Genomic DNA, 56625 nt, shown 5'->3' with positions numbered 1-56625 from the left:
AAACGTGCGATCAATCAGGGTTCGCGTCTGGCCGCCGAGCTCTGATCCACCCTAGAATGCCGGCTCTTTGCACAGAGCCGGCCTTCATGTTTCTGCCTCCCACCGACTGGCTACCTCAAGCCCCCCTCGAAGCGCTTCATCTGGACTGGCTCACCGCCGCCGGTATTGAAGTGGCGGCCCTGCGTCTGGACCGGATCGATCCGCTGATCAGCGGCAACAAATGGTTCAAACTCGTCGAACATCTCAAAGCCGCCGACCGCGCGGGTGCCGAAGGCATCATCAGCCTCGGCGGCGCGCACTCCAATCATCTGCATGCACTGGCGGCTGCGGGCAAGCGCCTGGGATTCACGACGGTCGGGCTGTTGCGCGGGCATCCGCAGGACACGCCGACGGTCAGGGATCTGCAGGAGTTCGGCATGCAGCTGAACTGGCTCGGATACGGCGGTTATCGGGCGCGGCACGAGCCGGGATTCTGGCAGTCGTGGCTCGCGCAATATCCGACGCTGCATCCGGTGCCTGAAGGTGGCGGCGGATTGCCGGGCGCGCAGGGTTGCGCGGCGCTGAAGAATCAGGTCAGAGAACAACTCGGCAAACTTGGCTGGGACGACTACCACGGTTGGTGGCTGGCCTGCGGCACGGGCACCACGCTCGCGGGATTGGTGTTGGCCGAGACAGGACAACATGCGGTGTACGGCGCAATGGCCGTGCCCGACGATCACGGCGTCGCGGCCAATGTCGAGGCGCTTGTGGGCAAGGCTGGAGGCTACGAGCTGATCGACGCCAGCCGTGGCGGTTTCGCCAAGGTCGATCCGGCACTGCTTGAATTCATCGCGCACGCCGAACAGGCCGGCGGCATTCCCCTCGAGCCGCTGTACACCGGCAAGGCCTTGCTGGCGCTCAAGCAACAGGTCGAGGCGGGCCGCTTTGCTCGGGGTTCACGCTTGATCTTCGTCCACACCGGCGGCTTGCAGGGGCGGCGCGGCTTTGACGGCTAACCCTGGCTGCGCTTGGGCATCATCCGCAGCAACGTGTTATCGCGCACCACGTAATGGTGATAGATCCCCGCCAGCGCATGCAGACCGATCAGCCAGTAGCCGATGGTGCTGATCAGCACATGCCAGTGCTCAACCTCTTTGGCGAACACCTTGTCTTCACTCACCAAAAGAGGCAGATCGAAACCGTAGAACATCACCTGATGACCTTCGGCGCTGGTGATCAGCCAGCCGAGGATCGGCATGCTGATCATGAACAGGTACAAGGCCCAGTGCATCAAGCGTGCGAGGATGGTTTGCCACGGTGGCGAGGCCGGGAAGATTTTCGGCGCCGGGCCCAGGCTGCGGGCGAACAGGCGAAACCAGACCAGCACGAATACCGTCAGCCCAAGCATGTAATGCACTTCGCGGATCAGCGTGCGGCCGCCGCTGCCCTTGGGAAACAGACCACGCAATTCCATGCTGGCGTACACCAGTACCAACAGCACCAGCATCAGCCAGTGCAACAGGATCGACACGGTGCTGTAACGGGATTCTGAATTTGTCCACGGCATACGGCGTTCCTCACGGTTCAGGGCTCAAGCGTGCCGTTCTGCGACGGCATGCCTTAACTGTAATCCCCTTTGGCGCGTTTGCCCGAGGCTAAAAAAGCTTTCACTGAGCTGAGTCAGCGATTTGACTGAAAACACCCATGAAAAAACGCCAGTGTCGGGCAGACACTGGCGTTTTTGTTTGTCGAGATGGGTGCAATCAGCTGCTTTGCGGCATCTCGCCGTTGGCCAGGCGCTTGTTGATGTCGGCAATCACTTCCGGCAGATCGGTGATGGTGTCGATCATGTAGTGCGGGCGCGAGCCTTCGAACAGCGCGTGAATGCGCTTGCGTTCGCTGGCCAGCGCGTCGCTGCCCAATGCGCGGTAGCCCTCGTAATCCAGACCCAGCGCGTTGCCGGAACAGATCAGCGCCACGGTCCACATCCCGGCGCGGCGGCCTTCAAGAATGCCCGGCACGGTGTCGTCGATCTTCACGCAGGCGGCGACATCGTCGATGCCCAGCGCAATCACATTGGCCAGCGCCTGCGCCGGCCATGGACGACCGTTCGGCACTTCGTCGGTGGCCACGACGTGGTCGGCGACGTAGCCATTGGTGGCGGCCAGTGCCACGACCTTGTCCATCACTTGCTTCGGATAGCCGGAGCACGAGCCGATCTTGATCCCTTGCTGGCGCAGGTTGGCGATGGTCTCCAGCGCACCGGGAATCAGCGCCGAGTGTTCGGCGATTTTCTCGATCTGCAGCGGCATGAAGCGGTTGTAGATCGCGGTGACGTCATCGTCGGTCGGGGTGCGGCCGAACACCTTGCGATAGCGCTCGGCAACCTGCGGCTGATCGCACAGGGTGCGGATGTGATCCCACTTGCCCATGCCCATCGGGCCACGGGCCTCCTCGATGGACACCTGGACGTCGAACTCGGCGAAGGCTTCAACGAAGATCTGGGTCGGTGCGAAAGAACCGAAATCGACCACGGTGCCGGCCCAGTCGAGGATGGCGGCTTGCAGCTGGGTTGGGTTGTTGTAGTTCATGTTGGTCAGAATCCTGTGTGGGCAAGGCAATTCAAATAAGGGAGCGGGCCGGGTGAATCAGATGTCGAGCACTTCCATCTCGCGCAGCACTTCACTCACCGCCGCGACGGCTTCGCGCATCTGCGCCGGGGTGACGTGGCCGATGCAGCCGACGCGGAAGGTTTCGACCTGGGTCAGCTTGCCGGGGTAGAGGATGTAACCCTTGGCCTTGACACGTTCGTAGAAGTCCTTGAACTGGTAGCGCGGATCTTTCGGTGCGTGGAAGGTTGCGATGATCGGCGCCTGGATCGCGGCGGGCAGGAAGCTGCGCAAGCCGAGTTTGCCCATCTCTTCCATCAACGCCTGGCAGTTGGCGGCGTAACGCGCATGCCGTGCCGGCAGGCCGCCTTCTTCGTTGTATTGCAGCAGCGCTTCGTGCAGCGCCGCGACCACGTGGGTCGGCGGGGTGAAGCGCCACTGGCCGGTTTTTTTCATGTAGCTGTGCTGGTCGAACAGGTCCATCGCCAGCGAATGCGAATTGCCGGCGGCTGCGGCCAGAGATTCCTTGCGGGCGAACACGAAGCCCATGCCCGGTACGCCTTCCAGGCATTTGCCGGAGGCGGCAATCAGCGCGTCGAACGGGACTTTTTGCGCGTCCACCGGCAACGCGCCGAACGAGCTCATGGCATCAATGATCAAGCGTTTGCCGTGCTGCTCTACAACCTGAGCGATTTCCGGCAGCGGATTGAGGATGCCGGTGCTGGTTTCGCAGTGGATCAGCGCGACGTGGGTAATGTCGCTGTCGGCACACAGCAGGCGGTCGACGTCGGCGGCGGTGGTCGGTTCGTCTTCAGCGGTTTCGAAGGTGCTGAACGAGCGGCCCAGCACTTCGCAGATTTTCGCCAGACGCTTGCCGTAAGCGCCGTTGATCAGCACCAGGACCTTGCCGTCACGGGGGACGAGGGTGCCGATCGCGGCTTCGACGGCGAAGGTGCCGCTGCCCTGCAACGGTACGCAGTGATGGCTGTCGGCGCCGTTGAGAATCGCCAGCAGTTGTTCGCACAGGCTGGCGGTCAATTGGTTGAAGCGGTCATCCCATGAACCCCAGTCGACCATCATCGCCTGGCGGGTGCGGGCCGAGGTGGTCAACGGGCCGGGAGTGAGCAGGATGGGTGCGGCAGTACTCATTCGTATGTCCTCGCGATAGCGCTGTGGGATGAAGCTACGGGGCCTACGTTGCAATTCGCCGGATCATCAATCAAATTGTTTGTTGTTATGCCAGCCATCAGTGAGGGTTATTCATGAACCTGTTCCAGCTCCGCGCCTTCGACGCCGTGGCCCGGGAGGGCAGCTTCACCCGTGCCGCCGCACGCCTGTTCATCAGCCAGCCCGCGGTCACCGGGCACATCAAGGCGCTGGAGGAGCATTACCAGATCACCCTGTTGCGACGCACGGCGCGCCGGGTCGAGCTGACGGAAGAGGGCACCAAACTGGCAGCGATCACCCGGGCGATGTTCGGTATGGCCGAGGAGGCCCAGGCGTTGCTCGAGGCCAATCGGCAATTGCTCACCGGACGCCTTGAGGTGGCGGCGGATGGCCCGCACATGGTCATGCCGATGCTCGCCAGCCTGCGGGCGCGCTATCCGGGGATCACCGTGAATCTGCGGTTGGGCAATGCCCAGGAAACCTTGGCGGCGTTGTTGTCCGAGCATGCCGATGTGGCGGTCTTGACCGAGGTCGAGCCGCGCAAAGGGCTGCATCTGCAAGCGTTGAGTGAATCGCGGATCTGCGCGCTGGTGCCGGCCGCGCATCCGTGGGCGACACGTGCAGGCGAGGTCAGGCTCAAGGAGCTGGATCAGGTGATCATGGTCTTGCGCGAGCCGAGTTCGATTACCCGGCGCACGTTTGATCAGGCCTGTGCCCAGGCATCGGTCAGCCCACGGGTGTTGCTGGAACTGGACAGTCGCGAGGCGGTGACGGAAGCGGTGGCGGCTGAACTGGGGGTAGGGGTGGTGTCATCGGTGGAGGTCAGTCATGACCCCCGTGTCGTCGCGATTCCCATTGCGGGAGAAGGGCTGGTGAACCGGCACATGATCGGCTGCGTGGAGCGGCGGCGGGAGTTGCGCTTGATTCAGGCGTTTTTCGGGTTGGCCCCGGTCTGAACAAGACTCTCGCGAACCATCTCGAGAAACGTCGCCACCACCCGCCGCGAACTTTGCTCGCGCAGGCACACCAGCGTTTCGGTCAACCTCCGGGTGCAATCGGTGATCGGCAACGCGCAAACCCGTGAGTCCGCACCAAACTCCGCCGCCGACACCACACCCACGCCAATCCCCACCACCACGGCCTCCCGCGCGGCTTCCCGGCCTTCGACCTGGATCGCCGGGCGGATGCGGAAGCCGGCGCGGGCCATTTCTTCTTCCAGGGTCTGGCGAGTCACCGAGCCGTGTTCGCGCAGCACCAGCGGCGTGTCGTCCAGATCTTCCAGACAGATCGATTCACGCTCGGCCCACGGATGATGGCGCGAGACGAACGCCACCATCGGGTCGTTGCGCAGCGGCACACACAGCAGGCGTTCATCGCTGACATCGCGACCGAGCAACGCCAGATCGGCCTGATAGTTGAACAGTCGAAACAGCGATTCATCGGTATTGCCGGTCTCGATTTTCACGCTGATCCCCGGGTAGCGTTCGCAGAACCGGGCGATCTGCGGCAGCACATGCACCGGCGCATCCACTGCCAGTATCAGACTGCCAGTCTGCAAGGCCTGGGATTCCTGCAGCAACTCCTGGGCTTCGGCCTCGACCACGAACAGACGCTGGGTGATTGCCAGCAAGCGTTCGCCCAAATCGGTCAGGCGCACCGAGCGTTTGTTGCGATGGAACAGCAACACGCCGAAGCGTTCTTCCAGCTTGCGCACCTGGTCGGAAATCGCCGGTTGCGTCAGATAAAGCCGCTCGGCGGCCTTGGTGAAGCTTCCGTGCACGGCCACGGCGTGAAAGGCTTTGAGCTGGGCGTGTGAAACCGACATGGCTGATTCCTCGTTTACAGGCGAACTTCAGTAACAAGCTGAGCTTATGTGTGAAATACGATAAATCGATTTTATTTATTAAACAGTAATTGCTTTGATCGGCTCACGCCAACGCTGACTGCCCGGTCGGGCAGCGACGCTGGCCATGAGCCTGTGCGTGCAACACCAGGACTCATCTGACCGGTATCGCCGAAGGGACGGGGTGATATCGCAGTGCTCAACAATAAAAAACACAGGCGTTTACTTATCGATTCTGCCGGCACACTCACACCCTGAGGTCAGAACCACAATGAACAAGCACATCGGCACCCTTGCGCGTTGGCGCATGCAGATCTTCGCTGTCACCTGGCTCGCTTACGCCGCGTTCTATTTCACCCGCAAAGCCTTTTCGGTGGCCAAACTGGGCATCGCCGAAGACCCGAGTTTCACCCTCGACAAAATGGCCATGGCCAACCTCGACGCGATTTACCTGGCGGCCTACGCCATCGGCCAGTTCACCTGGGGCATGCTCGCCGACCGCTTCGGCCCACGGATCGTGGTGCTTGGCGGGTTGCTGATTTCCGCTGCGGCAGCGCTGGTGATGGGCAGTTTTGCGACCTTGCCGATCTTCGCCACCTGCATGTTGATTCAGGGCCTGGCGCAGTCCACCGGTTGGTCGGGGTTGTGCAAGAACCTCGGTAGTTTTTTCCCTTCGGAACAGCGCGGGCGAGTGCTCGGGTTGTGGAGTTCCTGCTACGCCTTCGGTGGATTGGTGGCCTCGCCGTTCGCCGGTTGGTGGGCGTACACGCTGGTCGGCACCTGGCACGCGGCGTTCATTTCCAGTGCGGCGGTGGTCGCGGCGGTGGCGGTGTTGTTCTTCATCTTTCAGCGCAACAAACCGGAAGATGTCGGCCTGCCGGCGGTGGAACCGGAACCGGTCATCAGTGCCGAGGAAGCCGAAGCCAACAGCAAACTCAGCGTGTGGGAACCGCTCAAGGAAATCCTGCGTAACCGCACGGTGCTGGTGTTGGGTCTGGCGTATTTCCTGTTGAAACCGGCGCGTTACGCGATTCTGCTGTGGGGCCCGGTGATCGTGTTCGAACAGATGCCTTCGGTCGGCAAGGTTGGCGCGGCGATCATTCCCACGGCGTTTGAACTGGCCGGTCTGCTGGGTCCGATCATGATCGGCCTGGCCTCGGACAAACTGTTCGGTGCCCGACGCATGCCGGCCTGCGTGTTGAGTCTGCTGGCGCTGACCGTGACCCTTGCGCTGTTCATGGGCGCCTTGCACACCGGCAGCGTGATGCTGGTGGTCGCATTGTTGTTCGTGATGGGCCTGACCCTGTACGGCCCGGACTCAATGATCAGCGGCGCGGCCGCGATCGATTTCGGCAAGGCCAAGGCCGGCGCCACGGCGGCGGGATTCGTCAACGGCTGCGGCTCGGTCGGTGCGGTGCTCGGTGGTTTGCTGCCGGGTTACTTCGACTCGGTGACGGTGTTCATCGTGTTCGCCGGTTGTGCGCTGTTCTCGGCGCTGGTGCTGATTCCACACTGGAACAGCCGCCCGGTCGGCGTCATGGAACCGCGCGCCTACGTGCCCAATCGTGCCCTGACCGTCAAACCCCTGCGTAACTGAAACCCCTTGTCTCGCGGCCTGCTGCGGCACTCGCGGCAGGCTGTGTCGTGGCCGACTGACTGGAGAATTTTCATGAGACCGTTTTGGCTGGAGCAGGCTTTGCAGCTCGACACGTCCGAACCTTGCCCGCCGCTGCAAGTCGATGTGCGCACCGATGTGTGCATCGTCGGCGGCGGTTACACCGGGTTGTGGACGGCGATCATGCTCAAGCAGCAGAACCCTGAACTTGATGTGTTGCTGATCGAAGCCGACATTTGCGGTGCCGGCGCCAGTGGGCGCAACGGCGGTTGTGCGCTGTCGTGGTCGGCGAAGTATTTCACCCTGTAGCGGCTGTTCGGTGTCGAGGAAGCGGTGCGACTGGTCAAGGAATCCGAGCGCAGCATCCACGCCATCGGCGAGTTCTGCGAGCAGTACGGCGTCGATGCCGATTACCGGCTCGACGGCACGCTTTACACCGCTACCAACCGGGCGCAATGCGGCTCGACCGATGCGGTAATTGCGGCGCTAGAGCGCAATGGCATCAACTCGTTTACCCAGCGGCCGGTCGCCGATGTACAGCGCATGGCCGGTTCGGAAAAACATTTGGAGGGCTGGTTCTCGCCGGCCGCCGCCAGCGTGCAGCCGGGCAAACTGGTGCGCGGCTTGCGTCGGGTGGCGTTGCAACTGGGCGTGCGGATTCATGAAGGCACGGCGATGACCGGGCTGGAAGAGGGCCGTCCGGCGCGCCTTCACACGGCGAACGGCCGGGTGACCGCCGACCGCGTGGTGCTGGCGATGAATGCGTGGATGGCCCGCGCTTTCCCGCAGTTCGAGCGCAGCGTGGCGATTGTCTCCAGCGACATGCTGATCACCGAACCGCGTCCGGATCTGTTGCAGGAAATCGGTTTGACCAGCGGCGTCACCGTGCTCGACTCGCGGATTTTCGTGCACTACTACCACAACACCCCGGACGGCCGGATCATGCTCGGCAAGGGCGGCAACACCTTCGCTTACGGCGGGCGGATGCTGCCGGTGTTCGACCAGTCATCGCCCTATACCGGATTGCTCAAACGCAGCCTCGACGACTTCTTCCCGGCATTCGCGGATGTGAAAGTCGATGCAACGTGGAACGGCCCTTCGGATCGCTCGGTCACCGGCCTGCCGTTCTTCGGCCAGATGAGTGCCAGCGGCAACGTGTTCTACGGTTTCGGTTATTCCGGCAGCGGCGTCGGGCCGTGCCACATGGGCGGGCAGATTCTCGCCTCGCTGGTGCAGGGCCTCGACAACCCGTGGACGCGTTCGCCGCTGGTCAACGGGCCGCTGGGTTACTTTCCGCCGGAGCCGATCCGCTACCTCGGCTCGCTGATGGTGCGCAACGCCATTCGCCGCAAGGAACGCGCCGAGGATCACGGTCGGCGGCCCCGGCACCTTGACGTGCGTCTGGCGAAATTCGCAGCGGCGGCGGGCAAGGCCGACAAGGCTTGAGCGTCAGCTTGGCGGGGCGGAACGGTTGAGCAGCCAGTCGAGCAGGAGGTCGTCGTCGGGTTCGTTTTCTGTCGGCGGTGCCTGGCGGAGCCGACAAGCGTCGAGGCAGAGGATCGGCCGTTCGGGATCGCTGTCGAGAAAACTGACCCAGACCTCGCTGCCGGCGCAGGGCAGATTTTCCCGAGGCAGGCCACCGCCGGCATGAGGCATGACCACCGGCAACCACAGCCCTTCGCTTGCGTCGGAGTGTGGCTGATCGGGCCATAACCGGACGACGATCCGGCCCTGAGCGTCCACTTGCGCCGGTTGCCCCGGCACGCCGAGCACTTGCGCCGGCTGATACCCCGGGATGCTCGGACGCTCTTGTTTCGGCGGCGGGCGAAACGGGGTCGACCAGGGCAGCGCGCAGAAGTCGTTGTGATAGCGGCGAACCGTGGGGATCGGGTCGAGTATCGAAGGTTGCTGACCCTGATGACGCAAGTCGGTGATCAGCCACTGCTCGTTGAACGCGCTCACCGGGTGCTCCATGACTTGCAACAGACGCCCACTGAGCAGTCGCGGACAATCGCTGCGGCCCTGAATCGAACGCGACCGGCAGCGTTGGCGTTCCAGCAGGCGACGACTGCGTTGGGCCGCGTGACGTTGCGCAGTCGGCAGAAATCCCGGTGGGGCGACGGCACTGCCCAGCGTGTGATTGGCGGCCTCGTGGCCCGTAATCGATTGCCCTCGCTCACGTACGCCGACTGGCATTTGAGGCAGCACCGCCTCATGGCGCTGGAACAGGCTGCTGAGGCCGGTTGCCGGCGCATCGATCTGCGTGTTGAAAGCCATCGCTGTCGGTTGTTGCGGCAGGCTCAGGCTGTCATCGGCGAACACCACCACATGACCGTCCGGCTGATGTTCGAAGTGATAGTGGATGCCTTCCTCTTCGCAAAGCCGTTGCAAAAAGGCCAGGTCGGTTTCTTCGTATTGAATACAGAACGGGCGCGGAGGGTAATGGCCGACAGTCATCTCGATCCGGTAACTGTGGGCAGGCAGGTGATGTTCGCTGAGCAGTTGTTCAAGGATGGCCGGCACGCTCAGTTGTGTGAAAACCCGGCGAACGGGATGTTGCTCCAGCGCTTGCAGATGCGGCATCAGCACCAGTTGGTAGGCGATCCGGTGCGTCGCGCGGTGTTCGCAACTGGCACTTTGAATGATGCCGTGAATTCCGTGATCGTCATCCAGGTGCAAAAATGCTGCCTGATGCAGCAACGTACCGGGTGACCAGGCGGGCGCCAGGCCCATGACTTCGATCTCGAACCGAAAGGGCTGATTCAGCGCTTCGTGGCCACTGAAGTGCAGGACTGGCAGGCTTATCCCACCCTCGGCCAGGGTCAGCGAAAACGGACTTTCCTTGTCATTGAGCATTCGGACGGGCTCTGTTCAGGCAATACGGGCGACAGAGGGTACGAAAACACGACGTCGAATGGACGTGGCAAACCAGTTTTTCAGAATCGCCCTACAAGGCGCGTAGAAGATGTCGATGCGCATCGGAATTTTTGGTCGATTGCCGACTTTAGGCCGTATAAACTTGGCGCCATGCGTCGGCCAATAGATGTCTCGGCGCCACAGATCAAGAGAGTGAGTAATGGGCGCACAGTGGAAGGTTAAACACAAAGAAGCGGCAGCCAACGCCAAGGGCAAGATCTTCGGCAAACTGGTGAAGGAAATCACCATTGCTGCGCGTAACGGTGCCGATACCGCGACCAACGCACACCTGCGTCTGGTGGTCGAACAGGCCAAGAAGGCCTCGATGCCCAAGGAAACCCTGGACCGCGCCATCAAGAAAGGCGCAGGCCTGCTGGGCGAAACCGTTCAGTACCATCGCGTGACTTACGAAGGTTTCGCACCGCATCAGGTGCCGCTGATCGTCGAGTGCGTGACCGACAACATCAACCGCACCGTGGCGGAAATCCGCGTGGCGTTCCGCAAGGGCCAACTGGGTGCTTCCGGTTCCGTTGCCTGGGACTTCAACCATGTCGGCATGATCGAAGCGTCGCCGGACACCCCGGACGCCGATCCGGAAATGGCCGCAATCGAAGCCGGCGCCCAGGATTTCGAGGCTGGCGAAGAGGGCGCGACCCTGTTCCTGACCGATCCGACCGACCTCGATGCCGTGCAGAAAGCCCTGCCGGAACAAGGCTTCACCGTGCTGTCGGCCAAACTGGGCTATCAGCCGAAGAACCCGGTCAGCGGTCTGAGCGACGAGCAGATGGCTGAAGTCGAGGCGTTCCTCGAAGGCCTGGACAACCATGACGACGTGCAGGATATGTTCGTCGGTCTGGCCGGCTGACAAACCGGAAAATCGCAGCCCTCGGGCTGCGATTTTTTTTCAGGCGTGTTGCAACGCCTGGCTGATCTCGCCAAACCCCGGCCGCGCCAGCACATCCGGCTGACAGCAGCGCTGTTCCAGGGCCTCTAGCACCTGACGCTGTTCATCGCTCAACCCCGAGTCGATACGCGTCAGCAGTTCCCCCAGTAAAATCCCGAACGCACGCACTTCGAGGCGTTGCAGCGCGCGGGTTTCAGGCGTGTCCGCCATGGCATGGAACGACGCCGCGCCAAAGTCCCCCAGCAGACAGTCGCCCTGATCGTTCAACAGAATGTTGTGTCCGTAGAGATCGCCATGGGTGATGCCGCGACGGTGCAGATGCCCGGCGACAGAGGCTATGCCGCGAGCGATACGCAGGGCAACGTCGGCACTGAAACGACAATCGTCGGCATATACGTCCCGTGAACAGGACGCCAGGCTCGGCAGCCCGGCCAGGTTGCGATAGCTCGGATCGATCAACTGCATCACCAGACCTTGCTGGCCATCGGGATGCTGGTCGATGCGGCCTTCGACGCGGATCAGGTTCGGGTGCAGCCCGGCGGTGATGCACGCGTTCATTTCATGCAGCGGCGAGCCGTCGCTGGTCATTTCGCCCTTGTACAACTTGACTGCCACGGACGTGGCCGGCTGATTCGCGGGCTGCCACTGCGCCCGGTAAATGACCCCGGAAGCGCCTTCGCCCAGCGGTTGTTCCAATTGCAGCGCCGACCAGTCGATCAGTGGCGCTTTGTCGAGGGCGGCCGCATCGGCTTCGGTTTCCAGCGGATTGCCGGCGTAGGCCAGCCAGGTCAGGCTCGGCAGGGTCAGCAGCCATTGCGGCAACTCGGTCAACTGGTTGGCGGCGATGCGGATCAGCTCCAGTCGATGGCACTGGCTCAGTGACGGCGGCAGGGTGTTCAGACGATTGCCGGCAAGCATGAGTTTTTGCAGCAGCGGACGTTCGCCCAGTTCGGTGGGGAGGGTTTCGATGGCGTTGTCGGTCAGGATCAGCCAGCGCAGATTTGGCGGCAGCGCCGCGCCGGGCACCTGAGTGATGCGGTTGGCCTTGAAGCCGATCATCGTCAGCGCCTGGCACTGGCCCAGGCACGCCGGCAATTGCGTGAACTGATTGTCGGAGCAGAACAGCACGCGCAGGCGCGTCAGACGGTGCAAGTCGTCCGGCAGGCTGCTCAGGGCGTTACCGCTGAGGTTGAGCACTTCCAGCGTGTCGGCCAGGTTGAAAATCTCCGGCGGAAATTCAGTCAGTCCTTCGGCCAGGTCCAGCCGGGTGATGCGCGACAGTTCGCCGGCGCGCAGTTGTGCAAGGGTGTGCATGAAAAAGGATCGCTATCGAGAAGGCGCAGGGCGCCGGAAATGGACCGCATGATAACGGCAAATCAGCCTGGTTCGTGCACTTCGCGCAATTGCCCGAGCCGGCTGCGGGTGCGGGCCAGATCGATCGCCTGGCCACCGAGGCTTTCGCGCAACGGGAGCTGGCCGAGTAGGGTCAGGTGTTTGTCCTGGTCGTAGAGCACGTCGATCAGGTTGATGAACCGCTGCTGGGCGGCGATCGAACATTCGCCCAGTTCCGGCAGTTCATCGATGATCCAGTGGTCGAAGCGCCGGCACAGTTCCAGATAATCCATCACCGCCGTGGGCTGTTCGCAGAGGTCGTTGAAGGTGAAGCCGACGCGCCGGTCTTCGCACAGCCGCGCCTGCAAATGCCGGCTGCCGACCGCCAAGGGCAACGGCGCGGCATCAAGGGGCGGCAGGTTCAAGGCGAGGCGCTGCGCCGGGCTGGCCGGCCAGACGTAATGGCCCTGGGTGAAGACCTGATGCGCGTGCCGACGCGCCTGGCTGCGGTAATCGTGGGGGCCGCCGACTTCCATGACCTGCATGCGCGCATTGATCAGGTCGATTACCGGTTTGAACCGCGCGTGATACAGCGGATTGGGCAACAAGCCTTCGGGCGGGTAGTTGGAGGTCATCAGCAACAGGATCCCGCGCTTGAACAGTGCCTTGAACAGGCGGGTGATGAGCATCGCATCGCCGATGTCATGCACGTGAAATTCATCGAAACACAGCACCCGACAGTCCATCAACAGCGCATCGAGGGTAACGGCGAGCGCGTCATCGCGATCGCGGTGATCGAACATGCCCTGATGCAACTGGGCGAAAAATCCATGGAAGTGCAGACGGCGCTTTTGCTCGATGGGCAATGCCTGGAAAAATCCGTCCAGCAACCAGCTCTTGCCGCGTCCGACCGCTCCGTGCAGATACAGGCTGGGCGGGGTTTGCGCAGGGGTGCCGAACAACAGACCGGCCTGATGGGCCATGCAGTCGATGACCCGCTGCTGGCTGTGGCTGAGGGTGTAGCCCTGGCCGTGGGCCTTTTGCCGGAAATAGTCACGCACCGATTGCGCGCTGGCAGCGCACTGGCCCGCGTTTGTAACGGAGCGTTTGCCGAAGAAATGGCGCAAGGCTGACCAGCGCTGGATAAGACGCGAACGGTCGGGCGGTCGGGCGGGCACTGCAATCACTCCGTCATCATCGGGCCGGCTCCCCGGAGCGCGGCGGGGTAGTTTAACCAGACGGGTAGTTTTGCTTCCACTGCGCTTTATCGTTTTTCCGTAGAGCAATCTGCGGTGTGTACAGGATTTTTCAACACTTTAAATCGGCGTGTTGCCAATCTTTCGAAACAAATCCCGGCGGGCGACTGGATCCAATCGACTGGCGCAATCGGCGTCCGTTGCTAACCTGAAACACTGTAACGACAGAGACGCTGTCGCCATCAAGGAACGGGCGGTGAATGCAGGGATGGTCTGGGCATTGCTGGGCGGGCTCGCGGTACCGGTCCACGCCGCCGACCTTCAGGTCGAGGTGCGGGTCGATGTGCAGCGCGGTTGCCAGTTGATCGGCCAGCAACGCGAGGCCGGTATCGAGCAACTGGGTGTGCTCGACTTCGGCACCACGGCGCGGCTCGGCGAGCGGGACGGGCCACTCGGCGCGGCGCTGCCCAATTCGCGCCTGCCGCGTCTGGAATGCAACCCGGACACCCCGTATCAGTTGCGCGTCGATGGCGGCCTGCACGGCGGCGTCGGCGAGGTGCGTTATATGGCGGGGGAGGCCGGCAGCAAGCCGATTCCCTATCGCCTGTATCAGGACGCCGCGCGGCGGGTGCCGCTGGTGGTGGATGTGCCGGTCAGTGGCCGGGTGCCGGACAGCGGCACGGTGGACTTGCCGTTATACGGGCGGATCGAGCGTATGGCGGAGGTGCCGCGCGTCAGCCGGTATTCGGATCTGGTGAAGGTGACGGTCACCTGGTGATCGCGGAGTTTTTCAGCCATTCGGTGGAACCGGGTGGCGCAGGGAAGGGCGTTCAATGACGAGCGCAATGGTCGAGTGATCCTGAAGGAGTCGGGGCTCAATGATGGGCAGACACGGGCGAGTAATCGCCACAGCCACGTTGCTGTTGTTCACCGAGATCGCGTCGGCGGCGGTCAGTGGGCAGATCCTTGCGCGACTGACGCTGATCGCCGGCTGCGAGGTCACCAACGCCTCCAGCCCCGCCAGCCCGGTGGATGGGCTGGGCTCTCTCGATTTCGGCCAGCAGGGCCCGACCTGGAACGCACCGATCAAGGCCAGCCTCAGCGAAGCGGGCAGCGGCCAACTGAATGTCGCCTGCAACCCTTCGGTCACCGGGTTCACCGTGACCATCGACGGCGGCACCCACGGCGACGGCACCACACGCCGGTTGAGCAACGGGCGCCAGACGCTCCCCTATCAGCTGTTTCTCGATGCCTCCGGCAGCCAGAGCTACAGCATCGGTCAACAACACAATTTCGCTGTCACCAGCGGCGCACAGATACCCATCCCGGTATTTGGCTCGGTGGTGGCGAACACCCGAGCGGTACCGGCCGGTGTCTATACCGACACCCTGACGGTGACGCTCGACTGGTAACCCCGTAGAGGACGAACACCATGCGTACGATTGCATCAAGGATAGGTTTGTCGTTGCTCGGCCTGACGCTCGCTTCCAGCGTCAATGCCGCCACCACGGTCACCGGCCAGATCACTTCCAGCCTGATCCTGATCAGCAGTTGCCAGGTCAACGGTTCCGGCGGTTCGACCGGGCTGAACTTCGGTGCGTTGAACTTCGGCACCGCCAACAGCCTGTTCACCACGGCCACCGGGCAGGTGCTGGGCGGCGGGGGCGGGGCGCTGTCGATCCTGTGCTCGGCCGGCACCACCCCAACGGTCAAGGTTCGGGCCGGCGCCCATGACGGGCTCTCGCCGGGTGGTACTCGCGCACTGTACGACGGGGTCGCCAACTACGTGCCGTATGACCTGTACACCGACGCCGGACACTCGCAGTTGCTGGCCATCGACGGGGTGATCAACCTCGCCGCCAGCACCGGTGTGGCGCAGACCGTGAACATCTACGGTCAGGCGGTGGGCAAGGCCGGGCTGCCGGCAGGCACGTATACCGACACGATTTCCGTCGAACTGACGTTCTAGCGCCATGGCCCGGCATGGCGGTGCGGTGCTGTTTCTGTTGTGTGCGGGCAGCTTGCCGCTGCCGTTGGCGGCGGTGACCAGCCAGAGCTTTCAGGTCAGTGCCACAGTGACACCGGGCTGTCTGGTGGTGGGGGGCGTATCGAACTATGGCGGGCTGAATTTCGGTTCGCGTTCGGCGCTGGCCACCGGCACGGTGCAGGTCGCATTGACCGGTGGTGTCACGCTGCAATGCACGCCGGGGGTGGCGCTGAACATGACGGTCGATGGCGGCCAGTACAACAGCGGAGAGCGACGCATGCAGATCAGCGGAGGCAGCGCGAAGGTGGCGTATGCGCTGTTTCGCGATGCGGCATACAGTCAGAGCCTGGGCATCGGTCAGAGTGTGGCGGTGGCCTACAGCGATGCGAACAACATCAGTCTGCCGATCTACGGACAGGTGCAATTGCCGGGCAATCAGCCCGGGGGGACATACAGCGATGTGTTGCAGGTGCAGCTGTCGTGGTGATGTGAAATGACAAGGAGCAGGTTTATGGGGTTTTTCACGTCACGCTATTGGTCCGTGTGTTGCGCCGTGCTGGCGCTGGTCATGTTCGGGACGCTCAAGGCCCAGGCCGCCAGTTCGGTGCTGATCTGGCCGATCGATCCGGTGTTGGAGGCCGATCAACAGGCCAGTGCGCTGTGGCTGGAAAATCGCGGCACGGAAACCGCCAACCTGCAGATCCGCGTGTTCGGCTGGAGCCAGAGCGGTTTCGAAGAGCAATACCGCAATCAACGCGAGGTGATCGGCAGTCCGCCGGTGGCGAAGATCGAGCCGGGTCAGAAGCAACTGGTGCGCCTGACCCGCACCAAAGACGTGCCGCCAGGTCAGGAGCTGGCGTACCGGATCATCATCGATGAAATCCCCTCGGCCCAGCCGCCCGTTGCCGAAGACGGCAAGACCGCTGCGGCGATCCGCTTCCAGATGCGCTACTCGGTGCCGCTGTTCGCCTATGGCGCGGGCCTGTGGAGCAAGGAAGACAGCGCCCGTCAGCGTGACCCCAAAGGTATCGGCCTGCCGCAACTGAGCTGGCGGACGGTGGCGGTGGAGGGCCGTCCATATGTGGAAGTTCGTAATCAGGGCGCGGTGCATGCGCGGCTGACCGATGTGGCCTTTACACAGGGCGGTCAAAGCAAACCGCTTGCCGAGGGATTGCTCGGCTACGTATTGCCCGGCGCGGTGATGCGCTGGCCGGCTCCGGGGCCGGTGGCGGGAGAGCTGGCGGGGCGGATCAATGGCGCGGCAAAGGTGCAGAGCATTCCGCCGGCGCGATAGCCGTAGCGAGTCATGTCGAAGCCTGGCTTCGGCGCCAGCGGTTTCAGGAGGAATCAGTCCATTGACGGACGTAACACGCTAATGAGTCCGGGATGGGCTCGCCGTATTCAGCGTCCGTTGTGGCTCATGACCGGCGCGTGGTGCCTGATGTTCATTCATCCATCCGGGGCCGGCGAACTGCCGCCGCCTCCCAGCGGCATGGAGGCCGTCAGCGATGCACAGTTGTTTCTGGAACTGGTGGTCAACCAGATGAATACCGGCCGGGTGGTGGCGGTGGAACAGCGCGGCGGGCGCCTGTTCCTGCCAGCCAGCGTATTGCGCGACACCGGCATGAAGCTGCCGGAAGAGGCGGGTGCCGAAGTCGATCTCGACGGCCTGCCGGGCCTGCACAGCGATTACGACAGTGTCGGCCAGCGCCTGCTGCTCGACGTGCCGCCGGACTGGCTGCCGGAGCAGTTCATCGGTAACCGTGAAGTTTATCCACGCACCCCGGCGCTGAGCAGTTTCGGCGCGTTGTTCAACTATGACCTGTATCTCAATGACACCGACGACGCCGGCACCTATCTGGCGGCGTGGAACGAGGTGCGGGTGTTCGACAGTTGGGGCACTTTGTCGAACACCGGGCAATATCGCCGCACGTTGTCGGGGGATGCGGTCAGCACGCTGGACAACGGTTATCTGCGTTACGACACCACCTGGCGTTACTCCGATGACGAACGGATGCTGACCTACGAGGCCGGGGACGTGGTCAGCGGCGCCTTGCCCTGGAGCAGTTCGGTGCGGCTGGGCGGTGTGCAGTTCTCCAGGGATTTTGCGGTACGCCCGGATCTGGTGACCTATCCGCTGCCGCAATTCGCCGGGGAAGCGGCGGTGCCATCTTCGGTGGATCTGTTCATCAACGGCTACAAATCCAGCAGTACCGACCTGCAACCTGGGCCGTACACCCTGACCAACATTCCGTTTATCAACGGTGCGGGCGAGGCGGTGGTGGTGACCACCGATGCGCTGGGCCGGCAGGTGTCGACCACGGTGCCGTTCTACGTCACCAGCAGCCTGTTGCAAAAAGGCCTGAGCGATTTTTCGGTGGCAGCCGGTACGTTGCGCCGGGATTATGGCCTGAAGGATTTTAGCTATGGGCCGGGCGTGACCTCGGGCAGTCTGCGTTACGGCGTCAGCGACACCTTTACTCTGGAGAGTCATGCCGAAGCGGCGGATACCCTGACCCTCGGCGGGCTGGGCGGTAACTTGCGGCTGGGCAATTTCGGGGTGCTCAACAGCGCGATCAGCCAGAGCCGTTTCGATGGCGACGGTGGTCAGCAACTGAGCCTCGGTTATCAATACAGCGGCCAGCGCTACAGCTTTTCCTATCAGCGTCTGCAACGCCGCGATCGCTATGCCGACCTGACCGTGGTCGACAGCCCTTACACCACACTCAGCAAGCGCAGCGAGCAGGCGACCCTGAGCCTCAACCTCGAGCGCTGGGGCAGTCTCGGCGTCGGTTATTTCGATATTCGCGCGGCAGACGAAACCCGCACGCGGTTGCTCAATCTGAGCTGGAGCAAACCGCTGTGGCGCAACAGCAGTTTCTACCTGTCGGCCAACCGCGAAATCGGTGACAGCAACTGGGCAGTGCAGGCGCAACTGGTGATTCCGTTCGACCTGCGCGGCAGCCTGGCCATCAGCAGCGAACGCAGCAAGACCGGACAGACCCAGCAACGGGTCAATTACAGCCGCGCCGTACCGTCCGAGGGCGGGGTGGGCTTCAATCTCGGCTATGCCAAGGGCGACGGCGCCGATTACCGTCAGGCGGACGTGACCTGGCGCCTGCAATCGGTGCAATTGCAGGCGGGCGTCTACGGCACGTCCGACGCCGAAACCCGTTGGGCCGATGCCAGCGGTTCGCTGGTGTGGATGGATGATCAAGTGTTCGCCGCCAACCGCATCGACGATGCGTTCGTGGTGGTCAGCACCGATGGTTATGCGGACATTCCGGTGCGTTACGAGAACCAGCAGGTCGGCCAGACCGACCGCAACGGCCACCTGCTGGTGCCGTGGAGCAGCGCCTATTACCGCGGCAAATACGAAATCGACCCGCTGAACCTGCCGGCCAACGTGCGCAGCCCCAACGTCGAACAGCGTATTGCCGTACGCCGGGGCAGTGGCTATCTGCTGGAATTTCCGCTGAGCCGGGTGATTGCCGCGAGCATCGTGCTGGTGGATGCGCAACAAAAGGAATTGCCGCTGGGCAGTGGCGTGCTGCACGAGCAGAGCGGCACGCGGACGGTGGTCGGCTGGGACGGGCTGGTCTATCTGGAAAATCTCCAGGCGCAGAATTCGCTGCGAGTGACACTTGCGGACGGCAAGACTTGCCAGGCGCAATTCAGTGTCGATCTGCAGCAGGACGAAGTGCCACTGATCGGCCCGTTGGTGTGCCAATGATCCGGGCGCGATTTGTTCTGTGGCTGTTGTTGCTGCTGCCGGGGCTGGCGCAGGCGCTGTGTTCGGTGGTGACCACCACACCGGCCGGGTTCGGGAACATCAGTTCGATCGCCGTGCGCACTACCTCGCAACCCAGTTCTACCTTGAACGGAGGCTTGAGTTGCACCGGTTCGCTGCTGTCGCTGCTGACCAACAATGACCATTTCTGGGCCACCGTCACCTCAACCCAGAGCGGTTTGCTCGGGCCCACCGGTGACGTCATCGGTTACACGATCTACGCCAACAACAGCACCAGTTACCCGCTGACGCGCGGCACCGCCTATGACTTCGCCCGCAATGGCATCATCGATGCCCTCGGTTTGCTCGGCGGTACGGTGCCGAAAACCGTTCCGCTGTACTTCGGTACCACCATCGGCAGCAACGTGGCGGCCGGCGTGTATACCGAGACACTGAGCATTTTCTGGAACTGGAATTATTGTTCGGGCATCGGTGTCGGCGGGCTTTGCCTGGGCCGCGACATCAACAGCGGCACCACGACGCTGACGGTCAACCTGACGGTGTCCAACGACTGCACCATCACCGCGCCGAACATCGCTTTCGGCAGTGCGCCGGTGGTCAGTGCATTCACCCCGGTGACCGGGCAGACGATCAACCTCGCCTGCACCAAGGGCAGTGCCTACACGGTGGGTCTGAACGACGGGCAAAATGCACTGAGTGTCGGCGGACGGCGGCGGATGATTTCCGGCAGCAACTATCTGGCCTACGACATTTTCAAGAGCGCCGGGACCACCCGTTGGGGCAGTGTCGGCGCGGCTCGTCGGGCCAGCAGCGATGCCGAGGTCAATCCCGGCAACGGGCTGGGCACCGGCAGCCAGATCTTCAACTACAACGCGAAAATCTACACCGACCAGACCACACCGCCCGCCGGAACCTACCTGGACAATGTGGTGCTGGATGTGGGGTTCTGAACCGGCTAGAAACTCACGGATTGCTGGAGCATTTTCGCCGCCGGGGTATCGGCCGGGCTGACCATCGCGTAGTTGTAGCCCTTGCCGGACCAGTACTCGGCCTGCAGATCTCCGTCCTGGCGGCTGCCCCGGGGCAGGAAGGTATTTTTCGGTCCTGGTGGGCGCACGTAGAAGCTGACCTTGTGCCCGCTCTGGTCTTCATACATCACCATCGCCGCCGGGCCTTCATCGGTGCTCAGCAGACGGCCGCTGACCGGTGCGAAACCGGCCGACGTCAGGTCCGGCAGGCGATTGGCCTGAGTGAAATAACGGTCGAGCCAGCGCTGGATATCGCCGTCACCATCGACCTTGTAGTCCGCCGGCAGAAGCCCTTGCTGGGCGATCAAACGGTACGCCTGCAAGGCATCCGTCATCGGTGCCGGGGGATGAAACACGGTCATGTCCCGGGCCTTCCAGCCTCCGACACCGCCGAGGCTGACGGCAATCAGCAGCACCGCCGCGCTGGCCCATTGACGGCGCGACTGGCGCTTGAGCCGCTGACGGATCAGCGACGGATCGAGGTCCGGATTGGCCGGTTGTTGCAGGGCACCGCCGAGGGCGGCGCGCAGGTGCTGGGCGTCCTGTTGCCAGGCGCGAACCTGCGCCGCCTCGTCGGGATGGCTGGCGAGCCAGGTTTCCATTACATGTCGGTCGGCCTCGCTGAGCTGGTGGTCGACGTAGGCGTGCAGGTCACGTTCGTTGGGGGGCAGACTGATCATTTGAGTATCCGCAAGGAAGGGCTGCTGATTTCCCCGTCGCTGAGCTGGCGCAGGGCCTGGCGAGCACGGGACAGGCGCGACATCACGGTGCCGGTGGGGACGTCGAGAATCTCGGCGACCTCCTTATAAGTCAGGCCTTCCACCGACACCATCAGCAGCAGGGCGCGCTGTTCGGTGGGCAGTCGGTCGAAGGCCTTCAAAGTCGATTGGGCAATGACGGTGCGTTCCACCGAGGGCTCGGCGTCATCACGGCCGGTGAAGAATTCGAGCATCCGCGCATAACGCCGCGAACGCCGATGCGCATCGAGAAACTGCCGGTACAGGATCGAAAACAACCAGGCGCGCAGATCGCCGTCGGCGCGTTTGTCGCCCCAACCCGACAGCGCGCGCTCCAGACTGGCCTGTACCAGATCGTCGGCGCTGCTGCTGTTGCGAGTCAACGACACGGCAAAACGCCGCAATCTGGGGATTATTTCTCGCAGTTGTTCGTCGAATTCGCTCATGAAGTTGTACTAGTCGCTACGCTGTGGACTAGGAAGACGCCCGGCATTGGAGGTTATTCCACGTTCTGAAAAATAAATACCGGGCCGTGGAATAAATCCCGATGACGTGCGTCTTGCTGATTCTTCCTACTTGTGGCCGATGGCCCTGGAGTGCTTCATGGTTGATCGCAGCTCATCGCCCGGCGGGCCACAACGCCCGCCACTGAGTGCCGCGAGCCTGGTGTTGCGTCTTGGCGGAATCGCCGTGGTCGTCGCAGCCCTGGCCGGGGCCTTTGCCTACGTTCATGGTTCATTTGACCCACAACGTCTGACGCCTAAAGCGTTGGTCGATGTGCTGGAAAAGAACAACGGCGTGCATCCCGGCTTTCGCCGCAATCACGCCAAAGGTGTGTGCGTGATCGGACATTTCGAGAGCAGCGGCGAGGCTCGCGCGTATTCTGTCGCGCAAGTGTTCAACGAGCCGCGCACCCGGGTGGTCGGGCGCTTTGCGTTGCCGGCTGGCAGTCCGTATGCGCCGGACAGCGCCGTACCGATCCGCAGTCTGGCGCTGCGTTTCACTCAGGCCAACGGCCAGCAGTGGCGCACCGGGATGAACAGCATGCCGGTGTTCCCGGTTGGCACGCCCGAGGCGTTCTATCAATTGCAGCAGGCGCAATCGCCGGATCCCGCCACCGGTAAACCGGACCCGACCAAGGTGCCGGCATTTTTTGCCGCACACCCGGAAGCCGTGCCGTTTCTGACCTGGATTAAAACCGCCAAACCTTCGGCCAGTTACGCGACGGAAACCTACAACAGTGTCAACGCGTTCTATCTGGTGGATGCCAGCGGCAAGAAGCAGGCGGTGCGCTGGAGCATGACGCCTCTGGCTCAGGACGCTGCCGGTGCGACCGCGCCTGAAGGTAGCGATTTCCTTGAAAAAGACCTGGTGCAGCGCCTGGCCGAAGGGCCGCTGCGCTTTCAGTTGAACATCACCTTGGCCAACGCCGACGATCCGGTGAACGATGCGAGCAAGACCTGGCCTGCCGGTCGCAAGGTGTTGAACGCCGGCACCCTGGTACTGGAAAAGACCCAGCCGCAGCTCAGCGGCGAATGCCGTGACATCAACTACGATCCGCTGGTGCTGCCGGCCGGCATTCAGGGTTCCGACGATCCGTTGCTGGCCGCACGCTCGGCCGGTTATGCCGATTCCTACCTGCGTCGCACCAGCGAAGTCAGCCAACTGCCAACCGGCAAAAAGGAGGCTCGCCCATGAGCACGCAACCAACTCATTTCAATCCGCTGGCGCGGTTGCTGCACTGGCTGATGGCGTTGATGATCATCGCAATGTTGTTCATCGGCGCCGGTATGGTGACCTCGGTGTCGGCGCGGCATGAATGGCTGATCAATCTGCACAAACCGTTGGGTATCGCGATACTCGCTTTGGTGATCGTGCGCATTCTGGTGCGACTGGGCACCCGTCAGCCGCCGCTGCCAGCGGATCTGCCGGGTTGGCAAGTGATGGCGGCCAAGGCCTCTCATCTGTTGCTGTACGCGCTGATGCTGGTGTTGCCGCTGTTGGGCTGGGCGATGATCAGCGCGGCGGGGGACCCGGTGATGCTCGGCACGTCCCTGCAATTGCCGTCGATCGTGCCAGCCGATGCGCAGGTGTTTGCGTTACTGCGCAAGGCTCACGGGTATCTGGCGTATCTGTTGTTCCTGACCGTGCTGCTGCACCTGGCGGCGGCGCTGTTCCATGGCTGGGTGCGCCGCGACGAGGTGCTCGACAGCATGCTGCGGGGACGCAATCGCGGTTGATAGTGTGTCAGTCCGACGTGGCGAGGGCGCAAGCAGCCTCGCCACGTTTCCGGGTGGCCAGCGTTCGCCACCAGTACAGCAGCGCGACCACGTTGATTGCGGCACCCAGCCAGCAGACGCCCGGCCATCCTGCCCAGGCGTACATGGCGGTCGAGGCGATTGAGCCCAAGGCGCTGCCCATTGAATAAAACAGCATGTAGCCGGCAGTCAGTCGGCTTTGTGCCTCTGGGCGGACGCTGTAGATCAGGCTCTGGCTGGTGACGTGCACGGCCTGCAAGCCCAGATCCAGGGTGATGACGCCAAGCAGCAACGCCCACAACGAAGACTGGGTCAGTGCGATCGGCAACCACGAACCGAGCATCAGCAGCAGCGACAGACCGCTTACCCATTGCCCCAATCCTCGATCCGCCAGGTGTCCGGCTCTGGCGGCGGCGAGTGCACCCGCCGCGCCGGCGAGTCCGAACAATCCGATTTCACTGTGGGAAAGCGACAGCGGCGGGGCGGCCAGCGGTAACACCATCGGCGTCCACAGCACCATGGCGCTGGCGAAGGTGAGCAGGGCGAGGATCGCACGTTGGCGCAGCACCGGTTCTTCACGAAACAGGCTGAACACTGAGGCAATCAATGCCACGTAATGCGTGGATGGTCGTGCTTCTTCATCCTTGGGTAACACCCGAAACAGCAACACAGCCATCACCAGCGTCAATCCCGCTGACAGCAGATAGATCGAGCGCCAGCCGGCCAGATCAGCCATACCGCCGGCCACCGTGCGCGCCAGCAGAATGCCGATGACGATGCCGCTGGTGATCACGCCCACAACCTTTCCGCGTTGCGCCGGGACGGCCAGGGTTGCGGCGTAGGCGACCAACACCTGGGTGACCACGGCCAGCAGGCCGGTCAGGGTGACGCCGATCAGTAGCCAGACGCTGTTCGAGGCCAAGGCGATCATCAGCAAGGCAGCGGCGGACAACAGCGTTTGCGTGACGATCAGCCGCCGGCGGTTGAGCAGGTCGCCAAGGGGCACGAGCAACAACAGCCCGAGGCCGTAGCCGACCTGAGTCAACGTCATGACGATGCCGATGCTGCCCGGCGACAGGCCGAAGGCGTCGGCCATTGCATCCAGCAGCGGCTGGGCGTAATACACGTTGCCCACCGCGAGGCCGCAGGCGATGGCGAAAAGCAGCACGACATCTTTATCGAATGTTGCAGTTTTCATGTCCCGGATCCTTTCAGGTTTCAATTTGAAACTTGATCGACGGTAAGGAATCCGGTTTTGATTTGCAACCTGATTGGGTAAAAGTCGGCGCAAAAAAAAGATCGCAGACAGGCTGCGATCTTTCGTGAAGCGAAAATCAGGGGACGATCAGCGCACGGTGTCGACCATGTCCGCGATGGTGGTCAGCACGTCCTTGCCCAGTTGCTTCGAGCGCTTGCCCGACCAACCGGTGAGCGGGTTCGGCGCGTCATCGTGATCCTTGAATGGCATTTCCAGGGTCAGCGACAGGCAGTCGAACTTCTGGCCGACGCTGTTGCAGGCCAGAGTCATGTTGGCCTGACCCGGTTCGTCGCGGGTGTAGCCGTACTTGGTCTGGAAGTCTTTGGTGGTGTGCTTCAGGTGGCTGCGGAAGTGCTCTTCGAGCTTCTCCAGGCGCGGGGTGTAGCCCGGATTGCCTTCGCAACCGGCAGTGAACACGTGGGGAATTTCTTCGTCGCCGTGTACGTCGAGGAACAGATCGACGCCGTACTTTTCCATCTGCTGCTGTACGAAAAGCACTTCCGGGCTGACTTCCTGACTGGCGTTCTGCCAGGCGCGGTTCAGGTCCTGGCCCATGGCGTTGGTGCGCAGGTGACCGTGGAAGGCGCCGTCCGGGTTCATGTTCGGCACCAGGTACAGATCAGCGCTGGCCAGCAGTTTGTTCAATACCGGATCGTCATGATGCTCCAGGCGTTCGATCACGCCTTCCATGAACCATTCGGCCATGTGCTCGCCGGGATGTTGCTGGGCAATGATCCAGATCTTGCGGCGACCTTCGGCGCCGGTGCCTTTGCGCAGCAGCTGAATGTCGCGGCCTTCGACGCTTTTACCGGCGGCCAGCAGTTCGGTGCCGGCCTTGGTCAGCGCTTGCTCGATCAGCCAGTCATGACGGCCGCGGCTGTAAGGCTCGAAGTAGGCGAACCAGGCGTGGGTCTGCTCGGCTTCAAGGCAGAAGCGCAGGCTGTCGCCTTCGAATTGGGTCGGAATGCGGAACCAGTTGACGTGGTCGTAGGAAGCGACTGCCTGATAACCGGTCCAGGCTTTGTTGTACGAGGATTGGCTGGCGTTGACCAAGCGAAACCAGTGTTCCTGATGAACGTGCAGGCCGCTGGCCTTGAAGTGGAACCACTGGAAATGGCCGCTGCGAGTATCTGGCCGAATTGCCAGAACCGGGTTGAGCGGGTTGCTGATGTCGATGACTTGGATGTTGCCGCTGTCGAAGTTGGCGCTGATGTCGAACGAAGATTTGGCCACGGTCATAATCGGTTCCTGAATATGATTTTTATGGCGGCTACTTTACACGCAAGACAGGGGTGAAACCGAGGGAAATTGCGGGTTGCGGCGGGGGGCGTCTTCCATGACGCGCTGGCAGCTTAGTGGCTGTGCGATTGATTCTCAAGTGCTAATTGGCATTACTTTGCCCCAATGTGGCCGGGGTTCGCTTGCCAAGCAATATCCTTTTGATATTATCCGCGCCATTGAATTTGCGGCACCCAAAGACTTCATTAGCCTGAAGCCACAAGCCAGATAACTGGCAAAAAAAAGACCCGGCAAAAAGCCGGGTCAAAAACCGTGATTAGCCTGATGAGGAGATAGTCCAGAAGACCGACCTAAGGTCTCTGGTCCATCGACTGATCTCGCGACCAGTTGCTTGCAATAATAATCATTATCATTTGCAAGTCAAATGTTTTTATCTGCGCGATAGGAAAGTTCTTTCCTGTCCGTCCGAACTCCCGTCTTCAGCGCACTGCGCCATCAAGCGAGTGATCAACCATCGCCCGCGCCATGTCCACCATGTGCACGACCGAAAACGCCAGATCCCGATTGACGCCCTGCAAGCTGTCCGCAGCCTTGAACGCCGTCGCTGCTGCACAACGGAGCAGGTCGGAGGCGTGGACCAGGGATTCTTCGCCACTCAGGTTGCTGTTCACGCCGAAAAAGCGCTCATCCACTTCCGGTTCTGACACAGCTGGTTTCAAGTAATAGTCCAACGCCCGTTGCGCAGCGGCGCACCCTTGCGGAGACGTAAAGGTGGTGTCCATTTGCAGGTCGGGCAAGTCTTTGCTGGGGATATTCATGGTGAAAGGTCACTCCTTGGTCGATTCAAATCCGTGACCCAAGAATAGTACCAATAGTATTTGTGACCAGAATTTAAATACTACAATATGTGTTTTGTCGGCCGAAGGCGTCCACGTATGGTGCCGCACATGGATAAATGGATTGAGTTGGTCAAGGCCAAAATGAGTGAACTCAACGTCACTCAAGTCGAGCTCGGCGAGCGTGTCGGCATGTCTCAGGGTGGCATCGGCCATTGGCTGAACAAGCGTCGCGAGCCCGGAATCACGCAGATGAACCGCGTGCTGAAAGCGCTGGGCATGGAGTATCTCGAAGTCGCAGTGGTGATTCGTGAACCGCAGATCGATGCGGATGACGAAATGCCTCTGGCGCAGAAGTACAACCCTTACTTTCGCTACCCGGTCAGCGAGTGGAATGCGCCGATCGAGGCCCGTGAAAGCCAGCCAGCGTATTCGAGTGCCAAGGACAAGCGACGTTTCGAACTGACGGACTATCACGCCCGTGGCCCGGCGTTCTGGCTCACCGTGATGGGGAATGCGATGACCGCGCCCACTGGGCAGAGCATCGGCGAGGGGATGATGATTCTGGTGGATCCGGCGCTGGAAGCCGAGCCCGGAAAATTGGTGATCGCCCAGTGGCCGGACAGCGACGAGGCCATTTTCCGCAAACTGATCGAAGAGGGCGGCCAGCGTTACCTGGCGCCGCTCAATCCGACCTGGCCGAAAGCCTTGTTGACCGACGAGTGCCGAATTATCGGTGTCGTGGTTCAGGCAACCGCCAAATACTAGTCAGATCGATCCTCGCCAAGCGTAGGATCGATCCACCTTTCAAGCTTCTTCCAGTTCGACCAGTGCACTGCCTTCGCTGACCATTTCGCCTTCCTGGCAATACAGCACCTTGATCACGCCGGCATGGGGCGCGCGGATGCTGTGCTCCATCTTCATCGCTTCCAGCACCACCAATTGCGCCCCGGCTTCAACCGATTGCCCGGCCTCCACCAGCACCCGCACGATGCTGCCGTTCATCGGCGCCGTCAGACCGCCTTGATGGCTGTGACTAGCTTCGACAGCGCTGATCGGGTCGTACGTTTCAACGCGTCGCAGCTCGCCGTCCCATTGCAGAAACAGAGCCTCTCCACGACGAATCGCACGCAGTTGTCGGCGCAGCCCATCGTGCTCGAGCACCAGTTGTTCGCCGATCAGTTTTGCTTTGCCGCCAGCGCCGAGCGTCAACGCCCGATCCTGCCCCTCGCAACTCAAATGCAGAGTGATTTCCCGTGGCAACCCAGCGCGCAGACCGCTCTGAAGCGCCCAAGGCGAAGCGGGATCATCCGCCCTAGCCATCTCCGGCAGGCTCTGCGCAAAAGCCTGCGCCGCCGCCTCCCAGAATTCATCGCTCAGCGCAGCAGGCGCTGGTAACAGTTGTTCCTGATAACGCGGAATGAACCCGGTATCCAGCTCGGCCGCCGCAAACGCCGGATGCCCGATGATCCGCCGCAAGAAGTTGATGTTGGTCTTCAGCCCGCCAATCGCAAACTCGTCGAGCATGCTCAGCAGCCGTAAACGCGCCTGCTCACGATCTTCGCCCCAGGCAATCAGCTTGCCGAGCATCGGGTCATAGAACGGTGAAATCTCGTCGCCTTCTTCAACGCCGCTGTCCACACGGCGCCCCGGCCCTGCGGCGGATTCGCGATACAGATCCAGACGCCCGGTCGCCGGCAGAAAATCATTCGACGGATCTTCCGCATACAACCGCACTTCAATTGCATGCCCGTTCAGCGGCACTTGATCCTGAGTGATCGGCAACGCTTCGCCACGGGCGACGCGAATCTGCCAGGCCACCAGATCGAGCCCGGTAATGGCTTCGGTGACCGGGTGTTCGACCTGTAGCCGCGTGTTCATCTCCATGAAGAAAAACTCGCCGCGCGCGTCCAGCAGAAATTCCACCGTGCCGGCGCCGACGTAGCCGATGGCCTGCGCCGAACGCACCGCCGCTTCGCCCATCGCCCGACGCAGTTCCGGACTGAGGCCCGGTGCCGGCGCCTCTTCGACGACCTTCTGGTGCCGACGCTGAATCGAGCAGTCGCGCTCATTCAGGTACAGGCAATTGCCATGCTGATCGGCGAACACCTGGATTTCCACGTGACGCGGCTTGAGCAGGTATTTCTCCACCAGCATCCGCGAGTCACCGAACGACGACTGCGCTTCACGCTGAGCCGAGGCCAGCGCTTCACCCAATTGGCTGACGTCCTCGACAACTTTCATACCTTTACCGCCACCGCCGGCTGTGGCTTTGAGCAACACCGGATAACCGATGCGTTCGCAAGCATCGCGGAAGGTATCAAGATCCTGAGCCTCACCGTGATAACCCGGCACCAGCGGCACGCCGGCGGTTTCCATCAGGGATTTGGCGGCGGATTTGCTGCCCATCGCATCGATGGCCGAGGCGGGCGGGCCGAGGAAAATCAGGCCGGCGGCTTCGATGGCGCGGGCAAAACCGGCGTTCTCCGACAGAAAGCCATACCCCGGATGAATCGCCTGAGCGCCGCTGGCCTTGGCCGCTGCGATCAGTTTGTCGATTTGCAGATAGCTGTCGGCCGCTTTGCTGCCGCCCAGATCGACGCGGATATCCGCTTCACGGCTGTGCCGCGCTTCGCGGTCGGTGGCGCTGTGCACGGCAACGGTGGTCAGGCCCAGCGCCTTGGCGGTACGCATGACCCGGCAAGCGATTTCGCCACGGTTGGCCACCAGCAGGGTGGTGAGAACAGGTGCGCTCATCAACGCGGCTCCTTGGTGGTGATTGCGGCTTGCCAGCTCGGCGGACGCTTCTGCAGAAAGGCCCGCAGACCTTCCTGGCCTTCCGGGCTGACGCGGATGCGGGCGATGGCATTTTCGGTGTAGCGACGCAGTGCCGGGGTCAGCGCGCCGTTGCCGACTTCACGCAGCAGATCCTTGCTGGCGCGCATGGCGGCGGGGCTGTTGAGCAGCAGGTTGTCGATCCATTGCTCGACTTTCTGTTCAAGCTCGGTCGCTGGATAGCTCTCGGACAACAAACCGATTTCCCGCGCCCGCTGTCCGCCGAATCGCTCGGCCGTCAGCGCATAACGCCGCGCCGCCCGTTCGCCGATGGCTTGCACCACGAACGGACTGATCACCGCCGGCGCCAGGCCAATGCGCACTTCCGACAGGCAGAACTGCGCGTCATCGGCGCCAATCGCCATGTCGCAGCAACTGATCAGGCCCAGCGCGCCACCGAACGCCGCGCCTTGAACCACGGCCACGGTCGGGATTTTCAGTTTGGCAAGGTTGTACATCAGCTCCGCCAGTTCCCGGGCGTCGTCGAGGTTGGTGTGGTAATCGAGTTCGGCCGATTGCTGCATCCAGGCCAGATCGGCGCCGGCGCTGAAGTGTTTGCCGCGTCCGCGCACCAGTAGGAAACGCAGGCTGGCGTCGCTGGCGACCTTGTCCAAAGCCAGGATCAGTTCGCGGATCATCTCGGCGTTGAACGCGTTGTTTTTTTCTTCGCGGCTCAGCCACAGGGTCGCGAAACCCCGTGGGTCGCTGTGCAATTCGAGGGTGTTGAAGTCGCTCATGAGGTTCTCCCGATCACATCCGGAACACGCCGAAGCGGCTCGGTTCGATAGGCGCGTTCAACGACGCGGACAAGGCCAGGGCCAATACATCGCGGGTCTGCGCCGGGTCGATGACGCCGTCGTCCCACAGCCGTGCGCTGGAGTAGTAGGGGTGACCCTGTTCTTCGTACTGGTCGAGAATCGGTTGCTTGATCTCGCTTTCCTGCTCGGCGCTGAAGGCTTGGCCGCTGCGTTCGGCCTGCTCGCGCTTGACCTGAACCAGCACGCCGGCCGCCTGTTCGGCGCCCATCACGCCGATCCGCGCGTTCGGCCACATCCACAGGAAGCGCGGATCGTAGGCCCGCCCGCACATGCCGTAGTTACCGGCACCGAAGCTGCCGCCGATGATCACGGTGAATTTCGGCACCTTGGCGCACGCCACGGCGGTCACCAGTTTGGCGCCGTGTTTGGCGATGCCGCCGGCCTCGTATTTCTGGCCGACCATAAACCCTGTGATGTTCTGCAGGAACAGCAGCGGAATGCCGCGCTGGCAGGCCAGTTCGATGAAGTGCGCGCCTTTTTGCGCGGCTTCGGCGAACAGGATGCCGTTGTTGGCGAGGATCGCGATCGGGTAGCCATGCAGATGAGCGAAACCACACACCAACGTCGTACCGAACAGTGCCTTGAATTCATCGAACACCGAACCGTCGACCAGTCGCGCAATCACTTCACGCACATCGAACGGCTGCTTGGCGTCCGCCGACACCACGCCGTACAACTCTTCGCTGGCGTACAGCGGCGCAATCGGCGCGCGCTGCTGCACTTCGCCGAGCTTGCGCCAGTTGAGGTTGGCGACGCTGCGGCGGGCGAGGGCGAGGGCGTGCTCATCGCTTTCTGCGTAATGGTCGGCGACCCCGGAAGTCTTGCAGTGCACATCGGCCCCGCCGAGGTCTTCGGCGCTGACCACTTCACCGGTCGCGGCTTTCACCAGCGGCGGGCCGGCGAGGAAAATCGTCGCCTGATTGCGCACCATGATCGCTTCGTCGGCCATCGCCGGCACGTAAGCGCCGCCGGCGGTGCAGGAACCCATGACCACCGCAATCTGCGGAATGCCCATGGCGCTCATGTTGGCCTGATTGAAGAAGATCCGCCCGAAGTGCTCGCGATCCGGAAACACTTCGTCCTGACGCGGCAGGTTGGCGCCGCCCGAGTCCACCAGATAAATGCATGGCAGACGGTTTTGCTGAGCGATGGTCTGGGCACGCAGGTGTTTCTTCACGGTCAGCGGGTAGTACGAGCCGCCTTTCACGGTCGCGTCGTTGGCGACGATCATGCACTCGACGCCTTCCACGCGGCCAATCCCGGCAATCACGCCAGCGGCCGGCACTTCTTCGCCATACACGGCGTGAGCGGCCAACTGGCTGATTTCCAGAAACGGCGAGCCCGGATCGAGCAAGCGGTTGATCCGCTCACGGGGCAGCAGTTTGCCGCGTGAGGTGTGACGTTCCTGAGCTTTCGCGCCGCCACCCTGGGCCACTTGGGCGAGCAGGGTGTGCAGGACGTCGACCTGTTTGAGCATCGCCGCGCTGTTGGCGGCGAACTCCGCTGAACGAGGGTTGAGCTGGGTATGCAGGATAGCCATGGACAGCTCCGTTTAGCGGGTTTCGTTGAACAGTTCGCGGCCGATCAGCATGCGACGGATCTCACTGGTGCCAGCGCCGATTTCGTACAGTTTGGCGTCACGCAGCAGACGGCCGGCCGGGAATTCGTTGATGTAGCCGTTGCCGCCGAGAATCTGGATCGCGTCCAGAGCCATTTGCGTGGCGCGTTCGGCGGTATAGAGGATCACGCCGGCGGCATCCTTGCGGGTGGTTTCGTTGCGCTCGCAGGCCTGGGCCACAGCGTAGAGGTAGGCGCGGCTGGCATTGAGCTGGGTGTACATGTCGGCGACCTTGCCCTGGATCAGCTGGAATTCACCGATGCTCTGGCCGAACTGCTTGCGGTCGTGGATGTACGGCACGATCAGGTCCATGCACGCCTGCATGATCCCGGTCGGGCCACCGGACAGGACAACGCGCTCGTAGTCGAGGCCGCTCATCAGCACTTTCACGCCGCCGTTGAGCACGCCGAGGATGTTTTCTTCCGGCACTTCGACGTCATCGAAGAACAGCTCGCAAGTGTTGGAGCCGCGCATGCCGAGCTTGTCGAACTTGTTGCTGCGGCTGAAGCCTTTCCAGTCACGTTCGACGATGAACGCGGTGATGCCGTGCGGGCCTTTTTCCAGGTCGGTCTTGGCGTAGATCACGTAGGTGTTGGCGTCGGGGCCGTTAGTGATCCAGGTCTTGCTGCCGTTGAGCACGAAACGGTCGCCGCGTTTATCGGCCCGCAGTTTCATCGAAACCACGTCGGAACCGGCGTTCGGCTCGCTCATGGCGAGGGCACCGACGTGTTCGCCGCTGATCAGTTTTGGCAGGTATTTGGCTTTCTGTTCGTGGTTGCCATTGCGGTTGATCTGGTTCACGCAGAGGTTGGAGTGGGCGCCGTAGGACAACGCCACCGAGGCCGAGCCACGGCTGATTTCTTCCATCGCCACCACGTGCGCCAGGTAACCCAGACCAGCGCCGCCGTACTCTTCCGGTACGGTGATGCCGAGCAGGCCCATGTCACCGAACTTGCGCCACAGATCAGCGGGGAACAGGTTGTCGCTGTCGATCTGCGCGGCACGCGGCGCGATCTCCTTGGCAACGAAGGACTGAACCTGATCGCGCAGCATGTCGATGGTTTCGCCGAGGGCAAAGTTCAGGGATGGGTAGCTCATGGGTCACCTTTTGGCTTTTTTGTAGGGTGGGGAGAAGGGCGTTTCAGTTCTCACCTTTACGTTAACGTAAGCCTGTGACGAATGGCTGTCAATCACCCTTTACGTTAACGTCAACTTGAGCGAGAGTAGAGCCAGTTCTGAGTGGCCGGAGCTGCCGTGGCTCCGTTCCAACACCCACTAATAAAGACAATAGGGGTCGTCATGGATCAACCCAGTGCAAACCCACAGCGCAGCTACACCCGTGGTTCCCAGGACAAAGCCTTGCTGGCGATGACCATCGGGCAGAAGTTCGACGAGACCGTCGCGCAGTACCCGGACGGCGAGGCGCTGGTGGTGCGCCACCAGCAGCTGCGTTACACCTGGCGGCAACTGGCCGACGCGGTGGACGTGCATGCCAGAGCGCTGCTGGCGTTGGGTTTGCAGGCCGGTGATCGGCTCGGCATCTGGGCGCCGAATTGCGCGCAGTGGTGCATCACTCAGTTTGCCACCGCGAAGCTCGGCGTGATTCTGGTCAACATCAACCCGGCCTACCGCAGCTCTGAACTCGAATACGTGCTCAAACAATCCGGTTGCCAATGGTTGGTCTGCGCCGGCGCCTTCAAATCTTCGAACTATCACGGCATGCTGCAAGGCTTGCTGCCGGAACTGGCCGAGCAATCCATCGGCGAACTGCGCAGCGAGCGCCTGCCGGAGCTGCGCGGGTTGATCAGCCTTGATCCCCAGCCGCCTTCGGGTTTTCTCCCGTGGTCGCAACTGGCAGATCTGGCCGCCAGTGTCTCTCCAGAACAATTGCGTGAACGCAGCGACAGCCTGCACTTCGATCAGCCCGTCAACATTCAGTACACCTCCGGCACCACCGGCTTCCCCAAGGGCGCGACCCTCAGTCACTACAACATCCTCAACAACGGTTACATGGTCGGCGAAAGCCTCGGCCTGACCGCCGCTGATCGGCTGGTGATCCCGGTGCCGTTGTATCACTGCTTCGGTATGGTCATGGGCAACCTCGGCTGTATCACCCACGGCAGCACGATGATTTATCCCAACGATGCCTTCGATCCGCTGCTGACCCTGAGCACGGTCGCCGAAGAAAAGGCCACCGCGCTGTACGGCGTGCCGACCATGTTCATCGCCATGCTCGATCAGCCGCAGCGCGCCGAGTTCGACCTGTCGACCCTGCGCACCGGGATCATGGCCGGCGCCACCTGCCCGATCGAAGTGATGCGACGGGTCATCAACGAAATGCACATGAGCGAAGTGCAGATCGCCTACGGCATGACCGAAACCAGCCCGGTGTCGCTGCAGACCGGCCCATCCGACGAACTGGAACTGCGCGTCACCACCGTCGGCCGCACCCAGCCGCAACTCGAAAGCAAAATCATCGACGAGGCCGGCAATCCGGTACCACGCGGCACCATCGGCGAGCTGTGCACCCGTGGTTACAGCGTGATGCTTGGCTACTGGAACAACCCGAATGCCACCGCCGAAGCCATCGACGCGGCGGGCTGGATGCACACCGGCGACCTAGCGAGCATGAACGACGAGGGTTACGTGTGCATCGCCGGGCGTAACAAGGACATGATCATCCGTGGCGGCGAAAACATTTACCCGCGTGAACTGGAGGAGTTCTTCTTCACCCACCCAGCGGTGGCGGACGTGCAGGTGATCGGCATTCCCTGCTCACGTTACGGCGAAGAAATCGTCGCCTGGATCAAATTCCATCCCGGCCACAGCGCCACCGAGCAAGAACTGCAAGCGTGGTGCAAGGAGCGTATCGCCCACTTCAAGACGCCGAGGTACTTCAAGTTTGTGGAGGAGTTTCCGATGACGGTGACCGGCAAGATCCAGAAGTTCCGGATGCGCGAGATCAGTATTGAGGAGTTGCGCAGTAACGAGGGTTGAGGAGCGAATCTGTGGGGGCTTTGCTCCCACAGTTTTCTGCAGGATTTCAGAACGCCAGACAGCACAAAGGGGAGCCGAAGCTCCCCTTTAATTTTGTCGTCGCGTGCTCTTTTTATTATTGAGGGGCGGTCTGTTGTTGTTTTTGGCAACCGTGGCCCTTTACCGCTGTTTTTTGGCGACCCCCATCCGGGGTCAAGAGCAAACGTATTTTTTTGAGCGCTGATCTGCTTTCTCGTCTAGCGATCCAACCGATTCGGGAGCTACCTGAAGGTAGTTTTATTGTTCTCTGCCCGGTTGCGGGTCATTCCGAGGAACACCCTGAAAAGCACACCTTCTCCAAAAAAATCTGTTAGCTGCGTCTCTGCCGTGTTGTTTTTGTTATGTCAGAGTCGGTACGTCTTATTTTTATTGGTTTGCTGCTTTTTATTCTTGTTATGCCATAGAGATAGCAGAAGCCGTGCCAACTTTTAAAAACCCTTTTAAATCAATGGCTTGAGATTTTTGAAGGATTTTTCCTTCAGGCAAAACCAGACAATTTGTTTCCGTGTTACTCGCTTGTGCCCACGTTTCGCGCTCGGCGGTAACACCATCCCTCACTGTGCGCTGCGAGCCTTGGCCACGCGCGAACCGGTCGGGCGGCCCAGCACGGAGCTGATCTGCTGGCCGGCGGCAATCAAGGCGTCGAGGTCGATACCGGTCTCGATGCCCAGGCCGTTGAGCAGGTACACCACGTCTTCGGTGGCGACGTTACCGCTGGCGCCCTTGGCGTACGGGCAGCCGCCGAGGCCGGCGATCGAGCTGTCGAACACCGCGATGCCTTCCAGCAGGCTTGCATAGATGTTGGCCATGGCCTGGCCGTAGGTGTCGTGGAAGTGGCCGGCGAGTTTCTCGCGTGGCACCTGTTTCGAGACCACTTCGAACAGCCGGCGGGTCGCGCCCGCGGTGCCGGTACCGATGGTGTCACCCAGCGACACTTCATAGCAGCCCATCGCGTACAGCTCGCGGGCCACCATCGCCACTTGCTCCGGGGCGACTTCACCTTCATAAGGACAGCCCAACACGCAGGACACGTAACCGCGCACGGTAACGCCGTGCTGTTTCGCCGATTCCATGATCGGCGCGAACCGCGCCAGGCTTTCGCTGATCGAGCAATTGATGTTGCGCTGCGAAAACGCTTCGGACGCAGCGGCAAACACCGCGACTTCCTTCACTCCCGCCGCAAGTGCATCTTCAAAACCGCGCAGGTTCGGCGCCAATGCACCATAGGTTACGCCGGGCTTGCGCTGGATCTGCGCGAACACCTCGGCGGAACCGGCCATCTGCGGCACCCACTTGGGCGAGACGAAACTGCCGACTTCTATATAGCCGAGACCGGCGGCGCTCAGCGCGTCGACCAGTTGCACCTTGTCGGCGACGCTGATGGGCTGGGCTTCGTTCTGCAGGCCGTCACGCGGGCCGACTTCGATCAGGCGTACTTGGGAGGGGAGGGACATGGTGTTGACCTGCTCTTTGAATTCCTGCGGAACCCCGTGTGGGATTTATTTAGGTTACTGAACTGATTGCTGACTCTTGAGCGTCTGCTCCAGCGCCTGCACGCAGCGTTCTTCGGCGGTGTCGAGTTCCAGCTTCATCTGTTCGATGTCCAGCAGTTGCTGTTCAAGCTGTGCCCGGCGCTCGCTGATTTTCGCCAGCATGCTGTTGAGTTGTTTGGTGTTACCGCTGGAGGGGTCGTAGAGCTCGATCAGTTCACGGCACTCGGCCAGGGAAAAACCGATGCGCTTGCCCCGCAGGATCAGCTTCAGGCTGACCTTGTCGCGTGGCGAATAGATGCGTTCCTGGCCTCGGCGCTCGGGGCTGAGCAGGCCTTGTTCTTCATAGAAGCGGATCGCCCGGGTGGTGATGTCCAGCTCGCGGGCGAGGTCGGAAATGCTGTAGGTCTGGCTGCTCATGAAAGCGCTCGAAGAAGGGTCTTGGCGCTAAGCTAATGGCAGGTTGACGTTTACGTCAAGTGGCGGGCGCCTGCAGCTTGTCGAGCTTCTTCTCGTGGGCTGTCACTTGCTGGCACAACTCGATCATCTGCTCGCGCATCCAGCGGTTGGCCGGGTCCTGATCGGTGCTTTCGTGCCAGTACAAATGGGTTTCCACCGGCGGCACATCGTTGACCGGCAGATTGAACGCATGCAGGTCATGCCGACGGGCGAAGCGCTCCGGCACGGTCATTACCATATCAGTCTGCTGCAACACCTGAGACGCCATCAAATAGTGCTGCGAGCGCAGGGCGATCTTGCGCTGGATGCCCATTTTGCCCAGCGCCAGATCGACATGGCCCAGACCACTGCGCCGGCTGGAAATATGAATGTGGGTCAGCGACAGGTAATCGTCGAGGGTGAATTTTTCCTTGGTCGCCAGCGGATGACCCTTGCGCATCGCGCAGACGTAACGGTCTTCCATCAGCTTGACGTGGCGCACCTGCGGGTCGGTGTTGAGCGGCGCATCCACGGCAAAGTCGAGACGCCCGGCAGCCAGCTCCTTGGTGGTTTCCCGGCGTTTGGACAGAAAGCTTTCGATGATCACAGTCGGCGCCAGACGACGCAGACGCTGGAACAGCGGCGGCAGAATCACCGCTTCGGTCAGGTCAGTCATGCTGATGCGGTAGGTCTTGACCGCTTGCGAAGGGTTGAAAATGCGGCTTTCCTGAACCGACACCCGCAGCAGCGACAGCGCGTTGCGCACCGGACCGATGATGTTCTGCGCCATGGGCGTCGGCACCATGCCCTGAGCGGTGCGGACGAAGAGCGGGTCGTTGAAGGTCTCGCGCAACCGCGCCAATGCGTTGGACACCGCAGGCTGGGTAATGCCGACAATCTGCCCGGCGCGTGTCAGGTTGGCTTCGGTATAGATCGCGTCGAAGACGATGAAAAGGTTGAGGTCGACCTTGCTCAGATTCATTACGCGGCTCTCTTGTTATAGGTGCTTGTTATAGATGGATGGCGCGGGTCAGGGCGGCCAGGAAAATCAACCGATCATATATCGGTGATGAATGTTTATACACGCCGAGAATAGGCTAGGTAAATTATCAACGCTGTTCTAGCATCGATTGCATGACTTAAACAACCTGCCGAAAAAAGGTAATTGCTCATGGATTTCGCTTATTCGCCCAAGGTGCAAGAACTGCGTGAGCGCGTGACCGCGTTCATGGACACTTACGTTTACCCGGCCGAAGCCGTGTTCGAGCGCCAGGTCGCCGAAGGCGATCGTTGGCAGCCCACGGCGATCATGGAAGAACTCAAAGCCAAGGCGAAAGCCGAAGGTCTGTGGAATTTGTTTCTGCCTGAGTCGGAGCTTGGTGCTGGCCTGACCAACCTCGAATACGCGCCGTTGGCGGAAATCATGGGCCGTTCGCTGCTCGGGCCCGAGCCGTTCAACTGCTCGGCGCCCGACACCGGCAACATGGAAGTGCTGGTGCGTTACGCCAACGAAGAACAGAAACAGCGCTGGCTCGAACCGCTGCTGCGCGGCGAGATCCGCTCGGCGTTCGCCATGACCGAACCGGACGTTGCGTCCTCCGACGCCACCAACATGGCCGCCCGCGCCGTGCGCGATGGCGACGAGTGGGTCATCAACGGCAAGAAATGGTGGACCTCCGGCGCTTGCGATCCGCGCTGCAAGATCCTGATCTTCATGGGCCTGAGCAACCCCGACGCCCCGCGTCATGCCCAACACTCGATGATCCTCGTGCCGGTCGACACCCCCGGCGTGAAGATCATCCGCCCGCTGCCGGTGTTCGGTTACGACGACGCACCGCACGGTCACGCCGAAGTGCTGTTCGACAACGTGCGGGTGCCGTACGAAAACGTCCTGCTCGGTGAAGGACGCGGCTTCGAAATTGCACAAGGTCGCCTCGGCCCGGGCCGCATTCACCACTGCATGCGTTCGATCGGCATGGCCGAGCGCGCACTGGAACTGATGTGCAAACGTTCGGTAAGCCGCACCGCGTTCGGCAAACCGCTGGCGCGTCTGGGCGGTAACGTCGACAAGATCGCCGACTCGCGGATGGAAATCGACATGGCGCGTCTGCTGACCCTGAAAGCGGCGTACATGATGGACACCGTGGGTAACAAGGTCGCCAAGAGCGAAATCGCGCAGATCAAGGTCGTGGCACCGAACGTTGCGTTGCGGGTGATTGACCGGGCGATCCAGATTCATGGCGGGGCAGGGGTGTCGAACGATTTCCCGCTGGCCTACATGTACGCCATGCAACGTACCCTGCGCCTGGCCGACGGCCCGGACGAAGTGCACCGCGCGGCGATCGGCAAGTTCGAGATCGGCAAGTATGTGCCGAAGGAAATGCTGCGTAGCGAGCGCTGATTACAGACATTCCGCGTCAGCCCTGATCGTTCCCACGCTCTGCGTGGTAACGCAGCCATGGACGCTCTGCGTCCACTGTGACGCGGAGCGTCACTGTATGCATTCCCACGCAGAGCGTGGGAACGATCAGCGTACTGCGTGGGAGCGATCACGGCTCTGCGTGGGAGCGATCGGGGAGGTTCAGTAAACCCAAACCTCAACCCGCCGATTCTTGATCCGGCCTTCATCACCGCTGTTGGTTGCCACCGGCATCAGCGCGCCAAACCCCCGCACTTCGCGCAATACCACGCCGTTTTTCACCAACTCTCGGCGTACCGCCATCGCCCGCAGCTTCGACAGTAAATCAGCCCGTGCCGGGTCGTCTTTGGCGTCGCCGAAGCCCACCAGTGTTACCGCGCGGTCGGTCTTGTCGTGGTGCTTTATATAGTCGAACACCCGGGCCAGATCCTGACGGGCCTTGTTGTCGAGGCTGGCGCTACCTTCTTCGAAGCGGAAGTTCACCGTCAGACGCTGGGCGTGGCGGCTGAGGGATTGATAACCCTCGGGCATCAGCGCATTCGGCGTGACGGCGATAGCCTGCACGGTCTGGGCGATAAAACCGTTGGCCGCGACAATCGCCTGACCCTGGCGGCTCTGCGCAAACTCCACCAACGCCCTGGCCCAGGGATTGTTGCTGTCGGGCGGCAGATAGAAGAACAGCCGCCGCGACAGTGGATAGTCTTCGGTGGCGATCAGGCTGGCGAGCGGCAGCATTGCCTGGGACTGCCCGTCGACAATCGCCACGGCTTTGGCCTGACGCACATAGGGCAGGCCGATGAAACCGATGGCCTGCGGATCGGCACTGACTGCGTCGGACAACTGCTCGCTGGATTCAAACCGTTTCGCGGCATTGCTCAGGGATTTCCCACGACGACTGAGGACAAGTTCCTTGAACGTGTCGTACGTACCGGACTGATCATCCCGCGCATATAAATGAATCGTCCCACCCTTGCCGCCGACGTCTTCCCACGTCTTCGCCTCGCCGCTGAAGATTCGCGCCAGTTGTTCGGTGTTCAGTTGATTCAGCGAATTGTCGGGGTGAAGGATGATCGCCAGACCATCGATGGCGATGACTTGCTCGGCACCGGGGCTTTTCAGATCGCCCCGGGCTTGCAGGTTCAGCAGTTCGCTGTCCTTGATCGGGCGCGACGAGGCGGCCAGATCGGCGCTGGCGTTCTTGAGTGCAGTGAAACCGGTGCTCGAACCGTGGGCGGCGATCTCCACCACGACCCTTTGGCCTTGGGCCGTCAGGCCGACGATCCGTTGTTCGTTGGCGGTGTCCGGGGTTTCGCTGTGGACTTTCAACAGTCCCTGATCTTGCAACAGGCCTTCCACCAACGCCGGGCCGAGCGCCGCGCCAATGGTGTTGGAACCCTGGATGCGCAATACCGGGCCGTTCTCGGGAATGGGCAATGCCGCGGCCGAAACCTGCAGCCAGGCGCTCAGGAGAAAGACGAACAGAACACGCAGGGTCATGCCGGCACCGATTGCAGCCAAGGGGATTGCCGGGGAGATTAAGTCAGTGAGGTTGCTGAAAGATGACAGGACAGAAGATCACAACCGCCGGCTGTGATCTTCTGCTTCAAGCGGGTCAGCTCAATTCCAGCCAGATCGGCGCATGGTCCGAAGGCTTTTCCATTGCGCGCAGTTCATAGTCGACACCGGCGGCTTTCACCCGTGGCAGCAAACCGTGGGACGCCAGAATCACATCGATGCGCAGACCACGCTTCGGCTCGTCTTCAAAACCGCGGCTGCGGTAGTCGAACCAGCTGAACATGTCGGTCACGTCCGGGTTCAGGTGGCGGAAACTGTCGGTCAGGCCCCAGTTTTTCAGGCGGGCCATCCACTCGCGCTCTTCCGGCAGGAAGCTGCATTTGCCGGTTTTCAGCCAGCGTTTCATGTTGTCCGGGCCGATGCCGATGTCGCAGTCTTCGGGGGAGATGTTGACGTCGCCCATCACCACCAGCGGCTGTTCGTTGTGGAACTGGCTTTCCAGCAGCGCTTGCAGATCGCTGTAGAAACGCTGCTTGGCCGGGAATTTGGTCGGGTGGTCGCGGCTTTCACCCTGTGGGAAATAGCCGTTCATGATCGTCACCGGCACGCCGTTGGCGTCGGCGAATGTGCCCCAGATGAAGCGCCGCTGCGCGTCTTCTTCATCGGTGGCGAAGCCTTTGTGTACGGCAATCGGTTCCTGACGCGAGAGCAGGGCGACACCGTAATGGCCTTTCTGGCCGTGGAAATACACGTGATAACCCAGGGCCCGCACTTCATCCAGCGGGAACTGGTCGTCGTGGACCTTGGTTTCCTGCAGGCCGATGACGTCCGGCTGATGCTTCTCGATCAGCGCCGCCAGCTGATGCGGACGGGCCCGCAGTCCGTTGATGTTGAAGGAAACGATCTTCATGGTCGGCAGTCCTGGCAAAAGGGCGATGCTAGCTGACATGTAGGATCTGGGCCAGCGTGGCGGTAGTCCATATGCGCTGCTAATGTCTTTCGGGTGTGGGAACGATCCCTTCAGCCCAAGGCTCGTATAACAAGAACGGGGCCTGTTGAGTCCCGTCCAGGGAGAATCACCGTCATGCCTGAAACCCAAACCGCCATTGCCGACATTCATATGCTCGACCGCGGCTATTCCCGTGAAGCGCGATCCCTTCTTTATCAGGCCTATCGTCACGAGCCGACCTTCGCCTACCTGTTCGAAGCAGAGCGTCCGGGTTATGAACAAAGGGTACGGGCCACGGTGCGGGAGTTGGTCAAACAGCATTTCCTGCAGGATCTGCCGGCCATCGGCCTGTTGGTCAACGATCGCCTGATCGGTATCGCCCTGATTGCACCGCCGCAACGGCGTCTGGGTGTTACCGAGAGTTGGGCCTGGCGTTTGCGCATGGTGTTGAGCACCGGTTTCCGGTGCACCCGGCGTTATCTGGAATACCACGCCGCCGTTGAAGCCTGCGTGCCGACTGACTCGGTGCACATGCTGCCGCTGCTCGGTGTGCATCCGCAATTTCAGGGCAAACACTTCGGCGAACAGCTGCTGCAAGCGGTGCATAACTGGTGCGCGGTGGACGAAACCTCCCAAGGCGTGATCCTCGACACCGGCAACCCGCGTTACCTGGAGTTCTACAAGCGTCAGGGTTACGAGGAAATCGGTGAAGTGGCCGTCGGCCCAGTGCGCGAGCACGTATTTTTCCACGCCAACCCGCAGGTGTTACAAACAGCAACGGGATGACCATCGAACTTTTGGGAGAACTTCCTGTTCTATCACCCTCCCAAGCCCGTGATAGCATCCGCGCCTATGAAGTTTCCAGGAAGATTTACCAGTGGCGTGCTCATGCTGTTAAGCAGCTGCGCGGCGCTGGCGCAAAGTGAATTGGATGTGCGGATCAAACCGTCCAACGATGAACTGAAAGCCAATATAGAAGGCTATATCGGCAGCCTCGGCGATCGTGACGAAGAAGCCTTGCAGCGCTTCAGTCGCGGCGCCGAAGAACAGGCGCGCAAGGCCGCCCAGGCCTTGGGTTATTACCAGCCGCAGATCGAAAGTGACGTCAAGGGCGGTGAAAAACCGCGTCTGGTGCTGAACATCGATCCCGGCGAGCCGATCCGCCTGCGCAACGTAACCGTGCGGGTCGACGGCCCGGCGGCCTCCCTCAAATCCTTTCGAGTCCCCAAGAGTGACGTGCTCAAGCCCGGCGCGGTGCTCAACCATGGGCGTTACGAAGACGCCAAGCGTTTGATCCAGAACCAGGCGTCGCGCTATGGCTTCTTCAGTGGCCGTTTCACCAGCCAGAAATTGATGGTCGACCCACGCGCCGGGGTCGCCGACGTGGAATTGATCTACGAAAGCGGTCCGCGTTATGCGCTGGGCAAAGTCAGTTTCGAGGGCGACACACCGTTCGACGAAGACCTGCTGCAACGCATGGTGCCGTTCAAGGCCGGCGACCCGTATGACTCCGAACTGATCGCCGAACTCAACCGCGACCTGCAATCGAGCGGCTATTTCGAAGGCGTGCGGGTCGACGCCGCGCCGACCGCCGCGAAAAACGACGTGATCCCGGTGGACGTCAAACTCGACACCCGCAAGCCGCGCACCATGGGCCTGGGTCTTGGTTATTCCACTGACGTCGGCCCGCGCATCAAGGCCAACTGGACCCGCCACTGGGTCAACCCGCAGGGCGACAGTTATGGCTGGGAGGCCGAGCTGTCGGCGCCACGGCAAAACGTCGGCCTGTTCTACGACATCCCGCTGGACCCGCCGCTGACCGACAAACTGCGCTGGGCCGGCGGTTATCAATATGAGGACATCGACGGTTCCGACACCTTGAGCAAGCTGCTGACCTTCGGCCCGGAATGGCACAGCAAATTGCCGAGCGGCTGGCAGCGGGTGATTTCGCTGAAATGGCAGCGCGAGGAATATCAGCTCGGCGATGACTCCGGCCTGAGCACCTTGATGATGCCCGGTGTCAGCTATTCCTACCTCAAGAGTGACAACCGCATCGATCCGCACAATGGCTATCGCCTGACCTTCGAAAGCAAAGTGGCGAAAGAAGGCCTCGGCTCGGACAACAACCTGCTTTATGGCACGGCGCTGATCAAGGGCCTGACCACCGTGTTCGACAAGCATCGCTTGCTCGGCCGAGTGCAGGTCGGCGGCAGTGCCACCAACGGTTACAAATCCGTACCGCCGTCGCTGCGCTTCTTCGCCGGTGGCGATCAGAGCGTGCGTGGTTACGACTATCAGAGCCTGTCCCCGGAGAACTCCGAGGGCGACCGCATCGGCGGGCGCTACATGGTAGCCGGCAGCGTCGAATACCAATACTCGATTGCCGAGAAGTGGCGCGTGGCGACCTTCGTCGATCAGGGCAACTCCTTCAACAAACTCGAACTGCCGAACCTCAAGACCGGGGTCGGTATCGGTGTGCGCTGGGTCTCACCGGTGGGGCCGATCCGCCTCGACCTGGCCCACGCGCTGGACGACGATGGCGGCATCCGGCTGCACTTTTCCATGGGGCCTGAGCTGTGAAGCGTGGTTTGAAAATATCGGCGCTGGCGTTGTTGTCGCTGGTGCTGCTGATTGTATTGAGCATTACCGCTGTGCTCGGAACTCAGGCCGGCAGCCGTTGGGTGCTGGGTCTGGTGCCGGGCCTGAGCGTCGACAATTTCCAGGGTCGCCTCGGCGGGCAGTGGAGCGCCGATCATCTGCTGTGGCAGCAGGACACCAGCCGCGTCGAACTGAGCAAACCGATCTTCGAGTGGTCGCCGCTGTGCCTGACGCGCATGACGTTGTGCATCGAACAGCTCAAGGCCGATACCGTCAGCCTGCAATTTCCGCCGAGCGAGGACGTCACCGAAAGCGGTCCGATCACACTTCCTGATCTGCAATGGCCCGTGGCCATCGAGCTGGGCGATGTGCAGGTCGGCAGCCTGTTGTTCAACGGCAGTGAAGAGTTGAAAGGCCTGCAACTGGCGGCGCATTGGACCGCCAAGGGCCTGCAGATCGACAGTGTGAAACTGCAGCGCGACGAGTTGAGCCTGAACCTGTCTGGCCTGCTACAACCGACCGGCAACTGGCCGCTGAACATCACTGGTGATCTGACCTTGCCGTCGCCGGCTCCCGAACCGTGGACGCTGGCGCTGAAAATCGACGGCGACCTGCTGAAAACCCTCAACCTGCACGCCGACAGCCGTGGCTACCTCAACGGCCAGCTGAGCGGCGAGCTGCAACCGCTGGTGGAAAACCTGCCGGCCAAGGTGCGGATCACCTCGGAGGCGTTCAAGCCGAGCGCCGATCTGCCGGACACCCTGCAATTCAATCAGCTGCTATTGACCGGCGAAGGCGACCTGAAAAACGGTTACCAATTGCTCGGCAATGCCACGTTGCCTGCCGAGAAAGGCCCGGTAGCGCTGTTGCTCAAGGGCAAGGTCGACGCCAAAGGCGCGCAGATTGCCGGCCTCGACCTGACGGCCAACGACAAGCAAAGCCTCAAGCTCACCGGCAACGTTGACTGGAGCAAAGGCCTCAGCGCCCAGGCCAACATCAACTGGCTGGATTTTCCGTGGCACCGGCTCTATCCGGAGATCGACGAGCCGCAGATCACGTTGCGTACCTTCACCGGCGAAGTCTCCTACACCGACGGTCAGTACCTCGGTAACTTCGCCGCGGCCGCAGATGGGCCGGCGGGGGCGTTCACCCTGAGCAGTCCGTTCAGCGGCAATCTCAAGCAGATCTTCCTGCCACAACTGAAACTCGAAGCCGGGCAGGGCAAGGCTGAAGGCCATGTGAACGTGCAGTTCGCCGATGGCATCGCCTGGGACACCGCGCTGGAATTGTCGGCGCTCAACCCGGCGTATTGGGTCGCGGAGCTGCCGGGCACCCTGGCCGGTCCGTTAAAGAGCAAAGGCGAAATGAAAAACGAGCGCCTGAGCCTGAACGCCGACCTCGATCTGAAGGGCAAATTGCGCGGGCAACCGGCGATCCTGCAAGCCAAGGCCGACGGCGCGGGCGAGCAGTGGAATCTGAATGCCCTGCAAATCCGCCTCGGCGACAACAGCATCAACGGCAAGGGCAGCCTGCAACAGAAACTCACGGGACAGATCGACATCAAACTGGCGCGTCTGGCCCAGCTTTGGCCGCAACTGCGCGGGCAGATCAATGGTCGGGTCGATGTCGCCGGCACGCTCAAGGCGCCGCAAGGCAAGCTCGGCCTGCAAGGTTCGCAACTGGCGTTCCAGGACAATCGCCTGCAAAGCCTCAACCTCGACGCCACCCTCGACAGCGCGCAACGGGCGAAAATCGACCTCAAGGGCAGTGGCATCCAGGCTGGCGATACGTCGCTGGGCACCCTGACCGCCAGCGCTCAGGGCGATATCAAAAACCAGAAACTCAACCTCGACCTGCTCGGGCCGAAGCTGAAACTGGCGCTGGGCCTGGACGGCAATCTGGACAAAGGCAACTGGCGCGGGCGTCTGGCCAGTGGTGATATTCAGGCCGGCGGCCAGGACTGGAAACTGCAGAACCCGGCCAAGCTCGAGCGTCTGGCCGACGGCAAGATCAACTTCGGCGCCCATTGCTGGATGTCCGGCAATGCCAGCCTGTGTGGCGAAGACCAGCGCCTGATGCCGGAGCCGAAGCTGCGTTATCACCTCAAGCAATTCCCGATCGAAAGCCTGGCGCAATGGCTGCCGAAGGATTTCGCCTGGCAGGGCAAGCTCAACGCCGACCTGCAACTGGATCTGCCGGCCAGCGGCCCGAACGGCGTGGTCAGCATCGATGCCAGCGGCGGCACCTTGCGCATGAAGGAAAAGGATCAGTGGGTCGACTTCCCGTACCAGACCCTCAAGCTCACCAGCAAACTCACGCCCAAGCGCATCGACACCGACCTCAACTTCGTCGGTGGCAAGCTCGGTGAATTGATGGTGCAGGCGCAGCTCAACCCGCTGCCGAAGAACAAGCCACTCAGCGGTACATTCCGCCTCAGCGGACTGGATCTGTCGGTGGCGCGGCCGTTTGTGCCGATGGTCGAGAAACTCACCGGGCGGCTGAACGGCAGCGGCACGATTTCCGGTGGTCTGCTCGCGCCGCTGGTCAACGGTACGGTGCAACTCAGCGACGGCGAAGTGTCCGGGCCAGAGTTGCCGATCGAACTGCAAGCGTTGCAACTGCAAGCGGTGATCGCCGGTGAAGCCGTGCAATTGAACGGCGCCTGGAAAAGCGGCAAGAGCGGGCAGGGCAGCCTGAACGGCAACATCGCCTGGGGCCAGGCGCTGGTGGTGGATCTGGCGCTCAAGGGCACGCAATTGCCAGTGACGGTCGAACCCTACGCCAAACTGGAAGTGGCGCCGGACCTGAAGATTTCCATGGCCGGCGATGAGCTGGCGATTGCCGGCAAGGTGCTGGTGCCGACAGGCGAAATCACAGTGCGCGAACTGCCGCCATCGACGGTGAAAGTCTCCGATGACACGATCATCGTCGGCGCGCAGACCGAAGAGGGCAAGCCGCCGCTGGCGATGAAAATGGACATCGACGTGGTGGTCGGCCAGGACAAGTTGAGCTTCGCCGGATTCGGCCTGACCGCCAACCTGCAAGGCCACGTGCACATCGGCGACAACATGGACACCCGTGGCGAACTGTGGCTCAACGACGGGCGTTATCGCGCCTACGGCCAGCGCCTGACGGTGCGTCGCGCGCGTCTGCTGTTTGCCGGGCCGATCGATCAGCCGTATCTGGACATCGAAGCGATTCGCCAGACCGATGACGTGATCGCCGGCATTCGCTTGAGCGGCAGCGCCGAGCAGCCGACCACGCAGATCTTCTCGGAGCCGGCGATGAGTCAGGAACAGGCGCTGTCCTATCTGGTGCTGGGGCGTCCGCTGAGCACTACCGGCGAAGACAACAACATGCTCGCGCAGGCGGCGCTCGGTCTGGGCCTGATGGGCAGTTCCGGGGTCACCAGCAGTCTGGCCAGTGATTTGGGCATTCAGGACTTCCAGCTCGACACCCAGGGCAGCGGCAACACCACCAGCGTGGTGGCCAGCGGCAACATCTCGGAAAAACTCAGCCTGCGTTACGGCGTCGGCGTGTTTGAACCGGCCAACACCATCGCCTTGCGTTACAAACTGAGCAAGAAGGTCTACCTCGAAGCCGCCAGCGGCGTGGCCAGTTCGCTGGACATCTTCTACAAGCGGGATTTCTAGCCCGCTTTTCCCTTCCTTTATTACCAGGTTGGTGCAATCGCCAGCAGACTGACTCCCACAGGGTTTTGTGAAGTTCACAACGCTTGTGGGAGCGAGCCTGCTCGCGATGGCGTCTGCATGGACGACAGAAAACCCAGTCCGCTGGTCAACTAATTACAAAGCAACCTAACTATTACGTTGACATTCGCTGCCTAGGCAGTAACATCTCGACATACATTCACTGCCTAGGCAGTTATTAGGTGAGCACATGAAGCATTTCACCCCAGACGAATTCCAGCATTGCCATCTCGGCCTGTTGCTCGGCCGTGCGGCCTTGCTCAAGGACAAGATCATCGACACCCACATGGAACCCCACGGCATCACCGCCGCGCAGTTCAAGGTGTTGATCATCATGGCCCAGTTCGGCGTCGACACCCCGGCCGAGCTGTGCCGGCACCTGTCGCTGGACAGCGGTTCGATGACTCGCATGCTCGATCGTCTGGAACAGAAAGGCTTTCTGGTTCGCCAACGCAGCGAAGGCGATCGCCGTCAGGTGCAACTGAAACTCACCGAGCAGGGCCAGCAACTGGCCGATCGCCTGCCGCACATCGGCGCCGACGCCATGAATGAGCTGGCCGGCGCCGTGACCCCGGACGAGTTGAAAACCCTGGAATACATCCTCAAGAAAATTTTGCTGGCAGCCGGTGACCCCATCACCATCCAGCGGTTAGGTGAACACAATGAGCGGTAAAATCTTGCGCAGCAGCCTGACACTGGTGCTGTCGGCGATGATTCTCGCCGGTTGCGCCAACTACAGCGGCCTCGATACCCAGGGCGCGAGCCTCGATGCGAAAACCCTGCAGACCGGGCAATCGCTCAACGGCGTGACCCTTTCCCAGGCCGCGTGGCCGAAGAGCGACTGGTGGACCAGCCTCGGCGATCCGCAGCTCGACGGTCTGATCCGCGAAGCGCTGAAAGACAGCCCGGACATGCAGATCGCCGACGCCCGCGCCCATCAGGCCAGCGCCGCCGCGTACGCCGCCGATGCCGAGCGCTATCCGACCCTCGACGCCAGCGCAGGCATCAGCCGTTCGCGTCTGGCCCGGGATCAGGATCCGTTGGGGCAGGGTGGGGCTTACTCCACCGTGCGCAACATCAGCGCCGGCTTCAATTACAACTTCGACCTGTGGGGCGGTCAGCGTGACGCCTGGGAAGCCGCACTCGGTCAGGCCCGCGCCGCCGAGGTCGACCGTCAGGCCGCACAGTTGACCCTGGCTGCTGACGTGGCCCGGGCCTACAGCGATCTGGGTCAGGCGCACATCGTTTATGACCTGGCCAACGAAGACCTCAAGCGCACCAAACAGATGCTCGACCTGAGCCAGCGCCGCCTGAGTTCCGGGATCGACAGCCAGTATCAGTTCCAGCAGACCCAAAGTCTGGAAGCCAGCTCCGAAGCCAGCCTGATCGACGCTGAAAAGCGCCTGAACAGCGCGAAAATCGCCCTGGCCGTATTGCTCGGCAAAGGCCCGGATCGCGGTAACGAAATCGCTCGGCCGAAAGTCCTGCAAGCCAGCGCTGTCGCACTGCCATCGGTGCTTCCCGCCGAACTGCTGGGCCGTCGTCCGGATCTGGTCGCCGCGCGCTGGCGTGTCGAGGCGGCGAGCAAGGACATCGACTCGGCCAAGACCCGCTTCTATCCCAACCTGAACCTGTCGGCTTCCGCTGGTGCCGAATCCTTGTTGGGGGACGCGATGTTCGGTTCCGCCAGTCGCTTCTTCAACATTGCCCCGACGATTTCGGTGCCGATCTTCGATGGCGGACGCCTGCGCGCCAACCTCGATGCCCGCGACGCCGATTACGACCTCGCCGTGGCGCAGTACAACAAAAGTCTGGTGAAAGCCCTGGGCGATGTCAGCGACACCATTAACCAGCTGCGTGACATCGGCCGGCAGATCGGCGCCCAGCAGCACGCAACCGAGATTGCCCAGGATTCTTACAACACCGTCGTTCAGCGTTACGGTTCCGGCATCGGCAACTACCTGGACGTGCTCAGCATCGAGCAGCAATTGCTGCAGGCCCAGCGTCAGCTGGCCAACCTGAATGCCGAGCAGATCGACCTGTCGATTCAACTGATGCAAGCGCTGGGCGGCGGCTTCCAGGGGCAAACCCTGACCGCAGCCAACGCCACCCCAGCCACGCCGCACAACTAATTCAAGGTACTTGTCATGGCCACTGCCGAAAACACACAAGCTCAAGACAACGCCCAGGACACTGGCAATCCGCGCAAACGCAAGGTGATGCTGCTGGTGCTGGCCGTTGTGGTTGCCCTCGCCGGTGTCGGCGTCTGGGCGTATCACGAATTCATCGGGCGCTGGAGCGAAAGCACCGACGACGCCTACGTCAACGGCAACGTGGTGGAAATCACCCCGCTGGTGACCGGCACCGTGGTCAGCATCGGTGCTGACGATGGCGATCTGGTGCATGAAGGCCAGGTGCTGATCAACTTCGACCCGAACGACGCCGAAGTCGGCCTGCAAAGTGCCAAGGCCAATCTGGCCCGCACCGTGCGTCAGGTGCGCGGCCTGTACAGCAACGTCGACGGCATGAAAGCCCAGGTCAATGCGCAACAGGCCGAAGTGCAGAAAGCCCAGGACAACTTCAACCGCCGGAAAAACCTCGCGGCCGGCGGGGCGATTTCCCAGGAAGAACTGTCCCACGCCCGCGATGACCTGACCTCGGCGCAGAACGCCCTGGCCAACGCCAAACAGCAACTGAAAACCACCAGCGCGCTGGTCGATGACACCGTGGTGTCCTCGCACCCGGACGTGATGGCCGCCGCCGCGCAACTGCGTCAGGCCTACCTGACCAACGCTCGCAGCACCTTGATTGCGCCGGTCACCGGTTATGTCGCCAAACGCACCGTGCAACTTGGCCAGCGTGTGCAGCCGGGCACCGCGCTGATGGCGGTGATTCCGCTGGATCAGCTGTGGATCGACGCCAACTTCAAGGAAACCCAGCTGCGTGACATGCGCATTGGCCAACCGGTGGAGATCGAGTCGGACATCTACGGCAGTGACGTCAAGTTCAACGGCACCGTCGACAGCCTCGGCGCGGGCACCGGCAGCGCGTTCGCCCTGTTGCCGGCGCAGAACGCCACCGGTAACTGGATCAAGATCGTGCAGCGTGTGCCGGTACGGATTCACGTCAACGCCGAAGAGCTGGCCAAACACCCGCTGCGCGTCGGCCTGTCGACCAATGTCGAGGTCAATCTGCACGACCAGAGCGGCCCGGTACTGGCCCAGCAACCGCCGCAAAAGGCCTCGTTCAGCACCAACGTCTACGATCGCCAACTGGCCGAAGCCGACGCGATGATCACCCAGTTGATCCACGACAACAGCGCGGCGGTCAGCAAGACTGCGCAACGCTGATCTCTTTCCCCCTGTGGGAGCGGGCTTGCTCCCACAAAGGGCAGCTGTGTCCGTAACAGACACGGCGCCAACCCGGCTTCATAGGATTCGCGATGAGCAATAACGCCTCTTTCACGCCGCCCAGCCTGTTGCTCAGCACCATCGGCCTGTCGCTGGCGACCTTCATGCAGGTGCTCGACACCACGATCGCCAACGTGGCGCTGCCGACCATTTCCGGCAACCTCGGCGTGAGTTCGGAGCAGGGCACCTGGGTCATCACCTCGTTCGCCGTGAGCAACGCCATTGCGCTGCCGCTCACCGGCTGGCTGAGCCGTCGCTTCGGCGAGGTGAAGCTGTTTCTGTGGGCGACCATTCTGTTTGTGCTGGCTTCGTTCCTCTGCGGTATTTCCACATCGATGCCGGAACTGATCGGCTTCCGCGTGCTGCAAGGCCTGGTGGCCGGGCCGTTGTACCCGATGACCCAGACGCTGCTGATCGCGGTCTATCCACCGGCGAGGAGGGGCATGGCCCTGGCGTTGCTGGCGATGGTTACGGTGGTGGCGCCGATTGCCGGGCCGATCCTCGGCGGCTGGATCACCGACAGTTACAGCTGGCCGTGGATCTTCTTCATCAACGTGCCGATCGGAATTTTCGCGGTGATGGTGGTGCGCCAGCAGCTGGCCAAACGCCCGGTGGTCACCAGCCGTCAGCCGATGGATTACGTCGGGCTGATCACGCTGATCATCGGCGTGGGTGCGTTGCAGGTGATCCTCGACAAGGGCAATGACCTGGACTGGTTCGAGTCAAACTTCATCATCATCGGCGCGGCGATTTCGGTGATCGCGCTGGCGGTATTCGTGATATGGGAAATGACCGACCAGCATCCGGTAGTCAATTTGCGCCTGTTCGCCTATCGCAACTTCCGCATCGGTACGCTGGTGCTGGTGTTGGGTTACGCCGGGTTCTTCGGCATCAACCTGATCCTGCCGCAGTGGTTGCAGACCCAGATGGGCTACACCGCGACCTGGGCCGGACTGGCGGTGGCACCGATCGGTATTCTGCCGGTGCTGCTGTCACCGTTTGTCGGCAAGTACGCGCACAAGTTCGACCTGCGTCTGCTCGCCGGGCTGGCGTTCCTGGCGATCGGCCTGAGCTGCTTCATGCGTGCTGAATTCACCAACGAGGTGGACTTCCAGCACATCGCTCTGGTGCAGTTGTTCATGGGGATTGGCGTGGCGCTGTTCTTCATGCCGACCCTGAGCATTCTGATGTCGGACTTGCCGCCGAACCAGATTGCCGATGGTGCGGGTCTGGCGACGTTCCTGCGGACATTGGGTGGCAGTTTTGCGGCGTCGTTGACCACGTGGATCTGGATTCGCCGGGCGGATCAGCATCATGCCTACATGAGCGAGAGTATCAGCACCTTCGAACCAGCGACTCGCGAGACCTTGCATTCGCTGGGTGGCGCGAGCCAATCGGCCTATGCGCAGATGGATCAGATCCTCACCAGTCAGGCGTACATGCTCTCCACCGTGGATTACTTCACGCTGCTGGGCTGGGGGTTCATGGGGTTGATTCTGATTGTGTGGCTGGCCAAGCCGCCATTCGCAGCCAAGGCAGGGCCGGCGGCTTCCGGGCACTAAGATCAAGAGCTTTCCCTCACCCTAACCCTCTCCCGGAGGGAGAGGGGACTGACCGAGGTGGATATTCGGGTTACACCGACCTGAAAGTCCGAGTTGAACTCAGGCCTTGAAGTGCAGACTTGCGAAACAGAGTCGAGCTCAGATTCTGAAAACTACGAATATCGGCTCCCTTTCCCCCTCGCCCCCTTGGGGGAGAGGGCTGGGGTGAGGGGGTAGCGATCTTCAGCCGTGCGGCAATGCCAACGGTGGCGCAAAATCAAACGGCGCTAACGCAAACCCGTTCTCATCCACCTGCAACGCCCAACCCTGACGATCCCAATCCCCCAGCACAATCCGCTTCGCCGCCTGATCGCCGATCTGCAACTTGTGGATCGCCGGGCGATGGGTGTGCCCGTGAACCAGGGTTTTCACCCCGTATTCCTGCATGATCCGCGGAATTTCCTCCGGCGTGACATCGACGATGTCATTGGCCTTCATCCGCGTCTGCGCCCGGCTTTCGCTGCGCAACTTGCGCGCGAGCTTGTGCCGGGTGCGCAAGGGCAGGTTGCGCAGGATGAACAGGCTGAGCGGGTTGCGCAGATAGCGGCGCAGCTTCATGTAGGATTCGTCGCGGGTGCACAGGCTGTCGCCGTGCATCAGCAATACCGGTTCGCCGTAAAACTGCACGACACTCGGATCCTTCAACAGCGTGCAGCCGGCCTGCTTGCAGAAGGCCTTGCCGAGCATGAAGTCGCGATTGCCGTGCATCAGAAAAATGGCCGTGCCGCTGTCGCTCAAGTCGCGCAGGGCCTGGCAGATGGAACGCTGGAAGGGGGTCATGGCGTCGTCGCCAATCCACGCCTCGAAAAAGTCGCCCAGAATGTACAACGCACTCGCCGAGCGGGCGCGTCCGGCGAGCAAATCCAGAAACGCCCGGGTAATGTCCGGGCGCTCCTCTTCCAGATGCAAGTCTGAAATCAGCAATATCACGCTTCGATGATCTCGGCTTTCTCGATGATCACGTCGTCTGCGGGTACGTCCTGGTGGCCTGCCTTGGACGTGGTGGAAACGCCTTCGATCTTGTCGACAACGTCGGTGCCCGCAACCACTTTACCGAACACGGCATAACCCCAGCCCTGGGCGGTCTTGGCGGTGTGGTTCAGGAAGCTGTTGTCGGAGGCGTTGATGAAGAACTGCGCCGAAGCCGAATGCGGGTCCATGGTACGGGCCATGGCGATGGTGTACTTGTCGTTCTTCAGACCGTTGTCGGCTTCGTTCTGGATGCTCGGGCTCTTGTCTTTCTTTTCTTTCATGCCTGGCTCGAAACCGCCGCCCTGGATCATGAAGCCTTTGATGACGCGGTGGAACACGACGTTCTCGTAGTGACCTTTCTTGACGTATTCGATGAAGTTGGCGGTGGTGAGAGGCGCCTTTTCAGCGTTCAGTTCGATGACGATGTCACCGAAGTTGGTGGTCAATTTAACTTGAGTCATGATCGATGCTCTTTATAAGGAATTCGTGGGTATTGGGACATTTGGGCCCCGTACCGGTTCAGCCCGTGAGGGCCAAGGTGCGCAGTTTAGCGTGACAGGCGCGAATTTCGAGGCTGTTTTTCAAAACCCGGCGATTAAATGCATTCCTTTTAAGCCCTGCTCTGTCAGGGGCTTGACAGCATCGGCTATGATAGCGGCTTTGTTTTGTCAGGCCCGTGTCCCGGCCGCGCACTGTACGTTCAAGGATCCTATGAGCAAGCCCACTGTCGACCCTACCTCGAATTCCAAGACCGGCCCCGTTACGCCGGTCAATTTCCTGCGCCCGATCATCCAGGCGGACCTGGACTCGGGTAAGCACACGCAGATCGTCACCCGTTTCCCGCCTGAGCCCAACGGCTACCTGCACATCGGCCACGCCAAGTCGATCTGTGTGAACTTCGGCCTGGCCCAGGAGTTCGGCGGCGTTACCCACCTGCGTTTCGACGACACCAACCCGGCCAAGGAAGACCAGGAATACATCGACGCGATCGAAAGCGACGTCAAATGGCTGGGCTTCGAATGGTCCGGCGAAGTGCGCTACGCCTCTCAATATTTCGACCAGTTGCACGACTGGGCCGTCGAGCTGATCAAGGCCGGCAAGGCCTACGTCGACGACCTGACGCCCGAGCAAGCCAGGGAATACCGCGGCAGCCTGACCGAGCCGGGCAAGAACAGCCCGTTCCGCGACCGTTCGGTGGAAGAGAACCTGGACTGGTTCGCCCGCATGCGCGCCGGCGAATTCCCGGACGGTGCCCGCGTGCTGCGCGCCAAGATCGACATGGCCTCGCCGAACATGAACCTGCGCGACCCGATCATGTACCGCATCCGCCACGCTCATCACCACCAGACCGGTGACAAGTGGTGCATCTACCCGAACTACGATTTCACCCACGGTCAGTCGGACGCCATCGAAGGCATCACCCACTCGATCTGCACCCTGGAGTTCGAAAGCCATCGTCCGCTGTACGAGTGGTTCCTCGACGCACTGCCGGTGCCGGCGCACCCGCGTCAGTACGAATTCAGCCGTCTGAACCTCAACTACACCATCACCAGCAAGCGCAAGCTCAAGCAACTGGTTGACGAGAAACACGTCAATGGCTGGGACGATCCGCGCATGTCCACGCTGTCGGGTTTCCGCCGTCGTGGCTACACCCCGGCGTCGATCCGCAACTTCTGCGAGATGATCGGCACCAACCGTTCCGACGGCGTGGTCGACTTCGGCATGCTCGAGTTCAGCATCCGTCAGGACCTGGACGCGAACGCCCCGCGCGCCATGTGCGTGCTGCGTCCGTTGAAAGTCGTGATCACCAACTACCCGGAAGATCAGGTCGAGAACCTCGAACTGCCGCGTCATCCGCAGAAAGAAGAACTCGGCGTGCGCCAGCTGCCGTTCGCCCGTGAAATCTACATCGACCGCGATGACTTCATGGAAGAGCCGCCAAAAGGCTACAAGCGCCTGGAGCCGAACGGCGAAGTGCGTCTGCGCGGCAGCTACGTGATCCGTGCCGACGAAGCGATCAAGGACGCCGACGGCAACATCGTCGAGCTGCGTTGCTCGTACGATCCGGACACCCTGGGCAAGAACCCTGAAGGCCGCAAGGTCAAGGGCGTGATCCACTGGGTGCCGGCCGCTGCCAGCATCGAGTGCGAAGTGCGTCTGTACGATCGCCTGTTCCGTTCTCCGAACCCGGAGAAGGCCGAAGACAGCGCGAGTTTCCTGGACAACATCAACCCTGACTCACTGCAAGTGCTGACCGGTTGTCGTGCCGAGCCTTCGCTGGGCAATGCACAGCCGGAAGACCGTTTCCAGTTCGAGCGCGAAGGCTACTTCGTCGCGGATATCAAGGACTCGAAACCAGGTCAGCCGGTATTCAACCGTACCGTGACCCTGCGCGATTCGTGGGGCCAGTGATCAAGTCTTAAGGAAACACCGTGCTTACGATCTACAACACGCTCACCAAGAGCAAAGAAGTCTTCAAGCCGCTGGATGGCAACAAGGTGCGCATGTATGTCTGCGGGATGACCGTGTACGACTACTGCCACCTGGGCCACGGCCGCAGC

50 protein-coding genes and 1 pseudogene (2 of these 51 running past the window's edge) are annotated in these 56625 nt (G+C 61.6%); 28 read left to right on the top strand and 23 right to left on the bottom strand.

Annotated elements, in window-relative coordinates; all coding sequences use genetic code 11:
• Nucleotides 1-45, top strand: partial view of an NADPH-dependent 2,4-dienoyl-CoA reductase gene (locus QRN46_RS06490; RefSeq protein ID WP_285354410.1) — the 3' portion only. Its footprint begins 1995 nt before the window's first position; the window shows 45 of its 2040 coding nt (coding positions 1996-2040); its start codon lies beyond the left edge, outside the window; it ends in the stop codon at nt 43-45.
• Nucleotides 46-86: 41 nt separating this feature from the next.
• Nucleotides 87-995, top strand: coding sequence for a 1-aminocyclopropane-1-carboxylate deaminase/D-cysteine desulfhydrase (locus QRN46_RS06485; protein ID WP_041475353.1), 909 nt, complete (start codon nt 87-89; stop codon nt 993-995).
• Here QRN46_RS06485 and QRN46_RS06480 read toward each other — a convergent pair.
• From QRN46_RS06480 to QRN46_RS06470, 3 genes are all read right to left on the bottom strand, one after another.
• Entirely contained in the window at nt 992-1546 is a 555-nt protein-coding gene (locus QRN46_RS06480; RefSeq protein WP_011335028.1) for a cytochrome b, read from the bottom strand. The two genes, QRN46_RS06485 and QRN46_RS06480, sit on opposite strands and share 4 nt — an antisense overlap.
• Nucleotides 1547-1742: 196 nt before the next feature.
• Nucleotides 1743-2570 (bottom strand): phosphonoacetaldehyde hydrolase, encoded by an 828-nt coding sequence (gene phnX / locus QRN46_RS06475; protein ID WP_011335027.1) that lies wholly within the window; start codon nt 2568-2570, stop codon nt 1743-1745.
• Between the two features lie 57 nt (nt 2571-2627).
• Entirely contained in the window at nt 2628-3737 is a 1110-nt protein-coding gene (locus tag QRN46_RS06470) for a 2-aminoethylphosphonate--pyruvate transaminase (protein ID WP_011335026.1), read from the bottom strand.
• Between the two features lie 113 nt (nt 3738-3850).
• Here QRN46_RS06470 and QRN46_RS06465 point away from each other — a divergent pair, with 113 nt between their 5' ends.
• Nucleotides 3851-4711, top strand: coding sequence for a LysR substrate-binding domain-containing protein (locus QRN46_RS06465; protein WP_011335025.1), 861 nt, complete (start codon nt 3851-3853; stop codon nt 4709-4711).
• Here the strand turns inward: QRN46_RS06465 and QRN46_RS06460 are convergent.
• Complete coding sequence (locus QRN46_RS06460; protein ID WP_007951543.1) at nt 4681-5580, bottom strand: LysR family transcriptional regulator; 900 nt, start codon at nt 5578-5580, stop codon at nt 4681-4683. The two genes, QRN46_RS06465 and QRN46_RS06460, sit on opposite strands and share 31 nt — an antisense overlap.
• A gap of 289 nt (nt 5581-5869) precedes the next feature.
• Here QRN46_RS06460 and QRN46_RS06455 point away from each other — a divergent pair, with 289 nt between their 5' ends.
• Both QRN46_RS06455 and QRN46_RS06450 read left to right on the top strand, forming a co-directional pair.
• Complete coding sequence (locus QRN46_RS06455; protein ID WP_011335024.1) at nt 5870-7195, top strand: MFS transporter; 1326 nt, start codon at nt 5870-5872, stop codon at nt 7193-7195.
• A 66-nt stretch (nt 7196-7261) separates the two neighbouring features.
• A pseudogene (locus QRN46_RS06450) lies at nt 7262-8659 on the top strand (FAD-dependent oxidoreductase).
• Between the two features lie 3 nt (nt 8660-8662).
• Here the strand turns inward: QRN46_RS06450 and QRN46_RS06445 are convergent.
• Nucleotides 8663-10069, bottom strand: coding sequence for a type VI secretion system Vgr family protein (locus tag QRN46_RS06445; protein WP_011335022.1), 1407 nt, complete (start codon nt 10067-10069; stop codon nt 8663-8665).
• 220 nt (nt 10070-10289) lie between these two features.
• On the opposite strand from QRN46_RS06445, the gene QRN46_RS06440 reads away from it, so the two are divergent.
• On the top strand, nt 10290-10994 hold the full coding sequence (locus QRN46_RS06440; protein ID WP_011335021.1) for a YebC/PmpR family DNA-binding transcriptional regulator: 705 nt from the start codon (nt 10290-10292) through the stop codon (nt 10992-10994).
• A gap of 39 nt (nt 10995-11033) precedes the next feature.
• Here the strand turns inward: QRN46_RS06440 and QRN46_RS06435 are convergent, their stop codons facing one another.
• Nucleotides 11034-12347, bottom strand: coding sequence for a leucine-rich repeat-containing protein kinase family protein (locus QRN46_RS06435; RefSeq protein ID WP_011335020.1), 1314 nt, complete (start codon nt 12345-12347; stop codon nt 11034-11036).
• 62 nt (nt 12348-12409) lie between these two features.
• Nucleotides 12410-13543: a cell division protein ZapE gene (zapE, locus tag QRN46_RS06430; protein ID WP_011335019.1), complete on the bottom strand. Its 1134-nt coding sequence runs from the start codon at nt 13541-13543 to the stop codon at nt 12410-12412.
• A gap of 286 nt (nt 13544-13829) precedes the next feature.
• Here zapE and QRN46_RS06425 point away from each other — a divergent pair, with 286 nt between their 5' ends.
• From QRN46_RS06425 to QRN46_RS06395, 7 genes are all read left to right on the top strand, one after another.
• Nucleotides 13830-14339 carry a Csu type fimbrial protein gene (locus QRN46_RS06425; protein ID WP_011335018.1) on the top strand — a complete coding sequence of 170 codons (510 nt, stop codon included), beginning with the start codon at nt 13830-13832 and terminating at the stop codon, nt 14337-14339.
• A gap of 100 nt (nt 14340-14439) precedes the next feature.
• Complete coding sequence (locus QRN46_RS06420; RefSeq protein ID WP_064380779.1) at nt 14440-14973, top strand: Csu type fimbrial protein; 534 nt, start codon at nt 14440-14442, stop codon at nt 14971-14973.
• 20 nt (nt 14974-14993) lie between these two features.
• Nucleotides 14994-15530: a Csu type fimbrial protein gene (locus QRN46_RS06415; RefSeq protein ID WP_007951533.1), complete on the top strand. Its 537-nt coding sequence runs from the start codon at nt 14994-14996 to the stop codon at nt 15528-15530.
• Nucleotides 15531-15534: 4 nt separating this feature from the next.
• A complete protein-coding gene (locus QRN46_RS06410; RefSeq protein WP_221614368.1) occupies nt 15535-16035 on the top strand; it encodes a Csu type fimbrial protein in 501 nt (166 codons plus the stop codon).
• Between the two features lie 24 nt (nt 16036-16059).
• Nucleotides 16060-16842: a fimbrial biogenesis chaperone gene (locus QRN46_RS06405; RefSeq protein WP_285354409.1), complete on the top strand. Its 783-nt coding sequence runs from the start codon at nt 16060-16062 to the stop codon at nt 16840-16842.
• A gap of 81 nt (nt 16843-16923) precedes the next feature.
• Entirely contained in the window at nt 16924-19281 is a 2358-nt protein-coding gene (locus tag QRN46_RS06400) for a fimbria/pilus outer membrane usher protein (RefSeq protein ID WP_041475352.1), read from the top strand.
• Nucleotides 19278-20249, top strand: coding sequence for a Csu type fimbrial protein (locus QRN46_RS06395; protein WP_011335013.1), 972 nt, complete (start codon nt 19278-19280; stop codon nt 20247-20249). Before QRN46_RS06400 ends, QRN46_RS06395 begins: the two co-directional genes overlap by 4 nt.
• 5 nt (nt 20250-20254) lie before the next feature.
• Here QRN46_RS06395 and QRN46_RS06390 read toward each other — a convergent pair whose 3' ends face one another.
• Together QRN46_RS06390 and QRN46_RS06385 are read right to left on the bottom strand one after the other, a co-directional pair.
• Complete coding sequence (locus tag QRN46_RS06390; protein ID WP_011335012.1) at nt 20255-21007, bottom strand: anti-sigma factor family protein; 753 nt, start codon at nt 21005-21007, stop codon at nt 20255-20257.
• A complete protein-coding gene (locus tag QRN46_RS06385; RefSeq protein ID WP_011335011.1) occupies nt 21004-21510 on the bottom strand; it encodes an RNA polymerase sigma factor in 507 nt (168 codons plus the stop codon). The genes QRN46_RS06390 and QRN46_RS06385 overlap by 4 nt, the downstream gene beginning before the upstream one ends.
• 157 nt (nt 21511-21667) lie before the next feature.
• Here QRN46_RS06385 and QRN46_RS06380 point away from each other — a divergent pair, with 157 nt between their 5' ends.
• Nucleotides 21668-22762: a catalase family peroxidase gene (locus QRN46_RS06380; RefSeq protein ID WP_011335010.1), complete on the top strand. Its 1095-nt coding sequence runs from the start codon at nt 21668-21670 to the stop codon at nt 22760-22762.
• A complete protein-coding gene (locus QRN46_RS06375; RefSeq protein WP_011335009.1) occupies nt 22759-23304 on the top strand; it encodes a cytochrome b in 546 nt (181 codons plus the stop codon). The genes QRN46_RS06380 and QRN46_RS06375 overlap by 4 nt, the downstream gene beginning before the upstream one ends.
• Before the next feature lie 7 nt (nt 23305-23311).
• Here QRN46_RS06375 and QRN46_RS06370 read toward each other — a convergent pair whose 3' ends face one another.
• Nucleotides 23312-24520 carry an MFS transporter gene (locus QRN46_RS06370; RefSeq protein ID WP_011335008.1) on the bottom strand — a complete coding sequence of 403 codons (1209 nt, stop codon included), beginning with the start codon at nt 24518-24520 and terminating at the stop codon, nt 23312-23314.
• A 147-nt stretch (nt 24521-24667) separates the two neighbouring features.
• Nucleotides 24668-25819, bottom strand: coding sequence for a M14 family metallopeptidase (locus QRN46_RS06365; RefSeq protein ID WP_011335007.1), 1152 nt, complete (start codon nt 25817-25819; stop codon nt 24668-24670).
• A 97-nt stretch (nt 25820-25916) separates the two neighbouring features.
• On the opposite strand from QRN46_RS06365, the gene QRN46_RS06360 reads away from it, so the two are divergent.
• Nucleotides 25917-26090 carry a hypothetical protein gene (locus QRN46_RS06360; protein WP_181457896.1) on the top strand — a complete coding sequence of 58 codons (174 nt, stop codon included), beginning with the start codon at nt 25917-25919 and terminating at the stop codon, nt 26088-26090.
• Between the two features lie 208 nt (nt 26091-26298).
• Here QRN46_RS06360 and QRN46_RS06355 read toward each other — a convergent pair whose 3' ends face one another.
• Entirely contained in the window at nt 26299-26637 is a 339-nt protein-coding gene (locus tag QRN46_RS06355) for a DUF6124 family protein (RefSeq protein WP_011335006.1), read from the bottom strand.
• A gap of 129 nt (nt 26638-26766) precedes the next feature.
• On the opposite strand from QRN46_RS06355, the gene QRN46_RS06350 reads away from it, so the two are divergent.
• The gene (locus tag QRN46_RS06350) at nt 26767-27423 is read left to right on the top strand and encodes a LexA family protein (RefSeq protein WP_041475588.1); all 657 of its coding nucleotides are present in this window, start codon (nt 26767-26769) and stop codon (nt 27421-27423) included.
• A 39-nt stretch (nt 27424-27462) separates the two neighbouring features.
• Here the strand turns inward: QRN46_RS06350 and QRN46_RS06345 are convergent, their stop codons facing one another.
• Genes QRN46_RS06345 through QRN46_RS06330 form a run of 4 tightly spaced genes read right to left on the bottom strand, consistent with a single transcriptional unit; the run spans nt 27463 to nt 33024 of the window.
• Nucleotides 27463-29412, bottom strand: coding sequence for an acetyl/propionyl/methylcrotonyl-CoA carboxylase subunit alpha (locus QRN46_RS06345; RefSeq protein WP_011335004.1), 1950 nt, complete (start codon nt 29410-29412; stop codon nt 27463-27465).
• Nucleotides 29412-30227, bottom strand: a complete 816-nt coding sequence (locus QRN46_RS06340) for a gamma-carboxygeranoyl-CoA hydratase (protein WP_011335003.1) — start codon at nt 30225-30227, stop codon at nt 29412-29414. The genes QRN46_RS06345 and QRN46_RS06340 overlap by 1 nt, the downstream gene beginning before the upstream one ends.
• A gap of 13 nt (nt 30228-30240) precedes the next feature.
• Nucleotides 30241-31848 (bottom strand): carboxyl transferase domain-containing protein, encoded by a 1608-nt coding sequence (locus tag QRN46_RS06335; protein WP_011335002.1) that lies wholly within the window; start codon nt 31846-31848, stop codon nt 30241-30243.
• 12 nt (nt 31849-31860) lie between these two features.
• Entirely contained in the window at nt 31861-33024 is a 1164-nt protein-coding gene (locus QRN46_RS06330; protein ID WP_011335001.1) for an isovaleryl-CoA dehydrogenase, read from the bottom strand.
• 201 nt (nt 33025-33225) lie between these two features.
• Here QRN46_RS06330 and QRN46_RS06325 point away from each other — a divergent pair, with 201 nt between their 5' ends.
• Entirely contained in the window at nt 33226-34923 is a 1698-nt protein-coding gene (locus QRN46_RS06325; protein ID WP_011335000.1) for an AMP-binding protein, read from the top strand.
• A gap of 593 nt (nt 34924-35516) precedes the next feature.
• Here the strand turns inward: QRN46_RS06325 and QRN46_RS06320 are convergent.
• Genes QRN46_RS06320 through QRN46_RS06310 form a run of 3 tightly spaced genes read right to left on the bottom strand, consistent with a single transcriptional unit; the run spans nt 35517 to nt 37872 of the window.
• Nucleotides 35517-36416 carry a hydroxymethylglutaryl-CoA lyase gene (locus QRN46_RS06320; RefSeq protein WP_011334999.1) on the bottom strand — a complete coding sequence of 300 codons (900 nt, stop codon included), beginning with the start codon at nt 36414-36416 and terminating at the stop codon, nt 35517-35519.
• A gap of 54 nt (nt 36417-36470) precedes the next feature.
• Nucleotides 36471-36872: a MerR family transcriptional regulator gene (locus QRN46_RS06315; RefSeq protein WP_011334998.1), complete on the bottom strand. Its 402-nt coding sequence runs from the start codon at nt 36870-36872 to the stop codon at nt 36471-36473.
• Between the two features lie 55 nt (nt 36873-36927).
• Nucleotides 36928-37872, bottom strand: coding sequence for a LysR family transcriptional regulator (locus QRN46_RS06310; RefSeq protein ID WP_011334997.1), 945 nt, complete (start codon nt 37870-37872; stop codon nt 36928-36930).
• A gap of 189 nt (nt 37873-38061) precedes the next feature.
• Between QRN46_RS06310 and QRN46_RS06305 the strand changes: the two genes are divergently transcribed.
• The gene (locus QRN46_RS06305; protein WP_011334996.1) at nt 38062-39291 is read left to right on the top strand and encodes an acyl-CoA dehydrogenase; all 1230 of its coding nucleotides are present in this window, start codon (nt 38062-38064) and stop codon (nt 39289-39291) included.
• A gap of 180 nt (nt 39292-39471) precedes the next feature.
• On the opposite strand, the gene QRN46_RS06300 is transcribed toward QRN46_RS06305, so the two are convergent.
• Complete coding sequence (locus QRN46_RS06300) at nt 39472-40806, bottom strand: substrate-binding domain-containing protein (RefSeq protein WP_011334995.1); 1335 nt, start codon at nt 40804-40806, stop codon at nt 39472-39474.
• Between the two features lie 115 nt (nt 40807-40921).
• A complete protein-coding gene (xthA, locus tag QRN46_RS06295; RefSeq protein ID WP_285354408.1) occupies nt 40922-41734 on the bottom strand; it encodes an exodeoxyribonuclease III in 813 nt (270 codons plus the stop codon).
• A 174-nt stretch (nt 41735-41908) separates the two neighbouring features.
• Here xthA and QRN46_RS06290 point away from each other — a divergent pair, with 174 nt between their 5' ends.
• The 7 genes from QRN46_RS06290 (at nt 41909) to QRN46_RS06260 (ending at nt 53053) form a co-directional block, all read left to right on the top strand.
• Complete coding sequence (locus QRN46_RS06290; protein ID WP_064380744.1) at nt 41909-42559, top strand: GNAT family N-acetyltransferase; 651 nt, start codon at nt 41909-41911, stop codon at nt 42557-42559.
• A gap of 66 nt (nt 42560-42625) precedes the next feature.
• Nucleotides 42626-44353, top strand: coding sequence for an autotransporter assembly complex protein TamA (locus tag QRN46_RS06285; RefSeq protein ID WP_285354407.1), 1728 nt, complete (start codon nt 42626-42628; stop codon nt 44351-44353).
• Nucleotides 44350-48024: a translocation/assembly module TamB domain-containing protein gene (locus QRN46_RS06280; protein WP_285354406.1), complete on the top strand. Its 3675-nt coding sequence runs from the start codon at nt 44350-44352 to the stop codon at nt 48022-48024. Before QRN46_RS06285 ends, QRN46_RS06280 begins: the two co-directional genes overlap by 4 nt.
• Nucleotides 48025-48271: 247 nt before the next feature.
• The gene (locus QRN46_RS06275; RefSeq protein ID WP_011334990.1) at nt 48272-48754 is read left to right on the top strand and encodes a MarR family winged helix-turn-helix transcriptional regulator; all 483 of its coding nucleotides are present in this window, start codon (nt 48272-48274) and stop codon (nt 48752-48754) included.
• Nucleotides 48744-50213, top strand: coding sequence for an efflux transporter outer membrane subunit (locus QRN46_RS06270; RefSeq protein ID WP_201820067.1), 1470 nt, complete (start codon nt 48744-48746; stop codon nt 50211-50213). The genes QRN46_RS06275 and QRN46_RS06270 overlap by 11 nt, the downstream gene beginning before the upstream one ends.
• Nucleotides 50214-50228: 15 nt before the next feature.
• Nucleotides 50229-51431, top strand: a complete 1203-nt coding sequence (locus QRN46_RS06265; RefSeq protein WP_011334988.1) for an HlyD family secretion protein — start codon at nt 50229-50231, stop codon at nt 51429-51431.
• Between the two features lie 92 nt (nt 51432-51523).
• Complete coding sequence (locus tag QRN46_RS06260) at nt 51524-53053, top strand: DHA2 family efflux MFS transporter permease subunit (protein WP_011334987.1); 1530 nt, start codon at nt 51524-51526, stop codon at nt 53051-53053.
• A gap of 222 nt (nt 53054-53275) precedes the next feature.
• Here the strand turns inward: QRN46_RS06260 and lpxH are convergent, their stop codons facing one another.
• Together lpxH and QRN46_RS06250 are read right to left on the bottom strand one after the other, a co-directional pair.
• Complete coding sequence (gene lpxH, locus QRN46_RS06255) at nt 53276-54022, bottom strand: UDP-2,3-diacylglucosamine diphosphatase (RefSeq protein ID WP_201820073.1); 747 nt, start codon at nt 54020-54022, stop codon at nt 53276-53278.
• Complete coding sequence (locus tag QRN46_RS06250; RefSeq protein ID WP_011334985.1) at nt 54019-54525, bottom strand: peptidylprolyl isomerase; 507 nt, start codon at nt 54523-54525, stop codon at nt 54019-54021. Before QRN46_RS06250 ends, lpxH begins: the two co-directional genes overlap by 4 nt.
• Before the next feature lie 250 nt (nt 54526-54775).
• On the opposite strand from QRN46_RS06250, the gene QRN46_RS06245 reads away from it, so the two are divergent.
• On the top strand, nt 54776-56476 hold the full coding sequence (locus QRN46_RS06245) for a glutamine--tRNA ligase/YqeY domain fusion protein (protein WP_039767474.1): 1701 nt from the start codon (nt 54776-54778) through the stop codon (nt 56474-56476).
• 20 nt (nt 56477-56496) lie between these two features.
• Nucleotides 56497-56625, top strand: partial view of a cysteine--tRNA ligase gene (cysS, locus tag QRN46_RS06240; RefSeq protein ID WP_011334983.1) — the start only. 1254 nt of this gene lie beyond the right edge of the window; the window shows 129 of its 1383 coding nt (coding positions 1-129); the start codon lies at nt 56497-56499; its stop codon lies off the right edge, out of view.

This window comes from Pseudomonas sp. lyk4-R2A-10 (genome assembly GCF_030209075.1).
Lineage (GTDB): Bacteria > Pseudomonadota > Gammaproteobacteria > Pseudomonadales > Pseudomonadaceae > Aquipseudomonas > Aquipseudomonas glycinae.
The sequence above is the reverse complement of the archived record's forward strand: the minus strand, read 5'-3'. Positions and strand labels throughout refer to the sequence as shown.

Excerpts from the sequence above, each read along its gene's own strand:
- QRN46_RS06485 (WP_041475353.1), top strand. The coding sequence starts at position 87 with ATGTTTCTGCCTCCCACCGACTGGCTACCTCAAGCCCCCCTCGAAGCG.
- QRN46_RS06480 (WP_011335028.1), bottom strand. The coding sequence starts at position 1,546 with ATGCCGTGGACAAATTCAGAATCCCGTTACAGCACCGTGTCGATCCTG.
- phnX (WP_011335027.1), bottom strand. The coding sequence starts at position 2,570 with ATGAACTACAACAACCCAACCCAGCTGCAAGCCGCCATCCTCGACTGG.
- QRN46_RS06470 (WP_011335026.1), bottom strand. The coding sequence starts at position 3,737 with ATGAGTACTGCCGCACCCATCCTGCTCACTCCCGGCCCGTTGACCACC.
- QRN46_RS06465 (WP_011335025.1), top strand. The coding sequence starts at position 3,851 with ATGAACCTGTTCCAGCTCCGCGCCTTCGACGCCGTGGCCCGGGAGGGC.
- QRN46_RS06460 (WP_007951543.1), bottom strand. The coding sequence starts at position 5,580 with ATGTCGGTTTCACACGCCCAGCTCAAAGCCTTTCACGCCGTGGCCGTG.
- QRN46_RS06455 (WP_011335024.1), top strand. The coding sequence starts at position 5,870 with ATGAACAAGCACATCGGCACCCTTGCGCGTTGGCGCATGCAGATCTTC.
- QRN46_RS06445 (WP_011335022.1), bottom strand. The coding sequence starts at position 10,069 with ATGCTCAATGACAAGGAAAGTCCGTTTTCGCTGACCCTGGCCGAGGGT.
- QRN46_RS06440 (WP_011335021.1), top strand. The coding sequence starts at position 10,290 with ATGGGCGCACAGTGGAAGGTTAAACACAAAGAAGCGGCAGCCAACGCC.
- QRN46_RS06435 (WP_011335020.1), bottom strand. The coding sequence starts at position 12,347 with ATGCACACCCTTGCACAACTGCGCGCCGGCGAACTGTCGCGCATCACC.
- QRN46_RS06425 (WP_011335018.1), top strand. The coding sequence starts at position 13,830 with ATGGTCTGGGCATTGCTGGGCGGGCTCGCGGTACCGGTCCACGCCGCC.
- QRN46_RS06420 (WP_064380779.1), top strand. The coding sequence starts at position 14,440 with ATGATGGGCAGACACGGGCGAGTAATCGCCACAGCCACGTTGCTGTTG.
- QRN46_RS06415 (WP_007951533.1), top strand. The coding sequence starts at position 14,994 with ATGCGTACGATTGCATCAAGGATAGGTTTGTCGTTGCTCGGCCTGACG.
- QRN46_RS06410 (WP_221614368.1), top strand. The coding sequence starts at position 15,535 with ATGGCCCGGCATGGCGGTGCGGTGCTGTTTCTGTTGTGTGCGGGCAGC.
- QRN46_RS06405 (WP_285354409.1), top strand. The coding sequence starts at position 16,060 with ATGGGGTTTTTCACGTCACGCTATTGGTCCGTGTGTTGCGCCGTGCTG.
- QRN46_RS06400 (WP_041475352.1), top strand. The coding sequence starts at position 16,924 with ATGAGTCCGGGATGGGCTCGCCGTATTCAGCGTCCGTTGTGGCTCATG.
- QRN46_RS06395 (WP_011335013.1), top strand. The coding sequence starts at position 19,278 with ATGATCCGGGCGCGATTTGTTCTGTGGCTGTTGTTGCTGCTGCCGGGG.
- QRN46_RS06390 (WP_011335012.1), bottom strand. The coding sequence starts at position 21,007 with ATGATCAGTCTGCCCCCCAACGAACGTGACCTGCACGCCTACGTCGAC.
- QRN46_RS06385 (WP_011335011.1), bottom strand. The coding sequence starts at position 21,510 with ATGAGCGAATTCGACGAACAACTGCGAGAAATAATCCCCAGATTGCGG.
- QRN46_RS06380 (WP_011335010.1), top strand. The coding sequence starts at position 21,668 with ATGGTTGATCGCAGCTCATCGCCCGGCGGGCCACAACGCCCGCCACTG.
- QRN46_RS06375 (WP_011335009.1), top strand. The coding sequence starts at position 22,759 with ATGAGCACGCAACCAACTCATTTCAATCCGCTGGCGCGGTTGCTGCAC.
- QRN46_RS06370 (WP_011335008.1), bottom strand. The coding sequence starts at position 24,520 with ATGAAAACTGCAACATTCGATAAAGATGTCGTGCTGCTTTTCGCCATC.
- QRN46_RS06365 (WP_011335007.1), bottom strand. The coding sequence starts at position 25,819 with ATGACCGTGGCCAAATCTTCGTTCGACATCAGCGCCAACTTCGACAGC.
- QRN46_RS06360 (WP_181457896.1), top strand. The coding sequence starts at position 25,917 with ATGACGCGCTGGCAGCTTAGTGGCTGTGCGATTGATTCTCAAGTGCTA.
- QRN46_RS06355 (WP_011335006.1), bottom strand. The coding sequence starts at position 26,637 with ATGAATATCCCCAGCAAAGACTTGCCCGACCTGCAAATGGACACCACC.
- QRN46_RS06350 (WP_041475588.1), top strand. The coding sequence starts at position 26,767 with ATGGATAAATGGATTGAGTTGGTCAAGGCCAAAATGAGTGAACTCAAC.
- QRN46_RS06345 (WP_011335004.1), bottom strand. The coding sequence starts at position 29,412 with ATGAGCGCACCTGTTCTCACCACCCTGCTGGTGGCCAACCGTGGCGAA.
- QRN46_RS06340 (WP_011335003.1), bottom strand. The coding sequence starts at position 30,227 with ATGAGCGACTTCAACACCCTCGAATTGCACAGCGACCCACGGGGTTTC.
- QRN46_RS06335 (WP_011335002.1), bottom strand. The coding sequence starts at position 31,848 with ATGGCTATCCTGCATACCCAGCTCAACCCTCGTTCAGCGGAGTTCGCC.
- QRN46_RS06330 (WP_011335001.1), bottom strand. The coding sequence starts at position 33,024 with ATGAGCTACCCATCCCTGAACTTTGCCCTCGGCGAAACCATCGACATG.
- QRN46_RS06325 (WP_011335000.1), top strand. The coding sequence starts at position 33,226 with ATGGATCAACCCAGTGCAAACCCACAGCGCAGCTACACCCGTGGTTCC.
- QRN46_RS06320 (WP_011334999.1), bottom strand. The coding sequence starts at position 36,416 with ATGTCCCTCCCCTCCCAAGTACGCCTGATCGAAGTCGGCCCGCGTGAC.
- QRN46_RS06315 (WP_011334998.1), bottom strand. The coding sequence starts at position 36,872 with ATGAGCAGCCAGACCTACAGCATTTCCGACCTCGCCCGCGAGCTGGAC.
- QRN46_RS06310 (WP_011334997.1), bottom strand. The coding sequence starts at position 37,872 with ATGAATCTGAGCAAGGTCGACCTCAACCTTTTCATCGTCTTCGACGCG.
- QRN46_RS06305 (WP_011334996.1), top strand. The coding sequence starts at position 38,062 with ATGGATTTCGCTTATTCGCCCAAGGTGCAAGAACTGCGTGAGCGCGTG.
- QRN46_RS06300 (WP_011334995.1), bottom strand. The coding sequence starts at position 40,806 with ATGACCCTGCGTGTTCTGTTCGTCTTTCTCCTGAGCGCCTGGCTGCAG.
- xthA (WP_285354408.1), bottom strand. The coding sequence starts at position 41,734 with ATGAAGATCGTTTCCTTCAACATCAACGGACTGCGGGCCCGTCCGCAT.
- QRN46_RS06290 (WP_064380744.1), top strand. The coding sequence starts at position 41,909 with ATGCCTGAAACCCAAACCGCCATTGCCGACATTCATATGCTCGACCGC.
- QRN46_RS06285 (WP_285354407.1), top strand. The coding sequence starts at position 42,626 with ATGAAGTTTCCAGGAAGATTTACCAGTGGCGTGCTCATGCTGTTAAGC.
- QRN46_RS06275 (WP_011334990.1), top strand. The coding sequence starts at position 48,272 with ATGAAGCATTTCACCCCAGACGAATTCCAGCATTGCCATCTCGGCCTG.
- QRN46_RS06270 (WP_201820067.1), top strand. The coding sequence starts at position 48,744 with ATGAGCGGTAAAATCTTGCGCAGCAGCCTGACACTGGTGCTGTCGGCG.
- QRN46_RS06265 (WP_011334988.1), top strand. The coding sequence starts at position 50,229 with ATGGCCACTGCCGAAAACACACAAGCTCAAGACAACGCCCAGGACACT.
- QRN46_RS06260 (WP_011334987.1), top strand. The coding sequence starts at position 51,524 with ATGAGCAATAACGCCTCTTTCACGCCGCCCAGCCTGTTGCTCAGCACC.
- QRN46_RS06250 (WP_011334985.1), bottom strand. The coding sequence starts at position 54,525 with ATGACTCAAGTTAAATTGACCACCAACTTCGGTGACATCGTCATCGAA.
- QRN46_RS06245 (WP_039767474.1), top strand. The coding sequence starts at position 54,776 with ATGAGCAAGCCCACTGTCGACCCTACCTCGAATTCCAAGACCGGCCCC.